This window comes from Streptomyces sp. NBC_01689 (assembly GCF_036250675.1).
Classification (GTDB): domain Bacteria; phylum Actinomycetota; class Actinomycetes; order Streptomycetales; family Streptomycetaceae; genus Streptomyces.
Genome location: NZ_CP109592.1, coordinates 7,125,031 through 7,180,877, shown reverse-complemented (window position 1 = coordinate 7,180,877; position 55,847 = coordinate 7,125,031). Strand labels below are relative to the sequence as shown.

Below are 55,847 nucleotides of genomic sequence, written 5' to 3'. Positions count from 1 at the left end.
GGCCGTACTTGAAGCCGAAGGACATGACGGTGGCCCGCAGCTCGGGCTCCTCCTCGCCCGCGAACTGGGCGTCCATCTTGGCGCGCAGCTCGTGCACGTTGAGGCTGGAGGTGTCGATGACCAGGTCGGCGTCGCCGCGCAGCTCGCGCAGCAGTTCGCGTTCGGCGTCGATGCCGTCGACGATGCGGCCGTCGCCCTGGAGGGGGTGCGGGCGGCGCACCGACTCGAAGCGGCGCACCAGGGCCTCGTCGGAGGACTCCAGGAAGACGATGCGCCGGGTGACGTGCTTCGACTCCAGGTCGGCGAGGGACTCACGAAGATTGTCGAAGAAGCGCCGGCCGCGTACGTCGACGACGACCGCGATCCGGGCCACGTTGCCCTGGGAGCGGGCGCCGAGCTCCACCATGGTGGGGATCAGCGCGGGCGGCAGGTTGTCCACGACGAACCAGCCGAGGTCCTCCAGGCACTTGGCGGCCGTCGAGCGGCCCGCCCCGGACATGCCGGAGATGATCACCAGTTCGGGGATGGCGGCTTCGGGTGTCACGGCCGTGTCCATCGTCGTGTCGTCCTGCGTTCCCTGTGTCTCGTCGGTGCCCTGCGGGGCGTCCTCTTGTCGGTCCTGTCGTCCGTTGTCGCTCATGTCTCCTGCCCCCGTCGCTCGTACGAGGTGCCCGCGGTCACGGGCTCCTCCGGGGAGTCCGGCGCCGTCCCGGGCTCCTCGTCTTCCATGATCTCTCCAGTCGCCGTGTTCACGGCGGGTGCGGCCGGTGCCGCCTGGGCGAGGGCCACGGCGATCGCCTCGGCCGTCTTGCGGCCTATGCCGGGAATCTCGCAGATCTGGTCGATTGTCGCGGATCGCAGCTTTTTCACCGAACCGAAGTGCTTGATCAACGCCTGTTTGCGTGTCTCTCCGAGGCCCGGCACGTCGTCCAGCGGGCTCGCCCTGAAGCGCTTGGCCCGTTTGGCGCGCTGATAGGTGATGGCGAAGCGGTGGGCCTCGTCACGGACGCGCTGGAGCAGGTACAGGCCCTCGCTGGAGCGCGGCAGGACCACCGGGTCGTCGTCGTCCGGCAGCCAGACCTCCTCCAGCCGCTTGGCCAGGCCGCAGACGGCGATGTCGTCGATGCCCAGCTCGTCGAGGGCCTTCCGGGCGGCCGCGACCTGCGGCCGGCCGCCGTCGACGACGACCAGCTGCGGGGGGTAGGCGAAGCGCTTGGGGCGGCCGTCCTCCTCGGTGAAGGAGTGCTCCCCGTCGCCCGCGCCCTCGGCCTCGCCGTCCGTCCACTCGCCGGTCCGCTCCTTCTCGGCCAGGTAGCGCCGGAAGCGGCGGGTGATCACCTCGTGCATGGACCGGACGTCGTCCTGGCCGGCGAAGCCCTTGATCTGGAAGCGGCGGTACTCGCCCTTGCGCTGCAGTCCGTCCTCGAAGACCACCATCGACGCCACCACGTCGTCGCCCTGGAGGTGCGAGATGTCGTAGCACTCGATCCGCAGCGGCGCGCTGTCCAGGCCGAGGGCCTCGGCGATCTCCTCCAGCGCCCGGGAGCGGGTGGTGAGGTCGGAGGCGCGCTTGGTCTTGTGCAGGGCGAGCGCCTGGAGCGCGTTGCGCTGCACGGTCTCCATCAGCGCCTTCTTGTCGCCGCGCTGGGGGATGCGCAGGGACACGTTCGACCCACGGCGCTCGGTGAGCCACTCCTGGACGGGCTCCACGGGGTCGGGCAGCGCCGGGACGAGCACCTCCTTGGGGACGGTGTCGCCCGTCTCCTCCCCGTAGAGCTGCTGGAGCGCATGCTCGACCAGGTCACCGGTGGTGACGGCCTCCACCTTGTCGGTGACCCAGCCGCGCTGTCCGCGCACCCGGCCGCCGCGTACGTGGAAGATCTGCACGGCGGCTTCCAGCTCGTCCTCGGCCACGGCCATCAGATCGGCGTCGGTCGCGTCGGCTAGGACGACCGCGTTCTTCTCCATGGCCTTCTTCAGGGCCTCGATGTCGTCGCGCAGACGGGCCGCCCGCTCGTACTCCATCTCCTCGGCCGCGTCCGTCATCCGCTGCTCAAGGCGGCGGATGTACGTGCCCGTGCGGCCGGCCATGAAGTCGCTGAACTCCTCGGCCAGTTCGCGGTGCTCCTCGGGGGTGACGCGCCCGACGCAGGGGGCCGAGCACTTGCCGATGTACCCGAGGAGGCAGGGCCGTCCGGTGCGGGCCGCGTTCTTGAACACACCGGCCGAGCAGGTGCGGACGGGGAAGACGCGCAGCAGCAGGTCCACGGTGTCGCGGATCGCCCAAGCGTGCCCGTACGGCCCGAAATAGCGCACACCCTTGCGCTTGTGGCCGCGCATCACCTGGACGCGCGGGAACTCCTCGTTCATGGTCACCGCGAGGTACGGGTAGCTCTTGTCGTCGCGGTACTTGACGTTGAACCGGGGGTCGAACTCCTTGATCCAGGAGTACTCCAGCTGCAGCGCCTCGACCTCCGTGGACACCACCGTCCACTCCACGGAGGCCGCAGTGGTGACCATGGTCCGGGTGCGCGGGTGGAGGTTCGTCAGGTCCTGGAAGTAACTGGCCAGGCGCTGGCGCAGGCTCTTCGCCTTCCCGACGTAGATCACCCGGCGGTGCTCGTCGCGGAACTTGTACACCCCTGGAGAGTCCGGGATCTGTCCCGGCTTGGGGCGGTAGCTGGAGGGGTCGGCCATGCCACACACCCTACTGGCGCGGGCTGACACCGTGACGGCCTCCCGGCCCGCCCGTGGACGAGCCGGACGCCGTGCCGGGACCGCGTCCCGGCCGCGCCCGGACCCGCGGTGCGCGGGACGCCCGGCCGCCCGTCCGCCGCGCTCCGTGACAACAGGTGCCCGACCGGCAGCCGAACGTGACCATCCCGGCCCGCGTGTTCCCGCCGAAGTCGGCTCCGCCCGGACGCGCGCCGGAGGGCGTCCCGGTCTCCCGGCCCTGTCGGCGGGACGGGACGGGGCGGGGGGACGCGCACATCCGCGCCACGGGGCCGACTCCGTTGGCCATCAGGTGTTGTCGGGACTTGGTCAACACGCTTCAATGCGGGGGAACTCGGGGGGCGCGGGCGGTGACGGGCGCGGGTGAACCGGGCCCATGTGCCGGCCGGACGCCCCCGGGAGCACCCGCGCGACGGTCTGACCAGCCGTCGCGAACTCCACAGAAAGGCCCCTGCATGCGGCACGGCACACAGCACGCGGACGTCGCCACGGCGGAACTGGAGACGGCCCTCGCGGGCGGCCCCTTCCACATCGCGCTGCGGGCCGCGATCACCGCACGCGGCCTGCCCCTGCAGCGCGTCCAGCACCATCTGTCGCGCTACGGGGTGAAGGTCGGGGTGACCAGCCTGAGCTACTGGCAGCAGGGCGCGCGGCGTCCCCAGCGTCCCGAGTCGCTGCGGGCCGTACGCGCCCTCGAGGAGATCCTCCAGCTCCCCGACGAATCCCTGATCCGGCTTCTCACCAGGGCCGACGAACGCTCCGAGGCGCAGCGCCCCGGGGGCCGCTCGTACCGCTCCCTCGTGGAGGCCTCGGGCGTCCTGGAGGAGCTGCTGACCGAACTGGAGTCGACGCTCGACGGCGGACTCCACACGATCGGGCACCACGAGCGGGTACGGATCGGCGCGCACCGCGAGCTCCTGGCACGCGAGTCGCAGCACATAGTCCGCGCCCATAGGGACGGGGTGGACCGCTATGTGGCCATCCACCATGGCGATCCGGGTTGCGCTCCCGACCGTACCCGGGTGCGCGCTCTGGAGAACTGCCGTACGGGCCGGGTGCGATGGCACGGTGACACCGGCGTGCTGGTGGCGGAGCTGCTCTTCGACACCCGGCTGCGCGCCGGCGACACGTTCCTCTTCCGCTACGCCTTCGAGGACGGCACGGCGGGCGCCTCCAGCGAGTACGTGCGCGGGTTCAGCTTCGCGGGCGGGCAGTACGCCCTCCAGGTGGGGTTCGCCGCGGAGGCGCTCCCGGTGCGCTGCCACCGCTTCACCCAGCACTCGGCCGCGGCACCGCGCAGCGGCCGCCAGGAGCTGCCGCTGAGCGGACGGCACCGCTCGGTGCACCTCGTCGAACCGCGGGTGCGGTCGGGCATCGTGGGGATCGGCTGGGACTGGGAGTGAACCCGCCCCCGCGTCCGCGCTGAACCGTTCCTCCGCGCCCCCGATCCGGTCCCGCAGCGGAACCGATCCGGTCCCCGCGTCCCCGCGGACCCGGCCTCGCGCCCGCGCCGATCAGGTGACGGTCAGGCGCCGGGCCCCGCGACGATCTTCCCGTCCTTCGCCTTCACGGGCAGTTCCTTCAGCGGCTCCGTGGCCGGTGCGCGCAGCACCTTGCCCGTGGCCGCGTCGAATTCGCTGCCGTGGCACGGGCAGACGAGCGTCGTCCCCCGCAGTTTGTCGATGGCGCATCCCGCGTGCGTGCAGATCGTGCTGAAGGCCTTCAGGGTGCCGTCGCCACCGCGGCTGACCACGACGTTGCCGTCCCGGTACAGCTTGGTGCCGCCCTCGGCGATCTCGCTCTCGGCGCCCAGCTCGACGGGCGCGGTCGGGGTCGACGGAGCCCCGCCTCCTCCGCCGCCGGAGCACGCGGTGAGGGCGATCCCGGCGACGGGGGCGAGAGCCGCTCCTCGCAGGACGGTACGGCGGCCGGGCATGGCGTCTCCACTGGTCGGGGCTCGGTGCGCCTCGACGATACCGGCCCTCTCCGGCGGCTCCCGAGCCGGGCCGGAGAGGGCCGCCTCCAGGGACGTAAACGTTTGCGCAACCGTTTACGTCGGCCGCCGTGTGCGATAGGTTCCCGCCCGGAACGGGCCACCGAGGGAGTCCGGCACCACGAGACCCGGCCACCGCGGACGTCCGGCACCACGAGACCCGGCGACGCGGGAGCGGGCCGCTGCGGGACCGGGCCACGGCGGGCGAGGTCCGCGGCGGGCGAGGTCCATGGCGGGGAGGGGCTGGGCGATGGCGACGATGGTGGACGTGGCGGCGCGCGCGGGAGTGTCCGTGGCGACGGTCTCCCATGTCCTCAACGACACGCGTCCGGTGCTGCCCCACACGCGCCAGGCCGTCCTCGACGCCGTCGACGCGCTCGGCTACACCCCCAACGCCCTGGCGCGTTCCCTGGTCACCTCGCGCACCCGGTCCATCGGCCTCGCGGTGTCGGCGATCACCAACCCGTACTTCACCGACATCCTCCAGGGCGTCGAGGCAGGTGCCCTGGAACAGGGGTACGGCCTGCTGCTCGCCGACCCGCACGACGACCCCCGGCATGAGCGGAAGGCCGTCCAGCTGCTGCACGAGCGGCGCGTCGACGGACTGATCGTCGCCCCCTCGGCGGCCCCCGACGCGCTGCTGCGCTACCTCGGCCGGCACGAGGTTCCGACCGTCTTCCTGGACCGCCTGGTGGAGGCCCCGGCAGGTCTCTCCTTCGCCTTCGACCAGGTCTGCACCGAGAACGCCGCCCCCATGGCGCGACTGGTCGCCCATCTCGCCGAGCGCGGCCACCGGCGCATCGGGCTCGTCGCCGGACTGCCGGGCCTGAGCACCACCACCGAGCGGATCGCCGGCTACCGCCACGGACTCGCGGGGGCCGGACTCCCGTACGACGAACGGCTCGTGGCGCACGGCGACTCGGTGACGGACGCGGCCGGGCGCGCCACCACCGCCCTGCTCTCCCTCGCCGCGCCGCCCACCGCTCTGGTCACCGCGAACAACGCGATGACCATCGGCGCGCTGCGCACCCTGCGCGAACGCGGCCTGTCCGTACCGGACGACCTGGCGCTGTGCTGCTTCGACGACTTCGCCTGGGCGGACCTGTTCGCGCCCCGGCTGACCGTGATCTCGCAGCCCAGCAGGGAGATCGGCGAACAGGCCGTCCGGCTGCTCCTGGAGCGGCTGGCCGAGCCGGGGCTGCCCGGACGGACGGTCCGGCTCCCGTGCGCCTTCGTCCACCGCGGCTCGTGCGGCTGCGCCGAGACCCTCCGCCCCGAGATTCCCGAGAGCTCCACGAAAGGACCCCTGTCTTGATCGTCGTCGCCGGTGAAGCCCTGATCGACCTGGTGCCGCAGGGAACAGGCGCGCTCGTGCCCCTGCGCCCCGCGCGAGGCGGCGGCCCCTACAACACCGCGGTGGCCCTCGGCCGCCTCGGCTCCCCCACCGTCTTCTGCTCCCGGATCTCGCACGACGCGTTCGGCGAGGCGCTGCTGTCCGGACTGCGCGAGGCGGGCGTCGACGTGTCCTCCGTGCAGCGCGGCGCGGAACCGACGACGCTGGCGGTCGCCACCGTCGCCCCGGACGGCTCGGCCGCGTACTCCTTCTACGTCGAGGGCACGGCCGACCGTCTGTTCACCGCGCCCGACCGGCTTCCCGAGGCGGTGCGGGCGGTGTCCTTCGGCACGGTCTCCCTGGTCCTGGAACCCGGTGCGAGCGCCTACGAGGCGTTGCTGCGGAGCGCTGCCGCGCGGGGCGTGTTCACCGCGCTCGACCCGAACGTCCGGGCCGGGCTGATCCCCGACGCGGACGCCTACCGCGCCCGTTTCAGGAGCTGGCTGCCTTCGGTGTCGCTCCTCAAGCTCTCCGAGGAGGACGCCCGGTGGCTCGGCGGCACCCCGCGCGAGTGGCTGGCGTGCGGTCCCGCGGCCGTCGTGATCACCCGGGGCGGCGACGGTCTGACGGTGTTCACCCGGGAGGGCGGCGTCCACTCCGTGCCCGGCGAGCCGGTCGAGGTCGTGGACACCATCGGCGCCGGTGACACCGTGAACGCGGCCCTGCTGCACGGTCTGGCCGCGCGGGACGCGCTCTCCCCCGCCGCCGTGGCGGATCTGGACGCCGGGGAGTGGACCGAACTGCTGGGGTTCGCGGCCCGCGCGGCGGCGGTCACCTGCTCACGCGCGGGCGCGCAGCCGCCGTACGCCGCCGAGCTCGACGCCCGCTGAGGGGCCGGGTCCCCGGGCCCCGCGGATCGAGGGGGACGGGCCCCGCGGAGTTCCCGCGGGGCCCGTCCCCTTCGATCTCGTTCGCCGTCGTGTCAGGCCTTGCGTGCCCGCGTGGTCTTCTTCGCGGGAGTCGCCTTCTTGGCCGCCGTCTTCCTGGTGGCCGCGGCGGCCTTCTTCGTGGCGGTGCCGTCGACGGCCTTGGTGGCCGTCCTCCCGGCCGTCGTCCTGGCCGCCACCGCCTTCTTGGCGGCCTTCCCCCGGGGAGCCTTCACGGCGGCGCCGTCACTGATCCGGTCGGCGCCGAGGATCTCGCGCAGGAACTTGCCCGTGTGGCTGGCCGGTACCCCGGCGACCTCCTCGGGCGTGCCCTCGGCGACGACGAGACCGCCGCCGTTGCCGCCCTCGGGGCCCATGTCGACGACCCAGTCGGCGGTCTTGATGACATCGAGGTTGTGCTCGATCACGATGACCGTGTTGCCCTTGTCGACCAGGCCGGACAGCACCGTGATGAGCTTGCTGATGTCCTCGAAGTGCAGACCGGTGGTCGGCTCGTCCAGGACGTACACCGTGCGTCCCGTCGAGCGCTTCTGCAGCTCGCTCGCCAGCTTGACGCGCTGGGCCTCGCCGCCGGAGAGCGTCGGCGCGGACTGACCGAGCCGGACGTAGCCGAGACCGACGTCGTTGAGCGTCCTGAGGTGGCGGGCGATGGCGGGCACCGCCTCGAAGAAGCCGAGGGCCTCCTCGATCGGCATGTCCAGGACCTCGGAGATGGACTTGCCCTTGTAGTGGACCTCCAGTGTCTCCCGGTTGTACCGCGCCCCGTGGCAGACCTCGCAGGGGACGTAGACGTCCGGCAGGAAGTTCATCTCGATCTTGATCGTGCCGTCGCCCGAGCAGTTCTCGCAGCGGCCGCCCTTGACGTTGAAGGAGAAGCGGCCGGGCAGATAACCGCGTACCTTCGCCTCGGTCGTCTCGGCGAACAGCCTGCGGACGTGGTCGAAGACCCCGGTGTAGGTCGCCGGGTTGGAGCGGGGGGTGCGGCCGATCGGCGACTGGTCGACGTGCACGACCTTGTCGACGAGGTCGTCGCCGTCGACACGGGTGTGCCGTCCGGGGACGCTCCGGGCGCCGTTGAGCTCGCGCGCCAGGTGCGTGTACAGGATGTCGTTGACCAGCGTGGACTTGCCGGAACCCGAGACGCCCGTGACGGCCGTGAGGACGCCCAGCGGGAACGACACGTCGATGTCCTGCAGGTTGTTCTCGCGGGCGCCGTGCACCGTGAGACTGCGGCCGGGGTCCACGGGACGGCGGATGTCGGGGAGCGGGATCTGCCGCTTGCCCGACAGGTACTGCCCGGTCATCGACTCGGCGTTGGCGAGCAGCTCCTTCAAGGGGCCGCTGTGCACGACCTTGCCGCCGTGCTCGCCCGCGCCGGGGCCGATGTCGACCACCCAGTCCGCGACCTTGATGGTGTCCTCGTCGTGCTCGACGACGATGAGCGTGTTGCCCATGTCGCGCAGCCGGACCAGGGTCTCGATCAGCCGGTGGTTGTCGCGCTGGTGCAGACCGATGGAGGGCTCGTCGAGGACGTACAGGACGCCGACGAGTCCGGAACCGATCTGGGTGGCCAGGCGGATGCGCTGGGCCTCTCCGCCGGACAGGGTGCCGGCCGCGCGGTTGAGCGAGAGGTAGTCGAGGCCCACGTCGACCAGGAAGCGCAGCCGTTCGTTGACCTCCTTCAGGACGCGTTCGGCGATCTTCTTGTCGCGGGCGTCGAGCTTCAGCTCGCCCAGGAAGTCCGCGCAGTCGCTGATCGACATCGCGGAGACCTCGGCGATCGACTTCTCCATGACGGTGACCGCGAGGATGAGGGGCTTGAGGCGCGTGCCCTCACACGTGGGGCAGGGCACCTCGCGCATGTAGCCCTCGAAGCGCTCACGGCTGGCGTCGCTCTCGGCCTCGCTGTGGCGCCGCTTGACGAAGGGGACAGCCCCTTCGAAGGGCGTGGTGTAGACGCGTTCGCGCCCGTACCGGTTGCGGTACCGCACCTCGATCTGCGTCTTGTGGCCGTACAGCAGGGCCTTCTTGGCGCGCTGCGGAAGACCCGCGAAGGGGATGTCGGTCCGGAATCCCAACGCGTCCGCGAGGGCTCCGACGAGCCGCCCGAAGTAGTCCTTGGTGTGTCCGTGCGACCAGGGGTGGATGGCTCCCTCGTCGAGCGACTTGTCCTCGTCGGGGACGATCAGCTCGGCGTCGACCTCCATGCGCGTGCCGATGCCGGTGCACTCGGGGCAGGCACCGAAGGGCGAGTTGAAGGAGAAGGAGCGGGGCTCCAGCTCCTCGAAGGAGAGGTCGTCGTACGGGCAGTACAGGTGCTCCGAGTACATGCGCTCGCGCTCGGGGTCGTCCTGCGGGAGGTCGACGAAGTCGAGCACGACCATGCCGCCGGAGAGGCCGAGGGCGGTCTCCACGGAGTCGGTGAGACGGCGCTTGGCGGTGTCCTTGACCGTGAGGCGGTCGATGACCACCTCGATGGTGTGCTTCTCCTGCTTCTTGAGCGTGGGCGGCTCGGTGAGCTGGATCGTCTCGCCGTCGACCCTCGCCCTGCTGTACCCCTTGGTCTGGAGATCGGCGAAGAGGTCGACGAACTCGCCCTTGCGCTCGCGCACGAGCGGCGAGAGCACCTGGAAGCGGCTCCCCTCGGGCAGCTCCAGGACCTTGTCGACGATGGCCTGTGGCGACTGCCGGGTGATGGGGCGGCCGCACTCGGGGCAGTGCGGCTTGCCGATGCGCGCGAAGAGCAGACGCAGGTAGTCGTAGACCTCGGTGATGGTGCCGACCGTCGAGCGCGGGTTGCGCGAGGTCGACTTCTGGTCGATGGAGACCGCCGGGGAGAGGCCCTCGATGAAGTCGACGTCCGGCTTGTCCATCTGACCGAGGAACTGCCGGGCGTACGACGAGAGCGACTCCACGTAGCGCCGCTGGCCCTCGGCGAAGATCGTGTCGAAGGCCAGCGAGGACTTGCCCGACCCCGACAGGCCCGTGAAGACGATGAGCGAGTCGCGCGGGAGGTCGAGCGAGACATTCTTGAGATTGTGCTCGCGCGCTCCACGGACGATGAGACGGTCGGCCACGCCGGTCCGCACCTTTCTTGAGAGAAGTGACAGGGGCGGGGCCCCCGTCGTTTTCAGACTAGGGGGAGCCACTGACAGCGCCGGATGCTTTCTCTGGTTCAGAACAATCCCGGACTCTCCAGCATGCCCGACGCCGCGCCCGAGCTTATAGCACGCGCATTCGATTAGCGGGGGTGGTCGACCACCTTCACCCGAACGTGTGGCGGGGCTAGGGTCGGCCCCATGATGGATCATGTGCGCGACCTGGCGTCTGTACGTGACGCGACCGAACGACTGCTCAACGCAGCCGCCGCACTGGACAACGCGTCCGCGTCCGAGCCGTCACGGCTGCCCGGCTGGAACCGCGGCCATGTGCTGGCCCACCTCGCCCGCAACGCGGACGCTCTGGTGAACGTCCTCGACGGGCGCCCCATGTACGTCTCCGGGGACGCCCGGGACGCCGACATCGAGCGGGACGCCCCGCGCCCCCTGGACGTCCAGCTCGCCGACGTCCGCGAGAGCGCGGCCCGCTTCCAGAAGACCGGGGACGTGCCCGCGGACTGGTCACGGACGGTGGAGCTGCGCAACGGGGTCACCGACACCGCGGCCCGGGTGCCGTTCCGGCGGTGGGTGGAGGTCGCGCTGCACCACGTCGACCTCGGCATCGGCTACGAGCTGGAGGATCTCCCGGCGGAGTTCGTGACGCGGGAGATCGGCTTCCTCGCCGAGCGGTTCGGCGGCCACGAGGACGTGCCGTCCACGGGCCTGGCCACCGACGACGGACAGGTCTGGACGACCGGCGGTGGTGCCGGGGGCGGACCGGTCGCCGTGCGCGGTCCGGCCGCCGACCTGCTCGGCTGGCTCTGCGGCCGGCGCGACGGAGCGGCGCTGCGGGTCGAGGGCGGACCGCTGCCGACGCTCCCGCCGCTGTAGGCCGGCACGGGCCCCCGGCCCGGTCCCCCGGCTATAGGCTGGCCGCCATGACGTACAGCGGAGCGGTGAAGGTCGGCGGACCCGCCGAAGTGCACGAACTGCAGGACCTGATGATCTCCAAGGTCGCGGTCGGCCCGATGGACAACAACGCCTATCTGCTGCGCTGCCGGGCCACCGACGAACAGCTGCTGATCGATGCCGCCAACGACGCCTCGGCGCTGCTGACGCTGATCGGTGACGACGGCATCGCGTCCGTCGTCACCACCCACCGGCACGGCGACCACTGGCAGGCGCTCGACGAGATCGTGGCCGCGACCGGCGCCCGCACGTACGCGGGCCGGGAAGACGCGGAGGGCATCCCGGTGCCCACCGACGTCCTGGTGGGCGACGGCGACACGATCCGGGTGGGACGGGTGGAGCTCACCGCGCGCCACCTCGTGGGACACACGCCCGGCTCCATCGCCCTCGTCTACGACGACCCGCACGGACACCCTCATGTCTTCACGGGGGACTGCCTGTTCCCGGGCGGTGTGGGCAACACCCGCAAGGACCCGGAGGCGTTCGCCAGCCTGATCCACGACGTGGAGACGAAGATCTTCGAGCCGCTGCCGGACGAGACCTGGGTCTACCCCGGGCACGGCAACGACACGACCCTGGGCGCCGAGCGGCCCCACCTGCCGGAGTGGCACGCGCGCGGCTGGTGATCACACGCCGGCCTGTGGCGTGAACGCCGGGGCGTGAGACGTGGAGTGCGCGCCCCGTGTGAATCGGACGCACGCGCCGGTGCCCCGCGCGCGCTCCCGGCGCGCGCGGTGGTGCAGTCCACTGGAAGCAGCCCCGTACGGGATGACGGCTCCCGTTGCGGAGCGGGCCGCCGGCCTCCTTTCCCCGCCCTCGGCCGGCGGCCCCGGCCACGCCCTCGCCGGACCGGTCGGCGGGACGTCCCACCGCGCGTTCACAAGGCTGCAACACCCGTTCCCACCATGCGGACAATTACCGCCGTGACCTCGACAGACGGCAGGGTGCACTGTCACTCTCCCGCCATGCCTCTCGCCCAACGCGCCCTGCGCCGCGCCGCGTCCACCGCTCTCGTCGCCCTGCTCGCCATCGCCGTGGGCTGCGCCCCGCAGCCCGAGGACAAGGCCTCCGACAGTGCTTCCGGGAAGGGCCGGGAGACCGGGGAGACCTGTGCGAAGGGCGCGTTGGGCACCCGGACGTCGGAGCGGCTGACGATCGCGACCGACGAACCCGCGTACGAACCCTGGTTCAAGGACGACAAGCCCGGCAACGGCAAGGGCTTCGAATCGGCGGTCGCCTACGCCGTGGCGAAACAGCTCGGCTACGACAGCTCCCGGGTCGTCTGGCAGACCGTCCCCTTCAACAAGGCCTTCGCGCCCGGCGAGAAGACCTTCGACTTCGACATCAACCAGGTGTCCATCAGTGCCGAGCGCAAGAAGGCCGTGGACTTCTCCTCCGGCTACTACGACGTCCGCCAGGCCGTCATCGCGCTCAAGGGCTCCCAGGCGGCCCGCGCGAAGAGCCTCGCCGACCTCAAGGAGGTGAAGCTCGGCGCCCAGGTCGGCACCACCAGCCTCGACTACATCGACGACGTGGTGAAGCCGGACCGGCAGCCCGCCGCGTACGCCAAGAACGACCAGGCCAAGTCCGCGCTCAAGAACGGCCAGGTCGACGCCATCGTGGTCGACCTGCCGACCGCCTTCTACATCACGGCGGCCGAGGTGACGGACGCGAAGATCGTCGGACAGTTCGAGAACACCACCGGCACGCCCGAGCAGTTCGGACTCGTGCTCGACAAGGGCAGCGCGCTCACCCCGTGCGTGACGAAGGCCGTGGACGCCCTGCGCGCGGACGGCACGCTCGCCGCGATCGAGAAGCAGTGGCTGTCCGAGGCCGTCGACGCCCCGGTGCTCAAGTGACCGTCACGAAGGAGGAGTCGGGAGAGGGCGCGGGCGAGGACTCCCCCGGCGGTGAGCCGCCCGGGGCGTACGTCCCGTCGCCGCGCCGTATCGAACGGGAGCGCTACCGGCGTGCCCGCGCCCGCCGCGCGACCGCGATCGCGGCGCTCTCCACCCTGGTGACCGGCGCCGTCCTGTACCTCGTCGTCGTCAGCGCGCCCGGCTGGCAGCGCACCAAGGAGACGTTCTTCGACGGCCGGTACGCGCGCGAGGCGTTCCCCAAGGTCCTGGAGGGGCTCTGGCTCAACGTCCGGCTGCTCATGGTCTGCGGTGTCGCCGTCCTCGTCCTGGGCATGCTGATCGCCGTCGCCCGCACCCTGCGCGGCCCGGTGTTCTTCCCGGTGCGCGCGCTCGCCGCCGCGTACACGGACTTTTTCCGCGGCCTCCCGCTGATCATCAACCTGATGATCGTGGTCCTCGGTGTCCCCGCCCTGCGGCTGCAGGGCGTCACCGTGGACCCGGTGCTGCTCGGCGGCACGGCGCTCACCCTGACGTACTCCGCCTACGTCGCCGAGGTGTTCCGGGCCGGCATCGAGTCGGTCCACCCCTCGCAGCGCGCGGCGGCCCGCGCGCTCGGTCTCACCAACCGGCAGGCCCTGCGGTACGTGGTCCTCCCCCAGGCCGTCCGCCGCCAGGTGCCGCCGCTCCTCAACGACCTGGTCTCCCTGCAGAAGGACACCGGGCTCGTGTCGATCGGGGGCGCGGTCGACGCGGTGCGCGCCGCGGACATCATCGTGGGCCGCAGCCTCAACTACACGCCGTACATCGTCGCGGGACTGGTCTTCGTCGCCCTGACCATCCCGATGACCCGCTTCACGGACTGGGTCACGGCCCGGATGGACCGTCGGCGGGCACAAGGAGGGACCCTATGACCGACACCCCGGTGCTGCGGATGGAGTCCGTCCGCAAGACCTTCGGCGAGACGGTGGTCCTGCGGGACGTCGACCTGGACGTCCCGCAGCACACGGTGACCGCGCTGATCGGCACCTCCGGCTCGGGCAAGTCGACCCTGCTGCGCTGCGCCAACCTCCTGGAGGAGATCGACGACGGAGCGATCTGGCTCGACGACGAGGAGATCACCGATCCCCGGGCCGACCAGGACGCCGTCCGCCGCCGCATCGGCGTGGTCTTCCAGGCGTACAACCTCTTTCCGCACATGACGGTCCTGGAGAACGTCACGCTCGCCCCGCGCCGGGTGCACGGCGCGAGCCGCGCCGAGGCGGAGGCGCGCGCCCGGGAACTGCTCGACCGGCTCGGTCTCGGCGCCAAGGCCGGCGAGTATCCCGACCGGCTCAGTGGCGGCCAGCAGCAACGGGCCGCGATCGTCCGCGCGTTGGCCCTACGTCCCCGGCTGCTCCTCCTCGACGAGATCACCGCCGCCCTCGACCCGGAACTCGTCGGCGAGGTCCTGGCCGTCGTCCGGGACCTGAAGGGCGAGGGCATGACCATGGTGCTGGCCACCCACGAGATGGGCTTCGCCCGCGAGGTGGCCGACCAGGTGTGCTTCCTGGACGGCGGTGTGGTCCTCGAACGCGGCACGGCGGAGCAGGTCTTCGGGGACCCCCGCGAGGAGCGCACCCGCCGGTTCCTGAGCCGGATCGTGGAGGCGGGACGGCTCTGAACCCCGTGCCCCTGCCGGTCAGGCTTCCGTCTTCCCCGTTCCGGCCAGCGCCGCGACCCGCTCCACCGCGAAGACATAGCCCTGGACACCGCATCCGGCGATGACCCCGTCGGCCCGCAGCGAGACGTAGGAGTGGTGCCGGAACGCCTCGCGCTGGTGGATGTTGGAGATGTGGACCTCCACCACCGGCAGACCGTCACAGGTGTTGAGCGCATCCAGGATCGCGACCGAGGTGTGCGAGTAGGCGGCCGGGTTGATCACGATCCCCGCGTGGTTCCCGCGCGCCTCGTGGATCCAGTCGACCAGTTCGCCCTCGTGGTTGGACTGGCGGAAGTCCACCGTGCCACCGTGCGCGGCCGCCGCACCGACGCACAGGGCCTCGACGTCGGCGAGCGTGGCGGAACCGTAGATCTCCGGCTGCCGCTGCCCGAGGAGGTTCAGATTGGGCCCGTTCAGGATCATGATCGGGGCGGTGGCGAGGGTGCGGGGCACGGTTCCTCCGGTCCTTCCAGGTCTGCCGGCCCTTCGAGGACCGCTGCTCGGACCCCGGTCTATCACGGTGCGCCGTGTCCGTGACCGTCCGTTCGCTTCCCTCGCGGCCCGGCCTCCGGCCCTCATGACCGCCTCGGACGGGGAGCGCGGCCGGCTCCCGCGCCTCGGAGCACGACCGCTCCCGTGGACCCGGAGCACGGCCGTCCCACCCGCGCCCCCGGACAGACCGCCCGCTACGGGGAGTGACCCGGACCGGGCGGACACCCCGGCGCAACACCGCCACCTGCGGACACGCCTTTCACTCCCTCACACCCCCCGTAACCGTTGGTGACTGTGGGTAGTTGACCCGGTATGCACGACGTACGCTCCGTGAGGGCGCCCTCCATGCTCCGGCTCGCGGCCGCCTCGCTCGTCGGGACGGCCATCGAGTTCTACGACTTCTTCGTCTACGGCACCGCCGCCGCGCTCGTCCTCGGTCCCCTGTTCTTCCCCACCTTCTCGCCGCTGGCGGGGACGCTCGCGGCCTTCGCGACGTTCGGCGTCGGCTTCGTCGCCCGCCCTCTCGGCTCGGTGCTCTTCGGGCACATCGGGGACCGGCACGGGCGTCGCCCGGTGCTCGTCGCCTCACTGCTGCTGACCGGCGCCGCGACGGTCGCGGTCGGCTGCGTCCCGACCTACGGCACCCTCGGCGTGGCCGCACCCGCGCTCCTGCTCGTGCTGCGGTTCCTGCAGGGGCTCGGGCTGGGTGGGGAGTGGGGCGGGGCGGTCCTGCTGACCGCCGAGCACGCCCCCGCCGAACGCCGTGGACTGTGGTCGAGCTTCCCGCAGATGGGCCCCTCACTGGGATTCGTGCTGGCCAACGGCGTGATGCTGGTGCTGTCGGCGACACTGTCCGACGCGCAGTTCGCCTCGTGGGGATGGCGCGTGCCGTTCTGGGCCTCGGGCGTGCTCGTGGTGGCGGGACTGTGGCTGCGCGGCTCGCTCCCCGAGAGTCCGCGGTTCCTGGAGGTGCGGGACCACTCGCGGGCGCCGATCCTCGAGGTGGCGCGCCACCACTGGCGGCTGGTGCTGCTGACGGCCGGCGGGCTCGCGGTCGGCTACGCGCTCTTCTACGCCGTGACGACCTGGGCGCTGGCCTACGGAGTCGAGCGGCTCGGCGTGAGCCGCACGGTCATGCTGGCCTGCATCATGGCGGCCGTGGTGGTCAAGGGCTCGCTGACGCCCGTCTTCGCACTGCTCGGCGACCGTTACGGACGGCGTCCGCTGTGCCTGGCGGGGTGCACGGCCGCCGCCCTGTGGATGTTCCCGATGATCGGGCTGCTGTCGACCGGGGAACCGCTCCTGATGTTCCTCGGATTCCTGGTCGCACTGCTCGCCTTCATCACGATGTTCGCGGTGATCGCCGCGTATCTTCCGGAACTGTTCGAGCCCCGGGTGCGCTGCACGGGCGCGGCGGTGGGCTACAACCTGGGAGGGGTCCTCGGGGGAGCCCTCACCCCGATCGTGGCGACTGCGGTGGCCGACGGAGAGCGGGTCCCCTGGGGTGTGGCCGCCTATCTGACGGGGGTCGCGCTGCTCAGCCTTGGGTGCTTCGTGCTCCTGCCGGAGACCCGCCCGGTACCCCGCCTGGCCGCCTCGGCCGTCACCGAATGAACACCGGGGGCCGAGGGACGGCGGTCGGCTACGGGGGCGGCGGAACGCCGGGCAAGGGTGGCATGTCCGGGTCCGGAGGCGGCGAAGCGCCCGGCAGGGGTGGCGTGTCCGGGCCCGGAGGCCGAGCGGGGCCGTCTAGGGGGTGACCGCCAGTTCCAGGTAGGCGGCGAACAGCACCAGATGGACGCCTCCCTGGAGCGGCGTGGCGCGTCCCGGGACGACGGTCAGGGAGCTCACGACCACGGTCAGCACGAGCAGGACCATATGGGTGGGACCGAGGCCGAGCACGAGCGGCCCGGAGAGCCAGACGGACGCCAGCGCGACCGCGGGGATCGTCAGGCCGATGCTGGCCATCGCGGAGCCGAGAGCCAGGTTGAGGCTGGTCTGCACACGGTCGCGACGGGCCGACCGCAGCGCGGCGATGGTCTCGGGCAGGAGCACGAGCAGGGCGATGATCACGCCGACCACGGACTGAGGCATCCCGGCCGCCTCCACACCGGACTCGATGGTGGGCGAGACGCCCTTGGCGAGGCCGACCACGCCCACGAGCGCGAGGGCGAGCAGTCCCAGGCTGACCCCGGCGGCGCGGGAGGTCGGGGCGTCGGCGTGGTCGTCCACGTCGATCACCTGGCCCTGGCGGGTGATCGGGAGAAAGTAGTCGCGGTGCCGCACGGTCTGGGTCGTCACGAACAGGCCGTACAGGACGAGTGAGGCGAGGGCGGCGAAGGTGAGCTGGGTCGTGGAGAACTCGGGTCCCGGCTTGCTGGTGGTGAAGGTCGGGAAGACCAGGCTGAGGGTGGCGAGCGTGGCGACGGTCGCGAGGGCCGCGCCGGTGCCCTCGGCATTGAAGACGGCGAGTCCGTGACGCAGGGACGCGACGAGCAGACACACCCCGACGATGCCGTTGCAGGTGATCATCACCGCCGCGAACACCGTGTCGCGGGCGAGCGTCGAGGTCTTGGCTCCGCCGTCCGCCATCAGGGTGACGATCAGGGCGACCTCGATGATCGTGACGGCGACGGCGAGGACGAGGGAGCCGAAGGGCTCGCCGACCCGGTGCGCCACCACCTCCGCGTGGTGGACGGCCGACAGCACCGCTCCCGCGAGCACCAGGGTCACCAGCCCGACCATCGCGCCGGGCAGATGACGCCCCCAGGTGAGGACGAGCAGGACCACCGCGACCACGGGCACGACGGCCGTCCACCGTGTGAGCAGTGACCGGAGCGGAGCGATCATGCAGCGATCGTCGCAGTCGCGGGCGGCCTCCGCATTCCGATGACCCGGTGACCCGCCGCACCCTGTGACCAGGAGCGGCGGGAGGGGCAGGAGGGGCGCGCGTCGGTTCTGTGCGCGCCCCTCCTTGGACGCCCGTCCTCGCGTCCGGCGGGGTCAGACGTCGATGCTGTCCTTCCGGGCATCTTCCGCGTTCTCCCGGGCCGCCTGCTTCCTGCTCGCGACCAGGCTGGTGATGGTCGTGACGACCAGGACCGCGCAGATCACGCCGAGCGAGACGGGGATGGATATCTCGGGGACGTGGACGCCGGACTCGTGGAGCGCGTGCAGGACGAGTTTGACGCCGATGAAGCCGAGGATGACGGACAGGCCGTAGGAGAGGTGGACCAGCTTCCTCAGCAGGCCGCCGATCAGGAAGTACAGCTGACGCAGACCCATCAGCGCGAACGCGTTGGCCGTGAACACGATGTACGGGTCCTGGGTCAGGCCGAAGATCGCGGGGATGGAGTCCAGGGCGAAGAGCACGTCGGTGGTGCCGATCGCGAGCATCACGACCAGCATCGGGGTCATGACGCGCTTGCCGTTCTGCTGGATCCACAGCTTGGTGCCGTGGTAGCGGTCGGCCACGCCGAAGCGCCGCTCCGCCGCCTTGAGCAGGCGGTTCTCCTCGAACTCCTCCTCGTCCTCGTCGGCCCGGGCCTCCTGGATCAGCTTCCAGGCCGTGTAGATGAGGAAGGCGCCGAAGATGTAGAAGACCCACGCGAAGTTCGCGATGATCGCGGCGCCGGCGGCGATGAAGACCGCGCGCAGGACGAGCGCGATGAGCACACCGATGAGGAGTACACGCTGCTGGTACTGCGAGGGCACCGCGAACTTCGCCATGATCAGGACGAAGACGAAGAGGTTGTCCACGCTCAGCGACTTCTCGGTGATGAAGCCCGCGAAGAACTCTCCGGCCGGCTGGCCGCCGGAGAAGAGAAGCAGCCCCAGCCCGAACAGGCCGGCCAGGGCGATCCAGACGAGTGTCCAGATTCCGGCTTCCTTGATCGAGACGTCGTGCGGTTTGCGGCCGATGAAGAAGTCGACCGTGATGAGGGCGGCAAGGCCCAGGATCGTGAGGACCCAAAGGGTCAAGGAAACATCCACTGCGCCTCCGGCAGTACGTAACGGCAGATTTCAGCGTCGTCGCTACCGGAGGTCTCTTCCACCCGTGTCCGGTGGGGCGCGTGATGCGCCTTCCGGTCACGGGCCGACGCCCCGGGATCTGGCCTGATCCGTATTGACGGGCTCGCCGCAGCAGGTAGGGAGTACTCCCCTCCGTGAGAACGAGAGTACCCGAATTACCAAGTGAAGGTAAAGGGATTAGTAAAAGAAGTACCAAATTCGCTGGTCAGAGCGCTTTACCGATGCTTGGTGAAGCGCTTCGAAGGTTCAACGATCCCAAGGACGGCGAGCTGCGGCGACCCGGGAGAGCACCTGCTGGAGCACCTCGCTGCCCCGCGGGACGAGCGCGGGCTCGTACGTCCAGGCGTGGCCGACCCAGGGGTCGGCGAGGTGATCGTCGGGGACCGGTGAGAGCCGCAGCAGCGCACGCCACATGGGATCCAGCAGGGGCCCGAAGCCCGCTGCGTCCTCCCGGTCGGCCACCACCATCAGATGGACGCCGACGGCCGGTCCCTCGTCCGCGAGATACCGCAGCTGGGTCACGGCACGGTCGTCGAAACCGTGCGGGAAGTCGTTGACGATCAGCAGCTGCTCCGCGGTGTCGAGACCGGGCGGCAACGCGTCGGCGGCTCTGCCGCGCACCGCCATCTGCACCAGGTCGACACGCTGGGTGAGCCGGGTCAGGACGTCGGCCACACCCGTGGCGCCCGCGGCCGGCGGGCCGGCGAGCACCCCTGAGCGCACCAGCGGCGCGAGGGACGAGGCCGCGGAACCGGCCGGATCGATGACGTGCACCGTGAACTCGCCCACGGGATAGACGGCGAGGAGCCGCGCGGCGTTCGCCACCGCCGTGTCCATCGCGAGCCGGCGCAGCTCGTCGGGGTCGGCGAGCGAGTCCTCGCGCGTGGTTCGTCCGCTGTCGATCCACAGACCGCGCTCCAGCGGCAGCCGGACCAGCAGCGGAATGCTCAGCTCTCCGCTCTCGGGCAGCCGGAGGTCACCGAGGCGCACGGCCATGGGGATCTCCATGGGCACCCGGTAGGCGTGCCACACCGGGTTGTCCCAGCGTGCGTACGCCGCCGGCAGCGCGGGCTCGACCACCTCGGACTCGGCGGTGAGCTGGGCGAGGTCGCGGTCGAGCGCGGCGCGGGCCTGGTCGACCAGGTCGGCGTGCTTGGCCTGCGCGACCTCGCGGGCGGCGTCGCCGTGTCCGCCGATGCGGCTGCGCGGGTCGGACAGCGCCCTGTCGAGCTCCTGCTCCATGCGGGAGTCGGCGAAGTCGACGGCACTGCGATAGGCGGCCGTGGCGCGGGCCAGGTCCTCGAACATCCCCCACACCTGGTTGTAGAGCCGCTCCTCCATGGACCAGCCGGTCGCGTCGCCCGCGACGGGCCGCGCGGGCTGTCCCGGCGGGGTCGGGGGCGCGGTCGGCGGGGGTGGCGGAGGCGCCGAGGTCTGCCGGCCGGGGTGGCTGTAGTCGATGGGGCCGCCGGCGGGCGGGGCCGGCTGGGCGACGCCTGAGGGGTCGGTCTGCGCACCGCCGCCCTGATACGCCTGCCGGGGCACGGTGTCCCCCTGACCGCCGGGCGTGTCGTACGGGGACGAGGGCGGGGGCACGGTCCCGGGGGCGCCCTGTGGTCCGGGGTGGGGCTGGTCGGGTCCCGGTGCCGAGGCGGCCGCCTGCCGTGAGCGGTCCCCCTCCGGCGTACGGGGCGGAGGCGCCGACACCGAGCGGGCGAGCCCCTGTGCCACCGCCTCGTTGATGCTGTCAGCGAGCCGGCGGGCCTCGGGCAGTCCCTGGTCGGCGAGGAGATCGGCGAGGCCGCCCGCGTACCCCTGGCCCACGGCCCGCACCTTCCAGGCGCCCTGTCTGCGGTAGAGCTCCAGGGCGACGACGGCCGACTCGCTGTCCAGACCGGTGAGGGTGTAGCTGGCGACCTCGGAACCGTCGAGGCCGGTCACGGCGACGAAGGGGGCGGCCACGGCGCCGAACCGGGCCGGACCGGCGCCGGTCGGGAGCGCGAGCAGGACGCTGACCCGGTGCACGGTCCCCGGCAGGGCGTCGAGATCGAAGGCGAGGCGGTGGTCCGCCGCCGCCTGCTTGGAGACCTCAAGTCCGGGAAGAGTGGGCGCGCCCGGGTGCGCCACCCACTCGACGCCCCGGACCCTGCCCTGCTCGTCACTGAGCGTGGCCCCGGCCACGACCGGCCGGCCCGCCGAGACCCGGACCTCAAGTCGGACCTGGGAGAGCGGGTGGTTCTGCCCCCGGACCAGCTCGGCCGTCATCGCCTTGTCCCCCCGTGTCGTTCGTGCCTGCTGCCGGGCCGTCTACAGGTGCGGCTGGATCGTGGGCATCAGGTCCTGGAAGGTGCGGCCGTTGGCGGGTGTGCCGATGGCCGTCATCTGCCAGCCCGAGCCGGAGCGGTGCACCTTCGCCATGATCTGGGCGGTGTACTGGCCGCCGCCCGCGAGGGTGTAGCGGGCGAGCTCCTGGCCGTTGGTCTCGTCGACCAGCCGGCAGAACGCGTTCTGCACCTCCTGGAACGTCTGTCCCGTGAAGGAGTTCACGGTGAAGACGATCTGGTCGATGTGGACCGGGATGCGCTGCAGGTCGACGAGGATCGACTCGTCGTCACCGCCCTGGCCCGCGCCGCCGACCAGGTTGTCACCGGTGTGCCGCACGGAGCCGTCGTCGCTGACGAGGTGACGGAAGAACACCACGTCGACGGGCTGCTTGTCCGCGAACAGCACGGCGGAGGCGTCGAGGTCGATCTCCCGGGTGCGCGAGCCGAACAGGCCGCGCCGGGGGGCCGCCTGCCAGCCGAGCCCCATGCGCACCGCGCTGAGGGTGCCCCCGTCGTTCTTCTGCAGACTGATGGCCTGACCCTTGGTCATGTTGACCGTCACGCGCTGATCCCCTCTCGAACTGTCCCCTGTTGCCGTGGAGTCCACGGATGACCAGAACCCTACGCAGCGCCACCGACCGTGCCGAACCCCGTGGCGCGCTTTGTGTCGGTCTTGCAACACAGCGCGTGTCCGCCGGGGTCCGGTGCGGTCGAGGGGGCGTCAGGCCAGGCCCGCTTCCTTCATCTGACGCAGTTCCTTCTTCATCTCCGACACCTCGTCGCGCAGCCGGGCCGCGATCTCGAACTGGAGGTCGGCCGCGGCGGCCCGCATGCGCTCCGTCAGCTCCTCGATCTGTTCGGTGAGCTCGGCAGCGGGGCGGTCGGTCGGGACCTTCGCGGCGTTCTTGGCGGACTTGGCGGACTTGGCCGCCTTGCCGCCGAGCGAGGGCACCGGGGCCTTGGCGCCCTTGCCGTCCTTCCCCTTGCGGTAGCCCGAGCCGAGCAGCTGCTCCGTGTCGACGTCCTCGCGGGCGATCTGCGCCACGATGTCGTTGATCTTCTTGCGGAGGGGCTGGGGGTCGATGCCCCGCTCCTCGTTGTACGCGACCTGCTTCTCGCGCCGTCGGTTGGTCTCGTCGATGGCCTTCTCCATCGCCGGGGTGATCCGGTCCGCGTACATGTGGACCTGGCCGGAGACGTTGCGCGCCGCGCGGCCGATGGTCTGGATCAGGGAGGTGCCGGAGCGCAGGAAGCCCTCCTTGTCGGCGTCGAGGATCGCGACCAGGGACACCTCGGGCAGGTCGAGGCCCTCCCGCAGCAGGTTGATGCCGACGAGGACGTCGAACTCACCCGCGCGCAGCTCGCGCAGCAACTCGACCCGGCGCAGGGTGTCGACGTCGCTGTGCAGATAGCGCACCTGGATGCCGAGTTCCAGGAAGTAGTCGGTCAGGTCCTCGGCCATCTTCTTGGTGAGTGTGGTGACCAGGACGCGTTCGTCCTTCGCGGTGCGCTCGCGGATCTCGTGCACCAGGTCGTCGATCTGGCCCTCGGTGGGTTTGACGACGACCTCGGGGTCGATCAGGCCGGTGGGCCGGATGATCTGCTCGACGTAGCCGTCGGCGCGGGACAGCTCGTACTTGCCCGGGGTCGCCGACAGGTAGACGGTCTGCCCGATCCGCTCCTGGAACTCCTCCCATTTTAGGGGGCGGTTGTCCAGGGCCGAGGGCAGCCGGAAGCCGTGGTCGACGAGCGTGCGCTTGCGGGAGGCGTCACCCTCGTACATGGCGCCGATCTGCGGCACGGTGTTGTGCGACTCGTCGATGACGAGCAGGAAGTCGTCCGGGAAGTAGTCGATGAGCGTGTTCGGCGGGGAGCCCGGCTCACGGCCGTCGAAGTGCATCGAGTAGTTCTCCACACCCGAGCACGAACCGATCTGGCGCAGCATCTCGAGGTCGTACGTGGTGCGCATCCGCAGCCGCTGGGCCTCCAGGAGCTTGCCCTGCTTCTCCAGTTCGGCGAGGCGCTCGCCGAGCTCCTTCTCGATGTCGTTGACGGCGCGCTCCATGCGCTCGGGACCCGCCACGTAGTGGGTCGCCGGGAACACGTAGACCTGTTCGTCGTCGCTGATGACCTCGCCGGTGAGCGGGTGCAGCGTGGAGAGCGCCTCGATCTCGTCGCCGAACATCTCGATGCGGACGGCGAGCTCCTCGTAGACCGGGAAGATCTCGATGGTGTCGCCGCGGACCCGGAAGGTGCCGCGGGCGAACGCCACGTCGTTACGGGTGTACTGGATGTCGACGAAGCGGCGCAGCAGGTCGTCGCGGTCGATCTCGTCGCCGACCTTGAGGCTGACCATCCGGTCGACGTACTCCTGCGGCGTGCCGAGGCCGTAGATGCAGGAGACCGAGGCGACGACCACGACGTCACGCCGGGTGAGCAGCGAGTTGGTCGCGGAGTGGCGCAGCCGTTCGACCTCCTCGTTGATCGAGGAGTCCTTCTCGATGTAGGTGTCCGACTGGGGGACGTAGGCCTCGGGCTGGTAGTAGTCGTAGTAAGAGACGAAGTACTCGACCGCGTTGTTCGGGAGCAGCTCGCGGAACTCGTTGGCCAGCTGGGCGGCCAGCGTCTTGTTCGGTGCCATGACGAGCGTGGGGCGCTGGAGTTTCTCGATCATCCACGCGGTGGTGGCGGACTTGCCGGTGCCGGTCGCGCCCAGCAGGACGACATCCTTCTCACCTGCGCGGACGCGCTTTTCCAGCTCGGCGATGGCCGCCGGCTGGTCACCGCTCGGCTGGTAGGGGCTGACGACCTCGAAGGGCGCCACCGAACGTTCGATCTTTGATACGGGCCGCATGGGTTCCACCGTACGACCCCGCACTGACAACGGGGTCCGGTCAGCGGCTCTGCGGGGTGCGCACGCTCCGGTGGGCGCGGTCGTGGCCGGGTCGCCGCTGGGGCCGGTGGCCGGGGTGTCGGCCGACGGGGTGGGCCGGAATGCCGGGGATGCGCTCGACGGCGGGCCGGTCGGGCTTGCCCGACACCATCCTGGGGTCGAACATCACGACGACGGCGGCCAGGCAGAGGAAGACCAGCGGGCCGATCATCATGGGCGCCAGCAGGGAGGTGGCCGAGTCGCCCTCGGGGGTGCCGGCGGTGTGGTGGAGGTGGACGCTGAGGGCGGCCATGCCCGTGTAGTGCATGCCGCTGACCGCCAGCCCCATGACGAGGCTGGCGCCCACGCTCCAGAGGAACCCCCGGACCTGCCCCGCCGCCCACAGCGCGGTGATGGCGGCGACGACGGCGATGACGACCGAGGCGGAGACGGTGAGCGTGTTGTACTCCAGTTTCCCGTTCAGGCGCATCCCGGCCATGCCCAGGTAGTGCATCGAGGCGATTCCCAGACCGGTGATGGTGCCCCCGGTGAACAGTGCCGTTCCGGTGGCGCCGCGGTGGCCCACGATGAAGATGCCGATGCCGACCATGACGATGGCCACGCCCAGGCTCGCGAACGTGGTGGGTCTGTCGTAGTGGATCGGGGTCTCCTCGACGGAGAACCCCATCATGGCGACGAAGTGCATGGTCCAGATGCCGGAGGCGATGGCGGCCGAGCCGAGCGCGAGCCAGCCGGCCCGCCAGGAACGGGTGGCGAGCATCGATCTGGTGGTGCACCGCAGGCCGAGCGCGCCACCCAGGCAGGCCATGAGGAACGCCACCACCGGTGTGACGAGTCCGTAACTGAAGCCGTCGATCGTGCCCTGCATGTACGGCTGTCCTTCCCGCCCTTTTGCACCAGAATTCCCAGGAACGCCCCCGCTCTCCGGGCCGTGTCGGCGGCCGGAGGTGAGGCAGAGAGTATGACCCCCACCGGAATGGTCGAACGATTTTCCGGCAAAGAATCACGATGTCACCGCACTTGTGCGTTGCCGGTGAGCGGACTTGGCCAACTCCATTCGCCCCACACCCGCCGCACCTCCCTCATGCGTCACTCCTTGCTGTCACTCTTGGGCTGTAAGTGATCGACCGACGCGAGGAGTACGCATGCACGCGCGCGTTGCCGCCGCCACGACCGCCGCGCTCATCGGGGGGACCATGCTCCTGGGGGGCACGACCTCGATACTGCCCGCTCCCCGCGCGCGGGCCGGCGCCCCGGACGGCGGTGTCGTGATCGTCGCGCACCGTGGCGCCTCCGCCTACGCGCCCGAGAACACCCTGGCCTCCATCGACAAGGCCGCCGCGATGGGCTTCGACTGGGTCGAGAACGACGTCCAGCGGACCAAGGACGGCAAACTCGTCGTCCTCCACGACGCCACGCTGGCCCGCACGACCGATGTCGAGAAGCTCTACCCGCGCCGGGCTCCCTGGAAGGTCAAGGACTTCACCGCCGCGGAGATCGCGCGCCTCGACGCGGGCAGTTGGCTCGGCCGCCGGTACGCCGGTACGCGCGTGCCGACGCTGCGGCAGTACATGGAGCGGGTCTCGCACAACCACCAGAAGCTCGTCCTGGAGATCAAGAACCCGGAACTCTATCCGGGCATCGAGCGGGAGACGCTCGATCTGCTGAGCAACGAGGGCTGGCTCGACGCGGACCATCTCCGCAACCGGCTGGTCGTCCAGAGCTTCAGCGCGCGGAGCGTGCGCACGGTCCACGATCTGCGTCCCGGGATCACGACGGCGTTCCTGGGCACGCCGACGTACACACAGGTGCGCGAGTACGCGCGGTTCACCGACCTGATCAACCCGGACAGCGCCTCCCTCACCCCCGGCTACGTCGCCGCGGTCCACGCCTTCAAGGGACCGCACGGAAGACCCGTGGGCGTCTTCGTCTGGACCGTGGACGACGCGGACTCGGCCCGGCGTCTGACGGGCTACGGCGTGGACGGCGTCATCACGAACAAGCCCGACGTGGTCCGCAGCGCGCTGCAGGAGAGCTGACCGGCCTGCCGCGGGCCGCGCCGGACGCGGCACGGACACCGGGCGGTGCCGTGCCGTGCCCTGTCGCGTCCGTACCCCGTCCGTGTCACACCGGATCGCCGGGCGGGACGCGGGCGACGAGCAGGCGGGACGCGGGCGGGGAACGGGCGCGGCAGGGGCGTTGTCAGTGGCGGGTCGTACGGTGGGTCGCATGAACAGCCATGGGCAGGACGAGCATCGCGTCGTGTGGAGCGTCGTCGGCACGGACATCGGTCCGCTGCTGCTGGCGGCGACGGACGACGGCCTGGTGAACGTGGTGTTCCACGCCACGGACGCGGTCCGCGACCGGGCGCTCGAGCGGCTCGCCGCGCGCCTGGGCACCGAGCCGGTCGAAGCGCCCGCGTCGCCGCTCCTGGCCGAGGCGATACGTCAGGTCCGGGCGTATTTCGCGGGTGAGCGACGCGACTTCGCACTGCCGTTGGACTGGTCGCTCATCTCCGGGTTCAACCGCCAGGTGCTGCGCGAGCTGGAGTCCGGCGTCGCGTACGGCGCGGTCGTGGGCTACGGCGACCTCGCCCGGCGGGTGGGACAGCCGGGCGCGGCCCAGGCGGTCGGCGTGGCGATGGGTTCGAATCCGCTGCCGGTCGTCGTGCCCTGCCACCGGGTCGTGGAGAGCGACGGCGGTATCGGGGGGTTCGGCGGCGGACTGGAGACGAAGCGGAAGCTGCTGGCGCTGGAGGGCGTCCTGCCGGAACCGCTGTTCTGAAGTGCCCCTCTTGTCCGCCCGCGGCCCGGACTGGAGACTGCGCCGGTGACCCGAGCCCGTTCCACCGCATCCGTGTGCCCCGTGACCGCATTTCCCGACGACGTGCGCCCCTCGGCCCCGTCTCCCCCGGTCGCCCGCGCGGCTTCCGGCCGCCCCGCTGCCGCCGGCGCCGCTCGTTCCGCTTCCGGCCTGTCCGGCTGTTCGCGGTGACCGCCGTCGGACGGCGGGCCGCCGTGTCCGTCGACATCGAGGAGATACCGGCGCTGCGCCGCAGGGTCACCGCCGTGCTGATCGCGGGCCAGATCCTCGGCGGGCTCGGTGTCGCCACCGGCATCGCGCTCGCCACCGTACTGGCCAAACAGGTCAGCGGGACCGAGTCCCTGTCCGGTCTCGCGCCCACCGCGACGGTGACCGGCACGGCGGTGCTCTCCGTACCGCTGGCCGCGTTGATGACCAGGCGGGGGCGTCGGCCCGGGCTCGTCCTGGCGTATCTCATCGGTGCGGCGGGGGCCGGCCTGGTCGTGGTCGCCGCACGCGTCGGCAGCTTTCCCCTGCTGTTGCTCGGCATGGCGGCTTTCGGCGCGGCCTCCTCGGCGAACCTCCAGTCGCGGTTCGCCGCCGCGGACCTGGCCGAGCCCCGGCGGCGGGCCCGCGCCATCTCGAACGTGGTGTGGGCCACCACGATCGGAGCGGTACTCGGGCCCAACATCGCCGCGCCCGCCGGTCGCAGCGTGTCGGGTCTCGGGATACCGGAGGCGGCCGGTCCGTTCCTCTGTGCGGCCGGGGTCTTCCTGCTGTCGGCGCTGCTGATGGCCGTCCTGCTGCGCCCCGATCCGCTGCTGACCGCGCGGGCGCTCGCGCCGGCCGGGGAACGGTCGGCCGACGCGCGGTCGATCCGCGCGGGTTTCGCCGTCGTCGCCGCCTCGCCGCGGGCCCGGCTGGCACTCGTGACCGTGGCCGTGTCCCACACCGCGATGGTCTCGATCATGTCGATGACCCCTGTCGACCTCGGACACCACGGCGCGAGCATCGATCTGATCGGGCTGGTGATCAGCGTCCACATCGCGGGGATGTACGCGTTCTCGCCTCTCATGGGGCGGCTCTCCGACCACTTCGGGCGACTGTCCGGGATCGCGCTCGCCGGGGGCCTGCTGGCCTGCGCGGCACTGCTCGCGGGAACGGCGGGCGGCAGCCACGGCCGGATCGCCGCGGGGCTCTTCCTCCTGGGCCTGGGGTGGTCGTCCGGGTTGGTGTCGGGGTCGGCGCTCCTCACGGACTCGGTGCCGCAGGCCGCGCGGGCCGCCGCGCAGGGGGTCTCCGACCTGACCATGAACACGGCGGCCGGCGTGGGCGGCGCGACCGCCGGTCTCATCGTCGCGGAGGCGAGTTACGGCTGGCTGAACCTGCTCGCCGCGTGCCTGCTGCTCCCGTTGGGCGGGCTGGCCCTGTTCACCCGCGGCCGGTCCGATCGGCCCGCGGACGCCCTCCAGGACACCACGGGCCCGAAGCCCACGGTCCTGGACTAGGACGAGAGCGCCGTGACGCGAGCCCCGGAGCGCACGGCGGGTGCGCGAACCGGGGCGAGGTCACCGCAGAAAGACGGGGCGGGCTCCTGAACGAAAACGCGGGACCTGGAGCGGCCCGAGGACCACGGACGGCCGCGGACCGCGGCGGGCCGGGCCCGGGCCAGGAGACGCCCCGAGCCTGGAGACGCCGGAGGCTAGAGGCTGATGTGGTAGGCCTTGCGGAGCGTCTCGTGGACCGTCCACGTCGTCCGGTCCCCCTCGCGCAGGACCGCCGCGTCGCCCGGACCCACCTCGATGACGTCGCCTCCCTCGATCTCGATCGTGGCGCGGCCGCTGACGACGACGAAGAGCTCGTTCGCCTCGGTGTCGGTCACCACGCCGGGAGTGATCTGCCAGATGCCCCGCACCTGCTTGCCGTCGGCCGACTCCCACAGCACCTTGCCGGTCACGACCGGTGTGCCGGAGACGATCTGGCCCGGGTCGAGCGGCTCCGTCTCGAGCTCGGCGTCGGGGATGTGAACGGCGAAGGAGGGGGTGGTGGCCTGGCTGTTCTCGGTCATGAGCGGTCACCTTAAGGGCTTTCGAGAAATGCGTCGCGCGGAGGGTGGTCGGAACGCGCGACCGGTAGCAGACTCCGCCCTGCGCACAGCCGCTGGCATCCGAAGACACGGGGGCCGAAGGGACGGCGATCACGCATGAGTGAGAGCGGAAACAGGGCAGTCGCTTATCTCAAGCCGGGTGCGGTGGAGGTCAGGACCATCGACCATCCGACGCTTGAACTGCAGGACGGGCCGGGAGTGGCCGCCGAGAACGTCGGCCGGAAGTGCCGGCACGGGGTCATTCTCAAGGTGCTCGCCAGCAACATCTGTGGCAGTGACCAGCACATGGTGCGCGGGCGCACGACCGCGCCCGAGGGGCTGGTCCTCGGACACGAAATCACCGGAGAGGTGCTCGAACGCGGTCCGGACGTCGAGTTCATCGAGGTCGGGGACATCGTCTCGGTACCGTTCAACATCGCCTGCGGCCGGTGCCGCAACTGCAAGGAGCGCAAGACCGGCATCTGTCTGAACGTCAATCCGGCCCGGCCGGGCGCCGCCTACGGCTATGTCGACATGGGCGGCTGGGTCGGCGGTCAGGCCCAGTACGCCATGGTCCCGTACGCAGACTTCAACCTGCTGAGGTTCCCCGACCGCGACCAGGCGCGCGAGAAGCTCCTCGATCTGACCATGCTGTCGGACATCTTCCCGACCGGCTTCCACGGCGCGGTCACGGCGGGTGCCGGGGTCGGTTCGACGGTGTACGTCGCCGGGGCGGGCCCGGTCGGCCTGGCGGCGGCCGCGTCGGCGCAGCTGCTCGGCGCCGCCGTCGTCATCGTCGGGGACCTCAACGCCGAACGCCTCGCCCAGGCCCGCAGTTTCGGGTGCGAGACGGTGGACGTCTCGGCGGGCCCGGTGGAGGAGCAGATCGCGCAGATCCTCGGCGAACCCGAGGTCGACGCGGCCGTCGACGCGGTCGGTTTCGAGGCACGCGCGCACGGCCCGGACGCCGGGGAGGCCCCCGCGACGGTCCTCAACTCGCTGATGGGCCTCACGCGCGCGGGTGGGGCACTGGGCATCCCGGGCCTGTACGTCACGGACGACCCCGGCGGGATCGACCAGGACGCGCGGACCGGAACGCTGAAGGTCCGGCTCGGTCTGGGATGGGCGAAGAGCCATCGCCTCACCACCGGGCAGTGCCCGGTGATGCGGTACCACCGGGGGCTGATGCAGGCGATCCTGCATGAACGGGTGCACATCGCCAAGGCGGTCAACGCGACCGTGATCGGCCTGGAGGACGCACCGCGCGCTTACGCCGAGTTCGACCAGGGAGCCGGCCGCAAGTACGTGCTCGATCCGCACGGCGCGCTGGCGGGCGTACGACCTGTCTGAGCCGGCGTGTACGGGAGGGGTGCTTCCCCGAGTCCGGGAGCACCCCTCATCCGGTGCACGGCCCCCGGGCCCTCCAAGCCCTCCCGCTCGGCCGTCGTGTGCCGTCCGCGGCCGTGGCTCAGCGCTCGGAACCCGCCACGGCCACCCGGAACCCACCGGAGCCGCCGGACCTGTAGTCGTCGCCGGAGCTAGTCGTAGTGGCGTGCCTCGAAGACGTTCCCGTCCGGGTCACGGAAGTAGAAGCTGCGCTTGGCCATGCCCCGGGCGCCGAACGAGTCGTAGGAGAAGCCCGAGACCGGGACGGACCGCTCCTCCAGACGCGTCCGCAGGGCGTCGAAATCGTCCGCCCCCAGGGACAGACACACGTGGTTGACGGGGTGGCCGGCGCTGTCCGCACCCCCGGGGACCATGTTCATGTACTCCGCGAGAGGGAGCGGGGCGAGGTCGAAAACCGTCTCCTCGTTGAGGCGTACGGAGGGGAACGGCTCCTTCCCCGCGGCGTATTCGGTGACCCTCAGGGGCTCCAGACCGACCGACCTCTCGTAGAAGTCGGCCGCCGCGAGCGGATCGCGTACCCAGAGAACGACATGGTCGAGACGTGGCGAGTTGTCCGTCATGCCCCCAGGCTGGTGCGGTGGGCCCCGGGTCGCAAGGGTTTGACCGGGCGCGCCGCCCGCCAGAGATGAGGAAAGGCGGCAGACAGGAGGCAGGCGCGTGATCGTGGTGTCCGAAGAGGTGCGGGAGGCGCTCGACGCGCTCCGGCCGGTGGTGGCCCTGGAGTCGACGATCATCGCGCACGGGCTGCCCCGGCCGCGCAATCTGCAGGTCGCGCGGGAACTGGAGGACGTCGTACGGCGGGAGGGTGCCGTACCCGCGACGATCGCCGTGCTGGACGGCCGTCCCCGGGTCGGACTCGACAAGGAGCAGCTGGAACGGGTCGCGAACGAGGACGGTATCCGCAAGCTCGGGCACCGCGATCTGCCGCTCGCGGTGGCGACGGGCGCGAGCGGGGCGACGACGGTGTCCGCGACGGCGCTGCTGGCCGCGCTCGCGGGCGTACGGGTGTTCGCGACGGGCGGGCTCGGCGGTGTGCACCGGGAGTGGACGGCGACGCAGGACGAGTCGGCCGACCTGGGGCTGCTGGCGAGGACCCGGATCACGGTGGTGTGCGCGGGCGTGAAGTCGATCCTCGACGTACCCGCGACCCTGCAGCGTCTGGAGACCCTCGGCGTCGCGGTGGCCGGGTACGGCACCGACCGCTTCCCCGGCTTCTATCTGTCCGACTCGGGGCATCCCGTGGACTGGACGCTCGATTCTCCCGCTCAGGTCGCGGACGTCATGCGCGCCCAGGACGCGCTGGACGGCCCGGCGTCCGCCCTGATCGTCGCGAACCCGGTCCCCGAGGAAGAACAGCTCGATCCGGGTCTCCACGCGCGCGTGCTCACCGACGCGCTGCGGGCGTGCGAGGTCGAGGGCGTGACCGGGCAGGCGGTGACGCCGTTCCTGCTCGACCACCTGGTGCGGCACACCGACGGCGCCTCGCTCGCCGCCAACCTGGCTGCCGTGCGGGGCAACGTACGACTCGCGGGGCGGATCGCGGCGGCCTGGGCCGGGGCGTGAGCGGGACGGACCGCGGCGTCCCGCGACGGCCCGTGAACGGGACGGACCGGGGCACCGACGGGACGGAACGGGGCACCCCGGAGCGGCACGCGGGACCCCGTCCGGACGCCCCCGGGGCGCTGCTCGTCGTCGGTGACGTGATCACGGACGTGGTCGCCCGGCACCGGGGGCCGCTCGCGACCGGCACCGACACGACCGCCGCGGTCCGCACGCTGCCGGGCGGGGCCGGGGCCAATGTCGCCTGCTGGGCCGCCCGTTCGGGCTGTCCCGACGTGCGGCTGCTCGGCCGGGTGGGAGCGGATGCCGCCGCCTGGCACGCACGCGAGCTGTCGGCCTGCGGGGTGCGTCCGCTGCTCGTCGTCGATCCCGAGGCGCCGACCGGAACCGTGATCTGCCTGGTGGACCAGGGCGCCTCGGCCGAGCGGACGTTCCTCACGGACAGCGGGGCCTCGCTGCGGCTCGGTCCCGGCGACTGGTCGTCCACGCTGCTCGACGGTGTCGCACGGCTGCATCTGTCGGGCTATCTGTTCTTCTCCGAACCGAGCCGGGCGCTGGCCTCGGCGGCACTGGCGTCGGCACGCGCGCGGGGTGTGCCGGTCAGTCTGGACCCGGCGTCGGCGGGCTTTCTCGCGGAGCTGGGCGTGGATCGTTTCCTCGCGCTCGCCGAGGACGTCGACGTGCTGCTGCCCAGCCGCGACGAGGCGTGCCTGCTGACCGGTCTGGCCGATCCGGCGGACGCGGCGGCCGAGTTGAGCCGCCGGATCCCGCTGGTCGTCACCAAGCTCGGCGGCGACGGAGCCCTCGTGGCCCGCTCGGGCACGGTACGGGCGCACGTTCCCGCGGCGCCCGCGGCGGCCCGGGACACCACGGGCGCCGGTGACGCGTTCACCGGCGCGTTCCTCGCCGCGCTGCTCGCGGGCGCCGGACCCGAGGCGGCCGCGGTGGACGGGTGCGGGGCGGGAGCGAGGGCGGTGGAGCGGATCGGCGGAAGGCCGGAAGCCACACCTCCGGTCGGATAGTCCGGAAACCGCACCTCGGGCCGGGCGGTCCGGAAGCCGCGCCTCCGTCCGGGTGGTCCGGAAGCCGCGCCTCCGTCCGAGCCGTCCCCGTGCGCTTCGCCTATTTGCGTCCCCACGCCGAGATCATGGGCGCCGTCGCCAGATCCATCGAGCCGCCCGCCACATTGGCCAGGTGTCGCTCGATGTCCTCGGGAGTGGCGAGGCCCGCGGCGACGAGCTGCCCGCCGATCTGCCGGACCGTCGCGGTCTCCAGGGCGGCGCAGGCGGGCGAGGTGACGGGGAAGTATGCGTCGGCCTCCACCTCGCGCAGTCCCGCCTCCCGCAGCAGGCGCGGGAGCTTGCGGCCGTAGGAGAGGTCGGCGCCGCGTTCGGCGAGCAGCTCGCGGAAACCCTGGCGCAGCCGGTTCGCGAGCTGTTGTTCGGGTCCGTGTTCGTCGGGACAGAGCAGGGGCTGCAGGGCCGGGTCGGCGTCCTCGACCAGAAGCCGGCCACCGGGCCGCAGCGCCTTGATCATCGACCGCAACGCCCGCTCCCTGTCCGGCACATGGACCAGGACGAGTCGTGCGTGCACGAGGTCGAAGCCCTCCCCCGGCGGTTCCTCCGCGGCCACGTCGTGCACCCGGACCTCGACCGGTGAACGGGCCGCCGAGGCCGCCCAGGACGTGTCGATGTCGGTCGCGACGATCTTCCCGGTCGGGCCGACCTTCTTGGCGAGCCAGGACACCACGGAGGTGCCGCCCGCACCGACCTCCCAGCAGCGCCAGCCGGGCCCGATGCCGAAGCGCTCGACATGCCGGAAGGTCGTGGGGTCGAAGAGGGTGGCGAAGGCGTCGAAACGCTGCCCCGCCTCGGTCTGCTGGTTGTCGAGGAGATAACCGTCGGTTCGCGTCATGCAGGGATCATCCCAGTTGCCCCCCTTGTCCGTGATCGGCGACGCCTCCCGATCGCCCGATCACCGGCGGCCGGGGCAGCCCGATCCCCGAAAGCGGAACGGAATGCTCCATTCCCACAGGCTTTTCCGGAGATCCGACGTGCCTGGCAGACTGGCGGGCGAAGGCGCAGAATGCGGCGCGGGAAGATCCACGCAAGGGGGTCCTGATGTCCATGGCAGGGAATCTGCGGAAGGTCACGAGCCTCGGCAGGGTCGGCGGGCTGCGCACGGTGGCCCGGCTGGCGAGGCGACGCGTCCGCGTCGACCTGAGTCACCCCGCCCGGTCCCCACTGGGCTCCGCCGTGGTGAACTGCGTGGCCTACCGGGACGGCGTCAGGGTTCCGGGCGGCCGCGATCTGGTCGACACCGTGGAGCGCATCCGCAAGAGCGACGAGGGCTTCGTCTGGCTCGGACTGCACGAGCCGACCGATCTGGAGTTCGCCGGCATCGCCGACCTCTTCGACCTCCACCCGCTCGCCGTCGAGGACGCGGTGGAGGCCCACCAGCGCCCGAAGCTGGAGCGGTACGGGGAGACGCTGTTCGCGGTGTTCAAGACCGTCTGCTACGTCGAGCACCAGGAACTCACGGCGACGAGCGAGGTGGTGCACACCGGCGAGATCATGGTCTTCGTCGGTTCCGACTTCGTGATCACCGTGCGGCACGGACGGCACGGGTCGCTGGGACCGCTGCGCGAGGAACTGGAGGCGGATCACCGTCAGCTCGCCAAGGGCCCGGCCGCGGTCCTGCACGCGATCGCGGACCACGTGGTCGACGACTACGTGCACGTCACGGACTCGGTCCAGGAGGACATAGACGCGGTCGAGGCCGACGTGTTCGCCGAGAACGGCGCGCGGGCCGACGCGGGCCGGATCTACCAGCTCAAGCGTGAACTCCTCGAGCTCAAGCGTGCCGTGGTGCCGCTCGCCCGTCCCGTCGAGGAACTCGCCACCCGGCCGATCCGGGTGGTCGACCCCGAGATACAGGCGTACTTCCGGGACGTGTCCGACCACCTGATCCGGGTCACCGAGCAGATCGCCGCGTTCGACGAGCTGCTCAACTCGATCCTGCAGGCGCATCTGGCGCAGGTCACCGTGGCGCAGAACGAGGACATGCGGAAGATCACGGCGTGGGCGGCGGTCATCGCCGTTCCGACGATGGTCTGCGGGGTGTACGGCATGAACTTCGACAACATGCCGGAGCTGCACTGGCGGTTCGGTTATCCCCTCGTCATAGGCGTGATCACCGTGGGCTGTCTGGTCCTGTACCGGGGGTTCCGGCGCAACGGCTGGCTCTGACGTGCCTCTCGCCCGGCACGGCCGACCGGACGAGAAGCGTGACGGGAAGACTCCCTGGGGTCAGCGGACCATGCTCGACGAGTAGACACTCTCGACCCAGCCCGCCAGCTGGTCGTCCGTCAGGTGCTGGGCCAGGTCGGCCTCGCTGATCATGCCGACCAGGCGTTTGTTCTCGATCACGGGAAGCCGGCGGATCTGGTGTCCCTTCATCTCCTGGAGCACTTCGCCCACGTCGGCCTCCGACTCGATCCAGCGCGGGGTGCCCTGGGCCATCTCACCCGCGGTGATCCGAGCCGGATCGTGGCCCATGGCCACGCAGCCGACGACGATGTCGCGGTCCGTGAGAATGCCGCAGAGCCGCTCGTTCTCGTCACTGATGGGCAACGCGCCCACGTTCAGTTCGCGCATCAGCTGAGCGGCGCGGTCAAGGGTCTCGTGGGCGGGGATCCACTGGGCACCACGGTGCATGATGTCTCCGGCGGTGGTCATGAAGTACCTCCCGGTGCCGGACGGCCGGCGCGGCGCGGAACACACCGCTAGTCCCGGCGCCCTCAATTGTTGCCGCGTCGCCGGGGATGTGCACCCGGAGCTCCTCTCCGCGGGGGTGGGCTCCCCGAACCGGAGGGACAGGCGAACGGCCGTCGTCGGGCCGCCCGCCGGGTGGCGCGGTCAGCCGTTCCAGGCCGGGTGGCGTGGATCGTCCGCGCGCACCAGCACATCGGCGGCGGTGCCCGGGGTCACTTCCGTCTCGTAGCGGTGGAACGCGGGGAGGGTCCAGTGTTCGGACTCCGGTGTACGGCGGTTCAGGGCACCCGGGGAGAGGAGGACATGCACGCTCAGATCGAACGGGAACCAGTGCCGCAGCAGGAGGGGGCCGTGGAGCAGGAGCAGTCCGCCGGGCGGGAGTTGGACGTGGGGGCTGCGGGTGGCCCGGTCCGTGGCCGGGTCCCAGAGGTCGGGCAGGACGCGGCCGTCGCCGCCGGGTTCGAGGGGGCCGAAGACCTCCCGCCACAGGGCGCCGGTGTCGAACCAGCCGTCGTAGTACGCGTCGACGTCCTCGTGGCCGTATTCGAACCGGAGGGAAGCGGGCCGCAGGAAACCCTGGGTGCCGACGACGAGCGAGGAGCGGCCTCGTACGCGCAGCGCCTCGGAGACGCGGTGCGCCAGGTCGCCGGGGCGGGCGGCCGGGGCTCCGTCGAAGGCGATCCGCGGCCAGGGACCGCCGTCATCGGGCTTCAGGTCGAGCAGGCGCTCGGCGAGGAGGTCGCCGAGCCGTTCCCAGGTGATCGCTTCGAGTCGCACAGGCCCATGATGCCGCGCCCGGGCGCCGCACTCGCCGGCCCGGTGAGGCGGACCGGACGGCCGGAGCGGACCGGACGCAGGGAGGGAGCGGACCGGGCCCGGGCCGCGGAGGCGGAAACGGGCGGAGGGAGGGAGCGGGCCGGCCGGGGCGCGGAGCGGGAGACGAGCGGGCCGGGGCCGGGGAGAGGGCCCGCGGGAGAGACGACCGGCCGTGGCGTGGGTCCCGGCCCGGGCCGGGGAATGAACTGCATATGGCACCGATCGCGACTCCCCCGTCCCGCGGCGGACCTCTCGTCATCCAGCCGCTCAGGAGACGGCACTGTGCCGAGTGCCGTACCGGGCCGCTGACGCTGCTGGTGCTGGAGGAGGGAGCGCCGCGCTGCCTGGACTGCGCGGACCTGGGTCATCTGGTGTTCCTGCCGCGCGGCGACACCGCGCTGACCCGCAGATCCCGGGAGGGCAGTGCGCTGTCGGCGGTGGTGGTGCGGTTCAACCGGCGCCAGAGCCGGTACGAGCGGCAGGGCGTCCTGGTGGAGGAGGCGGCGCTCGTCCGGGCCGAGGAGTGGTGCCTGGAGGACGCCGAGGCGCGGCGGCGGCGCCGTGCGCGGGACGCACGGCGCCGGGAGGCGGAGGATCTGCGGTTCACGGAGGCGTTCCGCCGGGAGATACGCCGGCTGTTCCCCGGCTGTCCGGCCGGACGGGCGCGGGAGATCGCCACGCACGCCTCGGTGCGCGGCAGCGGACGGGTGGGACGCAGCGCGGCCGGCCGCGCGCTGTCCGAGGTCGCGGTGGCCTCGGCGGTCCGTGCGTCCGTACGGCACGTGGACACGCCTTACGACCAGCTGCTGATGAGCGGTGTCCCGCGGTACGAGGCGCGGCGGCGGATCGCGTCCACCGTGGAGACACGGCTCCAGGGATGGCGCGACGAGCTCACGGCGGGCGCGTGACGCCGGTCTCCGCCGCCTGACGCGGCGGCGGAGGCCGGGGGAGGTGACCGGCCGGCTGGACGCTCGCGCATGCGGCCGGGCACCTCGGCCATGGCCGGGGTCTCGGCGCGGGATTTCACTTGTGATGACGGGAGCCGCCGTGCAGGATCTCTGGCTTCGGGGAACGACGACACGGGGGATGTCATGATCGACGGGCCGTATCTGGTGATGGCGGTGCTGGGGGTGCTCGGCTGCGGGCTGGTGGCGGGGGTGTTCTGCGGGTTCTCGGCCTTCGTGATGCGGGGGCTGGCCGAGCTGCCGCCCGCCCGGGGCGTGGCGGCGATGAACTCGATCAACGCGGCGGCGGTCCGCCCGCCGTTCATGCTGTTGTTCGTCGGGACGGCGATCCTGTGCGCCGTGCTCGGGGTGGTCACCTTCGTGCTGCTGCCCGAGGACGGGTCGGTGGAGCTGCTGCTCGGCAGCGCTCTGTATCTGTTCGGGTCGTTCGGGGTGACGGTCGCCGCGAACGTCCCGCGCAACGAGGCGCTCCTGCGGCTGGACCCGCACAGCCCGGAGACCACCACCCGCTGGCACGCGTACGTGCGGGGATGGACGAGATGGAACCACGTCCGCACGGTCGCGTCGGCAGCCGCGGCGATCTCGTACACGCTGGCCCTCACCTGAGCACGCCCCCGGCGGAGCCCAGTGCTCCACAGCATTCTCGGGACGGACCAGCGCACCCTCCGGACGGTCCAGGGCATTCCCGGGACGGTCCAGGGCATTCCCGGGACGGTCCAGGGCATTCCCGGGACGGTCCGGGGCGCTCCCGGGACCGTCCGGGACGCACTCGCGCGAGATCTCGTCGCCCTCTCACGCGGGATCTCGGGGCGCTCCGACCCCCTGGCGCGCACCGCCCCCGTCAGGGGCCCGCACCCGTCGTCACCTGAGCGGCAGGGCCTGGGAAGGCGTCGTATCGTGGCGGGAGAGGAGTGCCGCCCGAAGGGCGTGGCCGATGGTGCCGGACCCCCGCGCGGCTCCGTGACGGTCCGCGCACGCAAGGGGGACGGCCATGGCCGATCCCAAGGGATTCATGACCACTCCGCGCGAGGAGTACCCGCGCCGGCCCGTCGAGGAGCGGGTGCGGGACTGGAACGAGGTGTACGTCCCGGGTGCGCTGCTGCCGATCATCAGCCGGCAGGCCGACCGTTGCATGGACTGCGGTGTCCCCTTCTGTCACGAGGCCTGTCCGCTGGGCAACCTGATCCCCGAATGGAACGACCTCGTCTCCCGCGAGGACTGGCACGCGGCGAGCGACCGGCTGCACGCGACGAACAACTTCCCCGAGTTCACCGGGCGGTTGTGCCCCGCGCCGTGCGAGGCGGGCTGTGTCCTCGCGATCAACCAGCCCGCGGTCACCATCAAGAACGTCGAGGTGGCCATCGCCGACCGTGCCTGGGCGGACGGCTTCACGCCGCCGAGTCCACCGGAGCGGCTCTCCGGGCGGACGGTCGCGGTGGTCGGATCGGGGCCCACCGGGCTCGCCGCCGCACAGCAGTTGACCCGGGCCGGCCACACCGTCGCCGTCTTCGAGCGGGCCGACCGGATCGGCGGCCTGCTGCGGTACGGCATCCCCGCGTTCAAGATGGAGAAGCGCCACCTGGACCGACGGCTCGAGCAGATGCGGGCGGAGGGCACGAAGTTCCGGACTTCGACGACGATCGGGCGGGACCTCACGGCGTCGGAGCTGCGGATGCGCTACGACGCCGTCGTCCTGGCCACGGGGGCCACGGCCTGGCGTGAACTCGACGTGTCCGGGCGGGAGTTGAGCGGGATTCATCAGGCGATGGAGTATCTGCCGTTCGCCGACCGGGTGTGCGAGGGCGATCTGGAGGTCTCTCCACTGTCCGCGGCCGGCAAGCACGTGGTCATCGTCGGCGGCGGCGACACGGGAGCGGACTGCCTGGGGACGGCGGTGCGTGAGGGCGCGGCGTCCGTGACCCAGCTCGACATCTATCCGCAGCCGGAGGAGGAGCGCGATCACGACATCGAGCCGTGGCCCACGTACCCGAAGATCTACCGGCTCTCGGCCGCGCACGAGGAGGCCCGGGACCTGGAGACGGCTCCGGCGGCCCACGCGGACGCGCGGCTCTTCGCCGCGTCCACGCTCCATTTCACCGGGGACGCGAGGGGACGGGTGCGCTCGCTGCATCTCGTCGAGGTGGACGCGGGCCGCCGTCCCGTCCCGGGCTCCGGCCGGACCCTCCCGGCCGACCTCGTCCTGCTCGCCCTCGGTTTCACCGGCCCGGACCGGCACGACGGTCTGATCGACCAGCTCGGCCTGGCCCTCGATCCGCGCGGCACGATCACCCGCGACGCCGGCTTCGCAACCAATGTGCCCCGGGTGTTCGCCGCCGGGGACGCGGCCCGTGGCCAGTCCCTCATCGTGTGGGCCATCGCCGAGGGCCGCGCGGTGGCGGCCGCGGTGGACCGGGCGCTGACCGGATCCTCCAGCCTGCCGGCACCCATCGGTCCCCACGACCGTCCGATGAGGGCGTAGCCGGGTCCCTTCGATCCGTGGTCCCGCACCTCGCCCCGGCACAGCTCGCCTGAGCGTGCCTCGCCCCGGCGCCCCTCGCGCCCCGGCGTGCCCCGCCCCTCGCCCCGGCGCCGCTCGCCTCAGCGCCCCCGCCCCCGCCTCCGCGCACCCCGCCTCAGCGGGGGTCCGTCCCCGCGACCTTCGCCGTCGCCAGGGCGACCCGGTTCCAGGTGTTGATCGTGAGGATCAGAGCGAGGACGTGGGCCAGTTCAGGGTCGTCGAAGACCTCGGCGGCCCGCGCGTAGACGTCGTCCGGGACCCCGCCGTCGGCGACAAGGGTGACCGCCTCGGTGAGGGCGAGCGCGGCACGCTCCCGGTCGGTGAAGAAGTGGCGGGCCTCGCGCCACACCGGGACCATGTGCAGCCGGTCCTCGCTCTCCCCGGCCCTGCGCGCGTCGTTGGTGTGCAGGTGGAGGCAGTACGCGCAGTGGTTGAGGTGGGAGGCGCGGATCTGGATCAGTTCGACGAGCGCCGGGTCGAGCCCTTCCCGCGCCGCCGTGTCGAAGCCGATCAGGGCGCGGAAGACCTTCGGGGCGGTCTTCGCGAGGTCGAGGCGCGGACTTCCGCCGGCCGCGGGCGCGGACGCCGGTCCCGTCGCACCCTCCGTCGCGCGCTCCACGCCACTGCCCGGCTGCGCGGCCGGGGCCGCGACCGTGCCCGTCGCCGGGGCCGCCGTCATGCCGGTGTTCTCGCTCGTGTCCGCCCTCGTGTTCACGCTCGTGGTCGTGCTCGTGTTCGTCGCCATGACCACCAACCTAGGGGCCGGAACGACCGGTTGTAGGGTTCATTTCCATGGCGAAATCATGGGTCAATTCCGCCGAACGGATCGGCGCAGACCTGCACTTGGAGCTGGCGGGGCCGGGCGGACGCCGGGCCGCCCTGATCCGGGCCCTGCGCGAGGCCGTGCGCGGCGGAAGGCTGGCACCGGGCACGCGGCTGCCCCCGTACCGCTCGCTCGCCGCGGACCTGGGCATGGCGCGCAACACCGTCGCCGACGCGTACGCCGAGCTGGTCGCGGAGGGCTGGCTGACCGCCCGTCAAGGCTCGGGCACCCAGGTCGCCTCACCCCTGACGCGGTGGGGGAACACCGCTCCGCCGGGCGCCGCCGCGCGCGTGCCGAGGAAGACACCGGCTGTCGTCCGGGGACCCCGGCACGATCTGCGGCAGGGTACGCCGGACGCGTCGTCCTTCCCGCGCTCCGCGTGGCTCGCCTCGTACCGCCGGGCCCTCCAGCAGGCGCCCCACGAGGCCTTCGGGCCGGGTGGTCCGGAGGGGCGTCCCGAACTGCGCGAGGCCCTCGCCGCATATCTGACACGGACGCGCGGGGTACGTGCCGAGCCGGAGCGGATCGTGATCTGTTCCGGATTCGCGCACGCTCTGAGGCTGTTGTTCCCGCAGGTCCTGCGGGGACCGCTGGCCGTCGAGGCGTACGGTCTCGGTTTCCACCGCGAGCTGCTGACGGCCTCGTCCACGCGGACCGTGCCGCTCGCTCTGGACGAGGACGGCGCGCAGGTGGACGGGCTGGGCCGGGAGCGGGCGGTCCTGCTCACGCCGGCACACCAGTTCCCGACCGGCGGACCGCTGCATCCGGCGCGGCGGGCCGCGGTGGTCGACTGGGCGCGCGCCCGCGGCGGACTGGTCCTGGAGGACGACTACGACGGGGAGTTCCGTTACGACCGCAGGCCCGTCGGCGCCCTGCAGGGCATGGACCCGGAGCGGGTCGTCCACATCGGTTCGGTCAGCAAGAGCCTGTCGCCCGCGCTGCGGCTCGGCTGGATGGTCCTTCCGGAGCGGTACGTCGACGCCGTCCTCTCGGCCAAGGGCGAGCGCGAGGCGTGGGCGAGCGCCCTGGACCAGCTCACGCTGGCGGACTTCCTCGCCTCCGGGTCGTACGACCGGCATGTGCGGCGTATGCGGCAGCGGTACCGGACGCGCCGCGACCGCCTGGTCGCGGCGCTCGCGGAACGGGCGCCGCACATCGAGGTCACCGGGATCGCGGCCGGCCTGCACGCGGTGCTGAGACTGCCGCCCGGGACCGAGCGTTCCACGGTCGAGGCCGCCGCACGGCGGGGTGTCGCGCTGGACGGGCTCGCCGAGTTCCGGCATCCGCGGGCGGCGGCGTCCCTGCCGGACGGGTTGGTGGTCGGGTACGCGACACCTTCGGAACACGCGTACGGGGCAGCGCTGGAGGCGTTGTGCGAGGCGCTGCCCCGGGGGTGACGGCTTCCGCACCACCGGGACGAGCACGCCTCGCACCGGCGTGCCTCCGGGTTCGGCCTCGTTCCAGGGCTTTCCTGGTCTCCGGCCTGTGCCGTATCCGGCCTCTTCTTCTACGTATCGGCCTCTTCCACGCCTCCGCTCTTCTTACCTCTCCGGTCTTCTCACCTCTCCGGTTTCTTTTCGCGCCTCCGGCGTTCCTGTGTCTCCGGCTCTTTCTCGCATCGGGAAGGGTGGGCAATTCAGCACTGTTTTAGGGGGGTTCGACAGCAGTCAACGAAGTTCAAGAGAAGGGCAAGGGGGTCGGTGGAGAAGCATTCCGGGAGAAGGGAGGTTCAGGAGAGAAGGAAGTCCGCCACCCCTTCCTTGGCTCCCTGGATGAACGCGGTCATCTCACCGGGCGTGTAGATCAGGGCCGGTCCGTCCGGATCCGCCGACTGACGCACCGCGATCCGCCCGTCGGCGAGTTTCATCGCTTCCAGGCAGTTGCCCCCGTTCCCTCCGCTCCAGGGCTTGTGCCAGCCCTCGCTGCCGAGTTCACGGGCCGGCATTCCGTTGTAGATCCGCTCATTGCGCATCCGCTGCTTGATGTTGTCCATTCACCACTCCTCACGGAGACCCCGGAGGATCTCCTTCGTGCGATGTGCCGTCGCGGCCTGAGCCGCCATGCGGTCCATGACCTCGAGATGGGTCGCCACCTCGGAACGCTCGTCCAGATAGACGGCGCCGGTCAGGTACTCGCTGTAGACCATGTCCGGGAGTTCCGGCATGGCGAAGCGAAAGAGCACGAAGGGCCCGTACGTGCCGGCGTGCGGCCCGGTGGAGAACGGGACGACCTGGAGCGTCACGTTGGGCAGTTCCGTGGCCTCGATCAATTTGTCGACCTGTGCGCGCATCACCTCGGGACCGCCGACGGGGCGGAGCAGGGCCGTCTCGTCCATCACGGCCCAGATCCGGGGCGCCCCCTCACGGGTGAGCAGATCCTGGCGTTGCATGCGCAGCGCCACATGGCGCTCGATGTCCTCGGGTCTGGTCTGACCCACGGCGCCCGCCTTCAGGACACCACGGGCGTACGCCTCGGTCTGCAGGATCCCGGGGACGAAGTGGGGTTCGTACGACCGGATGAGGGTGGCCGCCCCCTCCAGGCTGACGTACATCGAGAACCAGCCGGGCAGGATGTCGTGGAAGCGCTGCCACCAGCCGGGCCGGTTGGCCTCCTCCGCCAGCTGGACGAAGGCCTCGGCCTCCTCGTCGGAGATCCCGTACGCCTTCAGCAGCAGCTGCAGGTACGGGATCTTGAGGGAGACCTCGGCCATCTCCATCCGGCGGACCGTCGCGGGGGCGACCCGCAGGATGCGCGCGGCCTCCTCACGCTTGAGACCCGCGCGCTCGCGCAGGTCCAGCAGGCGTCGGCCGAGGACGACCTGACCGACCGTCGGCGCGGACCGCGGTTCGCTCACGTCCCACCTCCACTGAAGTCCTGTGCGCGCTGCACGACATTGAGCCCCGAACGGCATGGCTCGCGGACCGGACACCGAGTCCTGACAGAACGGGCGGCGCCCTCCGGGGTTCCGTCCGCTGTTTCGACGATCCCAACTGGCGCCGCTCGGCGTGCTGTTGCCTGCAGTGTGCCATGGCCCTTCTCGCCGTCACACGGCACTCTGCATTTTTCAGAGTGACACTTGCCAAGTGTCCACGGCAGGGCGATAGTGGCAACCGTGACTCCGTCCGCGCCTTTAGGAACAGACACAGCCGAAGACCGTTCCGGTCTCCGTGCCATCGCAGGGCTGCGCTCGCGCGCGGCTCGCGGGCGCCGGTTCCGCTTCGAGCTGGCCGCACACCCGGCTTCCGTCGCCCGGGCGCGGCAGCTGACACGCGCCCGGCTCGCCGGCTGGGCCGTGTCCGACGACACCTGTGACACAGCCGTGCTCGTCGTCTCCGAGCTGGTCACCAACGCCATCCTGCACAGCGCGAGCAGCCGGGTGGTGTGCGAACTCCACGACAACGACGGCCTGGTGCGGATAGCCGTACGGGACGAGGGCTGCGCTCCGGGCGAGCCGCACCCGTCCCCGCAGCGTCCCGACGAGGAACGCGGCCGGGGGCTGCCGCTCGTCGCGGCCGTGTGCCGGGCCTGGGGTGCCCAGGACACCGGTCCCGGACTGCTGGTCTGGGCGGATCTGCCGCACTGCCCCTCGACGGGCGGCGAATCGGCCCGGTCCGACCTCGGCTGGACCGCGAAGAAGCCACCGTCCGAAGGCCGCGGTGCCGGCACCGACACGGAAGCCGCGCGAGGCGCGGGGACGGACACGGACGCCGCGTGGGGCACCAGGACGGAAACGCCGTGGGGCACGGGGACCGAATGGCTGTGAGGGGTACGTCAGCCGCGGGACCCGCCGCTCAGGTCCTGGGACTGGACACACTGGTCCGTCTGAGGCGCGCGCGGGCCGCCTCCGGAACCCTCGGACGGCTTCCCGTACCCGAGGGAATGGCCGAGCCGCTGGGGTGCGACGCGGTCTCCGTGCCGGCGTCCTTCGGTCCCCTGCTGCTGCCGCGGCTGCCCCGCGTGGGCTGTGTGTACGCCGACAGCGCGCGGTGGTGGTGGCTCGTGCCCTCCGAGTCCGACGTGGCCCTGGACTGGCCCGCGCCCGCCCGTTACGTCACGGGCGCGCTCGTACCCGACGCGCCGCTCGCCCCCGGACTCATCCACCGGCCGCGGGGCACCCTTCCGTACACTCCGCCGATCCCCCTCTATCTGGCGCTGTGCCGGATCACGGGGACGACTCCGGTCTGGTCGCGCCCGATCAGCGTGTAGGCCGCCCAGGGCGGGGGCTCCCGGCCGGGGCCGAAGTGCGCCGGTCGCCACCCGTGCCCCGTCGCCGTCGTGCGTGAAGCGCCGTGTTCCTGGGGAGGGCACCGTTCGTCCGTACCCGGGGAGGCCCATGGTGGGGAGTTCGGCAGGAGAACCGGCGCGGAGGACGACGCACACGCCGGCGTCCGAAGCAGCACGGGAAGCGGCGCGGGAGCCGGAACGGGAACGAGAACCCGACGAGCTGTCCGGCGCGGCACGGGGAGCGGAGTCCGGACCGGCGGGAGGGACACCGCCCGGACCGGAGCCGGATCAGATGCGGGACGCCGTGCCGGAACCGGACCAGGAGTCCGCGGGGGAGGAGCCGCCGAGGAAGAAGCGTGACCGCGGCCGGACGGCACCCTCCGCGTCGGAACGCCTGCTCTTCGGGGGCCCGCTCCGCTACGACATGGGATGGTCCCAGCACGCGGACGCGTTCATGGAGCTGAACTTCCGCGCGATGGTGACACGGCTGCCCGCGCTGCTCGCCTCCAGTTTCCGGCTCGCCTGGACGGCGGACCGGCGCGCGGCCCGGGTCGTTCTCGTCGCCGAAGTGGCCCGGGGCGCGGCGCAGGCGGTGAGCCTGCTGGCCGTGAACAACGTGCTGGGCCGGCTGATGACGAGCGGCCCGGTCCAGGACCGGCTGCGCGGAGCCGTGCCGGCACTGGTCACGGTCGCCGTCGTGATGCTGCTCTCCGCACTGCTGCGGGCCGCCTCCACCTACGCCACCGGGCGGCTGGAACCCAGGGTGGAGCGGGTGGCGACCGAACTGTATCTGGAGCGCGCGGCCGCCGTGGAGCTGTCGGCGATCGAGGACGACGCCTTCCACAAGCTGCTGGACACCGCGCAGTACGGTGCCTCGTCGGCCCGCCGCATGATCCCTGTCGCCACCCGCGTCGTGAACGCGATGATCTCCCTGGTCGCGGCCGCGGGCGTGCTGACGGTGCTGCATCCCGCGCTGCTGCCGCTGCTCGTGACGATGACCCTGCCGAGCGCCTGGAGCTCCCTGACCATCGCCCGCCGGCGCTACGAGTCCTTCCACACGTGGGTGCAGCACGCCCGCGCCGGACATCTGATCAGCAGCCTGCTGACCGAACCCGAGGCGGCTCCGGAGATCCGGGTGCACGGTGTCGGCCCGTTCCTGCTGCGCCACTTCCGCTCGATGTCGGAGACCGCCGAGGCCGAACAGGCCCGGCTGGCCCGCCTCTCCGCCCGTACCGGTCTGATCGCCGCGGCCTGGACCGGGCTGGCCACGGTGGCGACGTACGCGACCCTCGGCGCGCTGCTGGTCACGGGCGCGATGGCGCTCTCGGTGGCCGGGACGGCCGTGCTCGCGATCCGCACCGGCTCCGCGAGCCTCGACACCCTCGTCCTCGAGGTCAACTCCCTCCACGAGGAAGCCCTGTTCGTGGGCGACCTGCAGCGCCTGTACGTGGAGGCGGCCGAGCGGGCGATCCCGGTGGGCGGCGATCCGCTGCCCGAGGATCCGAGCGAGATCCGCTTCGAGAACGTGACGTTCACCTATCCGGGCGCGTCGACCCGGCCCGCGCTCGCGGATGTCACCCTCCGGCTGCCGCTGGGCCGGATCGTGGCGCTCGTCGGCGAGAACGGTTCGGGCAAGACGACGCTGGTGAAGCTGCTCGCGGGACTCTACGCACCCGAGCGGGGCCGGATCCTGTGGGACGACGTCGACGCGGTGACCGTGGACCGGCAGCAACTGGCCGGGCGTATCGCGATGGTGGCGCAGGACTTCAAGCGGTGGCCTTTCACGGCCCGGGTCAACGTCGCGGTGGGACGGTCCTCGGCGCCGCTGACCGACGAGCGGGTCGCCTCGTCGGTCGCGGAGGCCGGAGCGGAGGACGTGGTCGCCGACCTGCCCCGCGGGCTGGACACGCTCCTCGCCCGCGGTTTCAGCGGCGGGCACGAGCTGTCCGGCGGGCAGTGGCAGCGGCTGGGCATCGCGCGCGCCGCGTACCGCCGCGGCCGCATCCTGATCGTGGACGAGCCCACCGCGGCCCTCGACGCCCGGGCCGAACTGGAGGTGTTCGAGAAGATCAGGGCGCTGGCGGGCAGCGGGCAGACGGTGGTCCTCATCACCCACCGGCTGGCATCGGTCCGCCACGCCGACCTCGTGCACGTACTGGAGCAGGGCCGTCTCGTGGAGTCCGGCAGTCCCGACGAGCTGCTCGCCTCGGGCGGTGTCTACGCGGAGCTGTACTCGCTGCAGGCGGAGCAGTTCACCTCCAAGGTGCCCGCTCCGAAGGCCGGCTGAGCGGGCCCGGACCGCTACTCGACGAGTTCCCCACCGCGCACGATCACCAGGAACGCGTCCGAGGCGAGGTCCATGACGACCTCGGCGGCCTGGCCCTCCAGGCGGCACGCGTGCGCGAACTCCTCGGCGGGCCACGAACCGCGTGGTCCGCCGGCGGGAAAGCGCTCCAACACCGTTCGCCCGTTCACCCTGTACCTCCATGCGGCGCTGTACTTCAGAAAGTTGAGCGGCTCATAGAGTTAAACGCCGGGGGTGGGGTGAAGGGCTCGCTCGGTGACGGTACTGAGACGTAGCCGACACCGGTTCACCGCTTGGAGCGAGCGGCTGGTCCACTCGCGAACCGATCCGTCCTCGGGTGGATTCGTGCCGGCCCGGTGCGCAGCGGCACGACGCTCCGTCGGGTCAGTCCTCGTACTCGTCGTGATAGCGGATCCGCTCGCTGCCCGCCGGTGCCCCGAACGCGGACGCCCGTCCCTCGGGCCGTTCCCACTCCTCCTGCCGTCCGAGCGCCGTGAGGTCGAGCAGGGTGGTCGTGGAGCCGAGGCCGTCGAGCCCGCGCTCGTACGTGGAGTAGGTGTGGAACACCCGGTCGTGCTCCCGCAGGAAGCAGCTGATCCCCGGCCGCTCGTAGGGCTCGTCGCCGCCGAAGGACGCCTGGAAGTCGTAGTTGAAGTCGCTCCCGCGGGACGAGTACCAGGGCAGTGTCCAGCCCATACGGGCCTTGAACGGCAGGATCTTCGTGTACGGCGCCCGGGAGACGGCCGCGAACTCGGTTCCACGGGCCCGCAGATGCGCGAGATGCCCGATCTGATCGAGGAAGGCCGAGCAACTGCGACAGCCCGCGTCCCACTCCGGGGCGAACATGAAGTGGTAGACGACGAGTTGGTGCCGCCCCGCGAAGAGGTCGAGCAGCGTCGCCTTGCCGTCGCCGCTCTCGAACACGTACTCCTTGTCGATCTCCACCATGGGCAGCCCGCGCCGCTCCGCGGCCAGCGCGTCCCGCGCGCGCGTGGCCGCCTTCTCCTTGACCAGCAGTTCCTCGCGCACGGCGCGCCACTCCTCGCGCGAGACGATCCGCGGAAGCGTCATGTGTCCCTCCTACCGAACGGTGCCTTCGGAGTGGTGACCGGACGCGCGCGGGGAACTCATCGGCGGATCGGCAGGTTTTTTCCCGTCCGCCTGCCGTTCGGTGGCTTCAGGTCTCCGGAGGAGAGGCGCGACAGGACGGGAGACGGGACCGGAGGAGAAGCGGGTCCCGGAGGAGAAGCGGGACCCGGAGGAGAAGCGGGACCGGGGGCGGTCGTCCGGTCCCGGAAAGGGAAGCGGGTCCGAGGGCGTAGCCGGCCCCCGGACCCTGTGATGCCGCCCATGTCGCACGCCGGCACGCTTGAGGACCCAGGTCAGTCGTTATGTCGCCGCGTCCTGCCTTTGGACCACCACGCATCGAGCTGCGCGGACCGGACTTGAACCGGCATTTCGGCGTCCCGGGGCCTGGGCCCGGTCGATCCGGCGATCGGCGGCGAATGCTGAGTCTGGAGCAAGAGTCTGAGATTGATCGCGGTCTGCCTCTGCCGAATTGGGCTACCGCGGCGCGTGGGCACTGTGGGGAGTGCCGCTGGGTGCCGCGGGGAGGGCTCGAACCTCCACTGGAACCGCGCATTCACGACAAGCTTCAGGTTCAGCTTGCGCTCCTCGCGCACCCCGGCCGTGGTGCGTTGTGGCCGGGGAGATTCAGAGGCTACCCGAACAGGTAGCCGAAAACGGAGTCGCCGACACGCTGGTCGACGACGTCCACGCCGTTCGCCTCCTCACGGGCGAACTTGACGGCCTGCTGCAACTTCTCGACGCGGCCGAGGAGTTCGTTCACGCGCCGGGCGGGCAGGGCGCCGGAGAACTTCACGGTCGTCCAGTACCCGACGGGGATGTCCTCGTAGTACACCTCGACCTGCGCGGGGTGCTTCTCGGTGGCCTCGGCCTTCACATGGTTGCGCGGGACCTTCTTCGTGCGCAGGGTGCGCACGGGCTCGGTCTTCCACGCGTCGGTGGAGGGGTCCTGCACCCAGGACTCGGAGGCGTCGAGAACCGGCAGCTTCCTGACGAAGGTGTTGATGTCGGTGAGCTGCTTCTCGAGGAACAGCAGGTAGGAGACCGGTACATCGGCGACGAGGACCCGTCCGTCCACCTTCACGTCGGCCCGTGCCGTGCAGTTGGCCCAGTCCTTGGTGGCGGTCACATCGAACAGCCGGGTGAGCGTCACCGCGGTGTCGCGCAGCACGTCCTCGGCCTGGACCTGCACCCGGGTGGACTCGGGCGGCAGCTGCTCGCCCTCCTCGTCCTTGGGCTGGTAGGTCCGTGCGATGCCGGCCAGCAACGCGGGCTTCTGCAGCCCGTGATGAGCTGCCGTCAGGTCCTGATGGGACTTGGACTTGACGCCCTTCTCCACTGCGATGATCTGATTGAGTTTCGCCACGTCGGTGACGGTAGCAGTGACAACGGGGCCTTTTCGAAGGGTTATTCGACGGCCGCCTCCCGGGTCACGGCCTCCCAGGTCCCGGCCTCCCAGGTCCCGGCCTCCCAGGTCCCGGCCTCCCGGGTCACGGCCTCGCGGTCCGTGAACGGGGCTCACCGCAGGGCGTACTTGTCCGTCGCCGCCACCAGCGCGTCCACCACCCCCGTGGCTCCCATGGTGTGCCCCACGTCGTCCACGACGATCAACTCACTGCCGGGCCAGGCCTGGTGGAGCCGCCAGACGACGCCGAGCAGATTCCCGAAGTCGAGGCTGCCCTGGACGATCGTGCCGGGGATGCCCTTGAGCAGGGGCGCGTCCCGGAGCACCACGCCCTCGTCGTTGCCCTCCCCCAGGAAGTGGTCGTTGCCGAAGTAGTGCGTGACGGTCCGGGCGAACCCCGTACGGAACTCCGCGTCCTCGTACCGTGGCACGGAGCGCGGCGGCGCCGGCACGATCGCCGTCTCCCAGTCCGTCCACGCCCGCGCCGCCCGCGCGCGTACCTCTGCGTCGGGCGATTCGAGCAGCCGGTTGTAGGCGGCCGCGAGGTTCCCCGCGCGCTCGTCCTCGGGCAGTCCGGCGAGGAACCGCTCGAAGGCCTCCGGGAAGATCTTCCCCAAGCCCCGGGTCAGCAGGGCCACTTCGGGGTTCGAACCGGTGGCCACGGCGGTCAGCACCAGTTCGGAGACGGCGTCCGGACAGGTCTGCGCGTACCGCAGTCCGAGCACCGAGCCCCAGGACACCCCCCACACCAGCCACCGTTCGACGCCCAGGTGGCGTCGCAGCCGTTCCAGGTCCCCGATCAGGTGCGCGGTCGTATTCACGCTCATGTCGGTGCCATGGTCGCTCGCGTGCGGGGTGGAGCGCCCGCTGCCGCGCTGGTCGAGCAGCACGATCCGGTACTTGGCCGGGTCGCAGTAGCGCCGGTACGAGGGTCCGCAGCCGGATCCCGGACCGCCGTGCAGCATCAGCGCGGGCTTCCCGTCGGGGTTCCCGCAGACCGCCCAGTGGACGCGGTTGCCGTCCCCGACGTCGAGCATCCCCTGGTCGTACGGTTCGATCTCCGGATAGAGGGCCATCGCGTGAGACTAGCCGCCGTCCGGCCGGGTCGGCAGTCCCGCCGCCGAGGCCGCCGTGCGCAGCACCTCCCGCAGCATGGCGGGGGTCAGCCGTCCGGTGAACGTGTTCCGCTGGCTGACGTGGAAACATCCGAAGAGGTCGAGCCGCCCGGGTGACGTGAGGGTGACCCGGGCGCCGTGCGCGAACGCCGGCCGGGGGCGCGGCACCTCCCAGCCCGCCCGGGCGAAGGCGGGCAGCGCGGCCTGCCAGCCGAAGGCGCCGAGGACGACGACCGCGCGGAGGGAGGGCCGCAGCAGTTCCAGTTCGCGCACCAGCCAGGGCCGGCAGGTGTCCCGCTCCTCGGGGGTGGGCTTGTTGGCGGGCGGCGCGCAGCGCACGGGTGAGGTGATCCGGACGCCGTGCAGGGTGAGCCCGTCGTCCGCGCTCACCGCCGTCCCCCGGGAGGCCAGTCCCACCTCGTGCAGCGCCGCGTACAGCACGTCTCCGGAGCGGTCTCCCGTGAACATGCGGCCGGTGCGGTTGGCGCCGTGCGCGGCGGGCGCCAGGCCGACGATCAGCAGGGACGCGTCGGGCGGGCCGAAGCCGGGGACCGGGCGGCCCCAGTACGTCTGGTCGGCGAAGGCGGCGCGCCGGGTGCGGGCCACCTCCTCGCGCCAGTCCACCAGCCGCGGGCAGGCCCGGCACCCGGTGACCCGCGCGTCCAGTTCCGCCAGTTCCGTGAGCCCGGCCAGGTCGACGGGACCCGCGGGACCGGCGGGACCGGCCGGGCCTCCGAGGAGACGGCCGCGACCCGTGAGATCCGTGGCGTCCGGGGGATCGCCGCTGTCCGTCCGACCTCTGTCCATGTCCCCACCGTACGGCCGTGGAGCGCGGTGCTCCCCACCCGCCCAAGGAGTGGGCGCCGTGACGGGAAGCGGGCCGGCCGGGCGACGTCTTCCCAGGAAGTCCCGTGATCCCCGGTGGCTCGGCGCGCGGTCCCGGATGCGGTGCGTCGCGAGGCGGAGGGCCGCCCCCGCACCGTGCGTGTCCGGGCGGTCCGGCGACGCGGCGAGGTGCCGTGGCCGTCGTCGTACGCCCGCCGGGGAACACGGGACAGCCCTTAGAGTCGGGGTATGGCTTCTGAGGGTGCGGACGTCGAACGGGACGACGAGAAGAAGAACGCGGACGGCGGGACGGCGGTCTCCGGCGATCCGGTGGCCGCCGCCGTGGCCGCGCGTCCGGCGGGCGGCGAGAGCGTCCGCGTCGACAGCTGGATCTGGTCCGTACGGCTGGTCAAGACCCGCTCCATGGGCGCGACCGCGTGCCGGGGCGGACATGTCCGGGTGAACGGTGAGCGCGTCAAGCCCGCGTACGCGGTGCGGGTGGGCGACGAGGTCCGCCTGCGGCACGGGGGCCGGGAGCGGATCGTCGTGGTGAAGCGCGTGATCCGCAAGCGGGTCGGGCCGCCCGTCGCGGCCGAGTGCTACGTGGACAACAGTCCGCCGCCCCCGCCCCGCGAGGCGTTCGCCCCGGCCGGTGTCCGTGACCGGGGCGCTGGCCGCCCGACCAAGCGCGACCGCCGCGAGCTGGAGCGGCTCCGGGGGCTCGGTGGTCCCGAGGCCCCCTGACATCAGGACGTCACGGGTCACGTCGTCGAGGGCTCCCCGTCACACCCGGGGAGCCCTCGACGGCGTACAGCGGTCACGCCCTTCGTCGTACCAGCCGGGCCAGCTCGGCGTTGTGACTCCTGCGTGCCCACGCGATCAGCGCGAGCGGCAGGATCAGGACGAGCGGGGTCGCCACGTACGGTCCGTGCACCACGGTGACGTTCACGATGAAGGCGCCGACCATCAGCGCGCTGAGCGCCACCGCCGCGACCGAGGACAGCAGCGGGATCAACAGGGCGACGCCACCGGCGAGTTCGAGTGTGCCGATGAGGTACATGCCCGTGCTGCCCCAGCCGAGCTTGTCGAAGGACTCGGCCGCCGACGGGTGCGCGATGAGCTTGGGCAGGGCGCTCGCGAACACGTAGAAGAGTCCGAGCACGATCTGCAGGGCGCCCAGCGGAATCCGCGCGCCCCGGCCACGGAGGGTGCGGGAGCGCGACGGGCCGGGGGTGGGGACGGCCGGGGTGGCGGGGACGGTGGTCTCGGACATGGGGGTCTCCTGTGCGAAGCGGTACGGCGAGCTGTCGCAGGGATAGACCGGGCGGGCATCCGGAACTCATCGCCGCCGGCCGGACCGGCCGGCGCCCCGTTCCTGCCCTCCCTCACTCGTCCGAGGGGGGGAACGTCCGAGGAGGCTCCGTCCGAGGGAGGCTCGTTCGAGGGGGTTCTACAGCGCGAACCAGCCGTGCCCGACGTACCAGTGCCCGCCGCCGCGCAGATGGTCCCCCACCGCCCGCTCCAGCGCGGTGCGCCTCGGCAGCTCACGGGTCGGCAGCTCGGGGTCGCCGAAGAGGAACCCGACCGGCACCCCGTCGTCCGGGGTCGTCTCCTGGTACGCCACGCGGAAACGTTTCTGGAAGCGCATGATGTTCGAGTCCGCCGGCAGGTACCGCCCGAGCTGCGGGTCCAGCAGCCAGGAGTGGCACTCCGCCACCTCGTGGCGCTCCTCGGGATAGTGCCGGGCGAAGAACTCCCGTGCCAGGGCGAGCGACCGCTCGCACGCGGCGGGTGACAGCGGTCCGCGGAAGTCGGCTATGTGCAGGCTCAGACAGGGGTCGCCCGGCCCGGCGCCGAGGCCCGCCGCCACGACGGCACGGCCGGTGCGCCGACCGAGCCGGGCCCGCTGGAACTGCAGCCGGCCCAGCTGGAACAGCTCGCCGTGGAAGTGCAGGGCGATCCACCAGGGGAACAGCAGCCCCGGTGTGCCGAGCCGTCTGCGGTGCACCGCCACCTGCCGCCCCAGGTCCGCGAGGGTGCGCCGGGACACGTCGTCGGGGATGCCGCGAGCGCGGTGGTGGGCGCGGACGTACGGGAGCGCCGCGACGAAGACGTACAGGTGGAAGCAGCGGCCGAGGGCTCCCGTCGAGGCGGGGAACGCGGGCGGTTCCCAGCCCTTCCCGATCTCCCCCATGTCCCGTACGAAGCGGGCGACGCACCGTGCGAGCAGCGTCGTCGCCTCCGGGTCCGCCGCCAGCCGGGTGCGCAGCGCGACGAGCTCGTTGACGTGTTCGTGCGCCACCGCCAGGTCGAGCAGGACGTCCGCCAGCTCGTCCGCGTCGGGCAGCACCGCTTCCTCCCGGGGCAAGGCCTCGCTCTCCAGGTCCCTCAGCCACTCGGCGAGTCTCGCGTCCGCCCGCAGCGCCTCCAGCAGCACTGTCGCCTCCCCCGTCGGTCCGGCCCTCGTCCCTTTGGTGAACGTGCACGACGAGAGTACGTTTTCCGGTAGGAACGATGGTCCGGGAACGGTGATCCCGATGCGTACAGGCAGTGAACCCACGACAGCGCGCAGTGCCCTGCGGATGCGCTTCTGGCTGAGTGCCTGGGGCCTGGTGTGGGCGGTCTTCGGAACGGCCGCGTTCTCGCTCGCCGGGCGCCCCGGATGGGCCGCCGCGTGCGGTGTGCTGTGGCTGGTGGCCACCGTGGACATGACCATGATCCTGTGGCACATCCACCAGGGCCCGCACTACCAGCCGAGCCGTGACATCCCCCCGTACCGGCCTCCGGAGCACCGCTCGTAGGACCGCCGGCCGGCGTCACCGTGGTGCCGCGGGACCGGTGGGCGACGCGGGCCGAGGAGCCGACGCGCGGGCCTAGGAGTCGAAGCGGGCGGCCCGCAGATACTGCGGGTTGGGATCGAGCGCCGCCGCCAGCCGGAAGTGCCGCTTGGCCTGCTCGGGGCGGAGCTGGCGCTCGTAGGTGCGCGCGAGCGCGAAGTGCGCGAACGCGTTGTCCGGCTCACGCTCCAGCACGATCGTGAACTCCAGCTCAGCGGGACGCAGTTGCGCGGCGGCGAAGAAGGCGCGGGCGCGCAGCAGGCGGGCCGCGGTGTTCTCCGGATGCGCGGCGATCACCGGGTCGAGCAGCTTCACCGCACCCCGCGGGTCACGCGCGGCGAGCAGCTGTTCGGCGGCACGGAAGTCGATGACATGTGTCTCCGGAGTACGTCCGGTCGATCCGCTGGTCTCGGGCACGGCTCACTCCTTCCCTCGCTCCAAGGGTTCAACGCCCCCGACGAGGGCCGCTATTCCTCACGGGCGTGCGCCCGGCGCACCAGATCGGCCCACACCTCCGCCACGCGCCGCCTCAGCTGCTCCAGGGGTACGTCGTTGTCGATGACGACGTCGGCGATCGCGAGGCGCTGCTCGCGGTCGGCCTGCGCGGCCATGCGGGCACGGGCGTCGGCCTCGGTCATGCCGCGCAGCCGCACCAGGCGGTCGAGCTGGGTCTCGGGGGCGGCGTCCACGACGATCACGAGGTCGTACAGCGCCCCGAGGGAGTTCTCGGCGAGGAGGGGGACGTCGTGGACGACCACGGAACCGGGGTCCGCGGCACTCTCCAGGGCGCGGGACCTGGCCCCCACCAGGGGGTGCACGATCGAGTTCAGGACGGCGAGTCTCGCGGGGTCGGCGAAGACGATCGCGCCCAGTGCGGGGCGGTCCAGGGTGCCGTCCGGTGCGAGGACCTCCGTGCCGAAGGCCTCGA

53 protein-coding genes (2 of these 53 only partly in view) are annotated in these 55,847 nt (G+C 71.7%); 25 read left to right on the top strand and 28 right to left on the bottom strand.

The window, feature by feature from the left end; genetic code table 11:
• A protein-coding gene (gene rapZ, locus OG776_RS30670) for an RNase adapter RapZ (protein WP_148013438.1) crosses the window boundary here: on the bottom strand, positions 1–640 show its 5' portion. 332 nt of this gene lie to the left of the window's left edge; the window shows 640 of its 972 coding nt (coding positions 1–640); the start codon lies at positions 638–640; the stop codon falls past the left edge of the window.
• Positions 637–2,697, bottom strand: a complete 2,061-nt coding sequence (uvrC, locus tag OG776_RS30665; protein WP_148013439.1) for an excinuclease ABC subunit UvrC — start codon at positions 2,695–2,697, stop codon at positions 637–639. The genes rapZ and uvrC overlap by 4 nt, the downstream gene beginning before the upstream one ends.
• Before the next feature lie 491 nt (positions 2,698–3,188).
• Here uvrC and OG776_RS30660 point away from each other — a divergent pair, with 491 nt between their 5' ends.
• Positions 3,189–4,136: a hypothetical protein gene (locus tag OG776_RS30660; protein ID WP_148013440.1), complete on the top strand. Its 948-nt coding sequence runs from the start codon at positions 3,189–3,191 to the stop codon at positions 4,134–4,136.
• Between the two features lie 122 nt (positions 4,137–4,258).
• Here OG776_RS30660 and OG776_RS30655 read toward each other — a convergent pair whose 3' ends face one another.
• A complete protein-coding gene (locus OG776_RS30655) occupies positions 4,259–4,669 on the bottom strand; it encodes a Rieske (2Fe-2S) protein (protein WP_148013441.1) in 411 nt (136 codons plus the stop codon).
• Between the two features lie 307 nt (positions 4,670–4,976).
• On the opposite strand from OG776_RS30655, the gene OG776_RS30650 reads away from it, so the two are divergent.
• Together OG776_RS30650 and OG776_RS30645 are read left to right on the top strand one after the other, a co-directional pair.
• Positions 4,977–6,041: a LacI family DNA-binding transcriptional regulator gene (locus OG776_RS30650; protein ID WP_148013442.1), complete on the top strand. Its 1,065-nt coding sequence runs from the start codon at positions 4,977–4,979 to the stop codon at positions 6,039–6,041.
• The gene (locus OG776_RS30645) at positions 6,038–6,949 is read left to right on the top strand and encodes a carbohydrate kinase family protein (RefSeq protein ID WP_329322872.1); all 912 of its coding nucleotides are present in this window, start codon (positions 6,038–6,040) and stop codon (positions 6,947–6,949) included. Before OG776_RS30650 ends, OG776_RS30645 begins: the two co-directional genes overlap by 4 nt.
• Positions 6,950–7,041: 92 nt before the next feature.
• Here the strand turns inward: OG776_RS30645 and uvrA are convergent, their stop codons facing one another.
• The gene (uvrA, locus tag OG776_RS30640) at positions 7,042–10,083 is read right to left on the bottom strand and encodes an excinuclease ABC subunit UvrA (RefSeq protein WP_329322871.1); all 3,042 of its coding nucleotides are present in this window, start codon (positions 10,081–10,083) and stop codon (positions 7,042–7,044) included.
• 222 nt (positions 10,084–10,305) lie between these two features.
• On the opposite strand from uvrA, the gene OG776_RS30635 reads away from it, so the two are divergent.
• From OG776_RS30635 to OG776_RS30615, 5 genes are all read left to right on the top strand, one after another.
• Positions 10,306–10,995: a maleylpyruvate isomerase family mycothiol-dependent enzyme gene (locus OG776_RS30635; RefSeq protein WP_148013445.1), complete on the top strand. Its 690-nt coding sequence runs from the start codon at positions 10,306–10,308 to the stop codon at positions 10,993–10,995.
• Positions 10,996–11,042: 47 nt separating this feature from the next.
• Complete coding sequence (locus OG776_RS30630; RefSeq protein ID WP_148013446.1) at positions 11,043–11,699, top strand: MBL fold metallo-hydrolase; 657 nt, start codon at positions 11,043–11,045, stop codon at positions 11,697–11,699.
• A 339-nt stretch (positions 11,700–12,038) separates the two neighbouring features.
• Positions 12,039–12,932 carry an ABC transporter substrate-binding protein gene (locus OG776_RS30625; RefSeq protein WP_148013447.1) on the top strand — a complete coding sequence of 298 codons (894 nt, stop codon included), beginning with the start codon at positions 12,039–12,041 and terminating at the stop codon, positions 12,930–12,932.
• A complete protein-coding gene (locus tag OG776_RS30620) occupies positions 12,929–13,843 on the top strand; it encodes an amino acid ABC transporter permease (RefSeq protein ID WP_329322870.1) in 915 nt (304 codons plus the stop codon). The genes OG776_RS30625 and OG776_RS30620 overlap by 4 nt, the downstream gene beginning before the upstream one ends.
• On the top strand, positions 13,840–14,592 hold the full coding sequence (locus OG776_RS30615; protein WP_329322869.1) for an amino acid ABC transporter ATP-binding protein: 753 nt from the start codon (positions 13,840–13,842) through the stop codon (positions 14,590–14,592). The genes OG776_RS30620 and OG776_RS30615 overlap by 4 nt, the downstream gene beginning before the upstream one ends.
• An 18-nt stretch (positions 14,593–14,610) precedes the next feature.
• On the opposite strand, the gene aroQ is transcribed toward OG776_RS30615, so the two are convergent.
• On the bottom strand, positions 14,611–15,084 hold the full coding sequence (gene aroQ / locus OG776_RS30610) for a type II 3-dehydroquinate dehydratase (protein ID WP_148013450.1): 474 nt from the start codon (positions 15,082–15,084) through the stop codon (positions 14,611–14,613).
• Between the two features lie 351 nt (positions 15,085–15,435).
• Here aroQ and OG776_RS30605 point away from each other — a divergent pair, with 351 nt between their 5' ends.
• On the top strand, positions 15,436–16,737 hold the full coding sequence (locus OG776_RS30605) for an MFS transporter (RefSeq protein WP_329322868.1): 1,302 nt from the start codon (positions 15,436–15,438) through the stop codon (positions 16,735–16,737).
• 135 nt (positions 16,738–16,872) lie between these two features.
• Here OG776_RS30605 and OG776_RS30600 read toward each other — a convergent pair whose 3' ends face one another.
• From OG776_RS30600 to OG776_RS30575, 6 genes are all read right to left on the bottom strand, one after another.
• A complete protein-coding gene (locus OG776_RS30600) occupies positions 16,873–17,973 on the bottom strand; it encodes a calcium:proton antiporter (protein WP_148013452.1) in 1,101 nt (366 codons plus the stop codon).
• A gap of 153 nt (positions 17,974–18,126) precedes the next feature.
• Positions 18,127–19,116, bottom strand: coding sequence for a TerC/Alx family metal homeostasis membrane protein (locus OG776_RS30595; RefSeq protein WP_148013453.1), 990 nt, complete (start codon positions 19,114–19,116; stop codon positions 18,127–18,129).
• A gap of 285 nt (positions 19,117–19,401) precedes the next feature.
• On the bottom strand, positions 19,402–21,420 hold the full coding sequence (locus OG776_RS30590; RefSeq protein WP_329322867.1) for a TerD family protein: 2,019 nt from the start codon (positions 21,418–21,420) through the stop codon (positions 19,402–19,404).
• A 42-nt stretch (positions 21,421–21,462) separates the two neighbouring features.
• The gene (locus tag OG776_RS30585) at positions 21,463–22,041 is read right to left on the bottom strand and encodes a TerD family protein (protein WP_148013454.1); all 579 of its coding nucleotides are present in this window, start codon (positions 22,039–22,041) and stop codon (positions 21,463–21,465) included.
• Positions 22,042–22,200: 159 nt separating this feature from the next.
• A complete protein-coding gene (uvrB, locus tag OG776_RS30580; protein ID WP_148013455.1) occupies positions 22,201–24,333 on the bottom strand; it encodes an excinuclease ABC subunit UvrB in 2,133 nt (710 codons plus the stop codon).
• Between the two features lie 40 nt (positions 24,334–24,373).
• Complete coding sequence (locus tag OG776_RS30575) at positions 24,374–25,240, bottom strand: MHYT domain-containing protein (RefSeq protein ID WP_148013456.1); 867 nt, start codon at positions 25,238–25,240, stop codon at positions 24,374–24,376.
• A 277-nt stretch (positions 25,241–25,517) separates the two neighbouring features.
• On the opposite strand from OG776_RS30575, the gene OG776_RS30570 reads away from it, so the two are divergent.
• The 3 genes from OG776_RS30570 to OG776_RS30560 all read left to right on the top strand — a co-directional run bounded on the left by OG776_RS30570 (position 25,518) and on the right by OG776_RS30560 (position 28,682).
• The gene (locus OG776_RS30570; protein ID WP_148013457.1) at positions 25,518–26,411 is read left to right on the top strand and encodes a glycerophosphodiester phosphodiesterase; all 894 of its coding nucleotides are present in this window, start codon (positions 25,518–25,520) and stop codon (positions 26,409–26,411) included.
• A 190-nt stretch (positions 26,412–26,601) separates the two neighbouring features.
• Entirely contained in the window at positions 26,602–27,156 is a 555-nt protein-coding gene (locus OG776_RS30565) for a methylated-DNA--[protein]-cysteine S-methyltransferase (RefSeq protein WP_148013458.1), read from the top strand.
• A 206-nt stretch (positions 27,157–27,362) separates the two neighbouring features.
• A complete protein-coding gene (locus OG776_RS30560; RefSeq protein ID WP_329322866.1) occupies positions 27,363–28,682 on the top strand; it encodes an MFS transporter in 1,320 nt (439 codons plus the stop codon).
• 194 nt (positions 28,683–28,876) lie between these two features.
• Here OG776_RS30560 and OG776_RS30555 read toward each other — a convergent pair whose 3' ends face one another.
• Positions 28,877–29,242 (bottom strand): cupin domain-containing protein, encoded by a 366-nt coding sequence (locus OG776_RS30555; RefSeq protein ID WP_148013460.1) that lies wholly within the window; start codon positions 29,240–29,242, stop codon positions 28,877–28,879.
• 135 nt (positions 29,243–29,377) lie between these two features.
• Between OG776_RS30555 and fdhA the strand changes: the two genes are divergently transcribed.
• The gene (gene fdhA, locus OG776_RS30550; protein ID WP_148013461.1) at positions 29,378–30,610 is read left to right on the top strand and encodes a formaldehyde dehydrogenase, glutathione-independent; all 1,233 of its coding nucleotides are present in this window, start codon (positions 29,378–29,380) and stop codon (positions 30,608–30,610) included.
• Between the two features lie 188 nt (positions 30,611–30,798).
• On the opposite strand, the gene OG776_RS30545 is transcribed toward fdhA, so the two are convergent.
• Positions 30,799–31,227 (bottom strand): VOC family protein, encoded by a 429-nt coding sequence (locus OG776_RS30545; RefSeq protein WP_148013462.1) that lies wholly within the window; start codon positions 31,225–31,227, stop codon positions 30,799–30,801.
• Positions 31,228–31,324: 97 nt separating this feature from the next.
• Here OG776_RS30545 and OG776_RS30540 point away from each other — a divergent pair, with 97 nt between their 5' ends.
• On the top strand, positions 31,325–32,230 hold the full coding sequence (locus OG776_RS30540) for a pseudouridine-5'-phosphate glycosidase (protein WP_329322864.1): 906 nt from the start codon (positions 31,325–31,327) through the stop codon (positions 32,228–32,230).
• 119 nt (positions 32,231–32,349) lie between these two features.
• Positions 32,350–33,249 (top strand): carbohydrate kinase family protein, encoded by a 900-nt coding sequence (locus OG776_RS30535; protein ID WP_329323785.1) that lies wholly within the window; start codon positions 32,350–32,352, stop codon positions 33,247–33,249.
• Positions 33,250–33,349: 100 nt separating this feature from the next.
• Here the strand turns inward: OG776_RS30535 and OG776_RS30530 are convergent, their stop codons facing one another.
• Entirely contained in the window at positions 33,350–34,141 is a 792-nt protein-coding gene (locus OG776_RS30530; RefSeq protein ID WP_148013465.1) for a class I SAM-dependent methyltransferase, read from the bottom strand.
• Between the two features lie 206 nt (positions 34,142–34,347).
• Between OG776_RS30530 and OG776_RS30525 the strand changes: the two genes are divergently transcribed.
• Complete coding sequence (locus OG776_RS30525; RefSeq protein ID WP_148013466.1) at positions 34,348–35,475, top strand: magnesium and cobalt transport protein CorA; 1,128 nt, start codon at positions 34,348–34,350, stop codon at positions 35,473–35,475.
• A 60-nt stretch (positions 35,476–35,535) separates the two neighbouring features.
• Here the strand turns inward: OG776_RS30525 and OG776_RS30520 are convergent, their stop codons facing one another.
• On the bottom strand, positions 35,536–35,964 hold the full coding sequence (locus tag OG776_RS30520) for a CBS domain-containing protein (protein ID WP_148013467.1): 429 nt from the start codon (positions 35,962–35,964) through the stop codon (positions 35,536–35,538).
• 180 nt (positions 35,965–36,144) lie between these two features.
• Positions 36,145–36,777: a uridine kinase gene (locus tag OG776_RS30515; RefSeq protein WP_148013468.1), complete on the bottom strand. Its 633-nt coding sequence runs from the start codon at positions 36,775–36,777 to the stop codon at positions 36,145–36,147.
• Between the two features lie 251 nt (positions 36,778–37,028).
• Between OG776_RS30515 and OG776_RS30510 the strand changes: the two genes are divergently transcribed.
• The 3 genes from OG776_RS30510 to OG776_RS30500 all read left to right on the top strand — a co-directional run bounded on the left by OG776_RS30510 (position 37,029) and on the right by OG776_RS30500 (position 40,260).
• Positions 37,029–37,724: a DUF2293 domain-containing protein gene (locus OG776_RS30510; RefSeq protein ID WP_329322863.1), complete on the top strand. Its 696-nt coding sequence runs from the start codon at positions 37,029–37,031 to the stop codon at positions 37,722–37,724.
• Positions 37,725–37,907: 183 nt separating this feature from the next.
• Positions 37,908–38,387 (top strand): anthrone oxygenase family protein, encoded by a 480-nt coding sequence (locus tag OG776_RS30505; protein ID WP_329322862.1) that lies wholly within the window; start codon positions 37,908–37,910, stop codon positions 38,385–38,387.
• A 385-nt stretch (positions 38,388–38,772) separates the two neighbouring features.
• The gene (locus tag OG776_RS30500) at positions 38,773–40,260 is read left to right on the top strand and encodes a glutamate synthase subunit beta (protein WP_148013471.1); all 1,488 of its coding nucleotides are present in this window, start codon (positions 38,773–38,775) and stop codon (positions 40,258–40,260) included.
• Positions 40,261–40,414: 154 nt separating this feature from the next.
• Here OG776_RS30500 and OG776_RS30495 read toward each other — a convergent pair whose 3' ends face one another.
• A complete protein-coding gene (locus tag OG776_RS30495; RefSeq protein ID WP_443077386.1) occupies positions 40,415–40,978 on the bottom strand; it encodes a carboxymuconolactone decarboxylase family protein in 564 nt (187 codons plus the stop codon).
• Positions 40,979–41,091: 113 nt separating this feature from the next.
• Here OG776_RS30495 and pdxR point away from each other — a divergent pair, with 113 nt between their 5' ends.
• On the top strand, positions 41,092–42,519 hold the full coding sequence (gene pdxR / locus OG776_RS30490) for a MocR-like pyridoxine biosynthesis transcription factor PdxR (protein WP_148013472.1): 1,428 nt from the start codon (positions 41,092–41,094) through the stop codon (positions 42,517–42,519).
• A 332-nt stretch (positions 42,520–42,851) separates the two neighbouring features.
• Here pdxR and OG776_RS30485 read toward each other — a convergent pair whose 3' ends face one another.
• Together OG776_RS30485 and OG776_RS30480 are read right to left on the bottom strand one after the other, a co-directional pair.
• The gene (locus tag OG776_RS30485; protein WP_148013473.1) at positions 42,852–43,115 is read right to left on the bottom strand and encodes a DUF397 domain-containing protein; all 264 of its coding nucleotides are present in this window, start codon (positions 43,113–43,115) and stop codon (positions 42,852–42,854) included.
• A complete protein-coding gene (locus OG776_RS30480; protein ID WP_148013474.1) occupies positions 43,116–43,976 on the bottom strand; it encodes a helix-turn-helix domain-containing protein in 861 nt (286 codons plus the stop codon).
• A gap of 249 nt (positions 43,977–44,225) precedes the next feature.
• Here OG776_RS30480 and OG776_RS30475 point away from each other — a divergent pair, with 249 nt between their 5' ends.
• The 3 genes from OG776_RS30475 (at position 44,226) to OG776_RS30465 (ending at position 47,633) form a co-directional block, all read left to right on the top strand.
• Complete coding sequence (locus tag OG776_RS30475; protein ID WP_148013475.1) at positions 44,226–44,885, top strand: ATP-binding protein; 660 nt, start codon at positions 44,226–44,228, stop codon at positions 44,883–44,885.
• The gene (locus OG776_RS30470; RefSeq protein ID WP_148013476.1) at positions 44,876–45,328 is read left to right on the top strand and encodes a hypothetical protein; all 453 of its coding nucleotides are present in this window, start codon (positions 44,876–44,878) and stop codon (positions 45,326–45,328) included. The genes OG776_RS30475 and OG776_RS30470 overlap by 10 nt, the downstream gene beginning before the upstream one ends.
• A gap of 442 nt (positions 45,329–45,770) precedes the next feature.
• Positions 45,771–47,633, top strand: coding sequence for an ABC transporter ATP-binding protein (locus tag OG776_RS30465; RefSeq protein WP_261994991.1), 1,863 nt, complete (start codon positions 45,771–45,773; stop codon positions 47,631–47,633).
• Between the two features lie 14 nt (positions 47,634–47,647).
• Here the strand turns inward: OG776_RS30465 and OG776_RS30460 are convergent, their stop codons facing one another.
• From OG776_RS30460 to OG776_RS30440, 5 genes are all read right to left on the bottom strand, one after another.
• Positions 47,648–47,821, bottom strand: coding sequence for a hypothetical protein (locus OG776_RS30460; RefSeq protein ID WP_187285981.1), 174 nt, complete (start codon positions 47,819–47,821; stop codon positions 47,648–47,650).
• 214 nt (positions 47,822–48,035) lie between these two features.
• Complete coding sequence (locus OG776_RS30455; protein ID WP_148013478.1) at positions 48,036–48,722, bottom strand: DUF899 domain-containing protein; 687 nt, start codon at positions 48,720–48,722, stop codon at positions 48,036–48,038.
• A 649-nt stretch (positions 48,723–49,371) separates the two neighbouring features.
• A complete protein-coding gene (locus OG776_RS30450) occupies positions 49,372–50,103 on the bottom strand; it encodes a DUF7873 family protein (protein ID WP_148013480.1) in 732 nt (243 codons plus the stop codon).
• Positions 50,104–50,255: 152 nt separating this feature from the next.
• Positions 50,256–51,218 (bottom strand): prolyl aminopeptidase, encoded by a 963-nt coding sequence (gene pip / locus OG776_RS30445; protein ID WP_148013481.1) that lies wholly within the window; start codon positions 51,216–51,218, stop codon positions 50,256–50,258.
• Between the two features lie 9 nt (positions 51,219–51,227).
• Positions 51,228–52,064, bottom strand: a complete 837-nt coding sequence (locus tag OG776_RS30440; protein WP_148013482.1) for a uracil-DNA glycosylase — start codon at positions 52,062–52,064, stop codon at positions 51,228–51,230.
• A gap of 267 nt (positions 52,065–52,331) precedes the next feature.
• Here OG776_RS30440 and OG776_RS30435 point away from each other — a divergent pair, with 267 nt between their 5' ends.
• The gene (locus tag OG776_RS30435; RefSeq protein ID WP_148013483.1) at positions 52,332–52,826 is read left to right on the top strand and encodes an RNA-binding S4 domain-containing protein; all 495 of its coding nucleotides are present in this window, start codon (positions 52,332–52,334) and stop codon (positions 52,824–52,826) included.
• A gap of 73 nt (positions 52,827–52,899) precedes the next feature.
• Here the strand turns inward: OG776_RS30435 and OG776_RS30430 are convergent, their stop codons facing one another.
• Together OG776_RS30430 and OG776_RS30425 are read right to left on the bottom strand one after the other, a co-directional pair.
• Positions 52,900–53,355 (bottom strand): DoxX family protein, encoded by a 456-nt coding sequence (locus tag OG776_RS30430; RefSeq protein ID WP_329322861.1) that lies wholly within the window; start codon positions 53,353–53,355, stop codon positions 52,900–52,902.
• A gap of 177 nt (positions 53,356–53,532) precedes the next feature.
• Positions 53,533–54,519 carry an acyltransferase domain-containing protein gene (locus tag OG776_RS30425; protein ID WP_443077295.1) on the bottom strand — a complete coding sequence of 329 codons (987 nt, stop codon included), beginning with the start codon at positions 54,517–54,519 and terminating at the stop codon, positions 53,533–53,535.
• Between the two features lie 100 nt (positions 54,520–54,619).
• Between OG776_RS30425 and OG776_RS30420 the strand changes: the two genes are divergently transcribed.
• Positions 54,620–54,883 (top strand): DUF6343 family protein, encoded by a 264-nt coding sequence (locus OG776_RS30420; protein WP_148013485.1) that lies wholly within the window; start codon positions 54,620–54,622, stop codon positions 54,881–54,883.
• A 72-nt stretch (positions 54,884–54,955) separates the two neighbouring features.
• On the opposite strand, the gene OG776_RS30415 is transcribed toward OG776_RS30420, so the two are convergent.
• Together OG776_RS30415 and coaE are read right to left on the bottom strand one after the other, a co-directional pair.
• Positions 54,956–55,336 (bottom strand): tetratricopeptide repeat protein, encoded by a 381-nt coding sequence (locus OG776_RS30415; RefSeq protein ID WP_148013486.1) that lies wholly within the window; start codon positions 55,334–55,336, stop codon positions 54,956–54,958.
• 50 nt (positions 55,337–55,386) lie between these two features.
• Positions 55,387–55,847 carry the 3' portion of a dephospho-CoA kinase gene (gene coaE, locus OG776_RS30410; protein WP_148013487.1) on the bottom strand. The gene runs 148 nt beyond the window's last position, so the window shows 461 of its 609 coding nt (coding positions 149–609); the start codon falls outside the window, past its right edge; it ends in the stop codon at positions 55,387–55,389.

What these genes read in the sequence shown, in the direction of transcription:
- uvrC (WP_148013439.1), bottom strand. Translation starts at nt 2,697, where the DNA reads ATGGCCGACCCCTCCAGCTACCGCCCCAAGCCGGGACAGATCCCGGAC.
- OG776_RS30660 (WP_148013440.1), top strand. Translation starts at nt 3,189, where the DNA reads ATGCGGCACGGCACACAGCACGCGGACGTCGCCACGGCGGAACTGGAG.
- OG776_RS30655 (WP_148013441.1), bottom strand. Translation starts at nt 4,669, where the DNA reads ATGCCCGGCCGCCGTACCGTCCTGCGAGGAGCGGCTCTCGCCCCCGTC.
- OG776_RS30650 (WP_148013442.1), top strand. Translation starts at nt 4,977, where the DNA reads ATGGCGACGATGGTGGACGTGGCGGCGCGCGCGGGAGTGTCCGTGGCG.
- OG776_RS30635 (WP_148013445.1), top strand. Translation starts at nt 10,306, where the DNA reads ATGATGGATCATGTGCGCGACCTGGCGTCTGTACGTGACGCGACCGAA.
- OG776_RS30630 (WP_148013446.1), top strand. Translation starts at nt 11,043, where the DNA reads ATGACGTACAGCGGAGCGGTGAAGGTCGGCGGACCCGCCGAAGTGCAC.
- OG776_RS30625 (WP_148013447.1), top strand. Translation starts at nt 12,039, where the DNA reads ATGCCTCTCGCCCAACGCGCCCTGCGCCGCGCCGCGTCCACCGCTCTC.
- OG776_RS30615 (WP_329322869.1), top strand. Translation starts at nt 13,840, where the DNA reads ATGACCGACACCCCGGTGCTGCGGATGGAGTCCGTCCGCAAGACCTTC.
- OG776_RS30605 (WP_329322868.1), top strand. Translation starts at nt 15,436, where the DNA reads ATGCACGACGTACGCTCCGTGAGGGCGCCCTCCATGCTCCGGCTCGCG.
- OG776_RS30600 (WP_148013452.1), bottom strand. Translation starts at nt 17,973, where the DNA reads ATGATCGCTCCGCTCCGGTCACTGCTCACACGGTGGACGGCCGTCGTG.
- OG776_RS30590 (WP_329322867.1), bottom strand. Translation starts at nt 21,420, where the DNA reads ATGACGGCCGAGCTGGTCCGGGGGCAGAACCACCCGCTCTCCCAGGTC.
- uvrB (WP_148013455.1), bottom strand. Translation starts at nt 24,333, where the DNA reads ATGCGGCCCGTATCAAAGATCGAACGTTCGGTGGCGCCCTTCGAGGTC.
- OG776_RS30575 (WP_148013456.1), bottom strand. Translation starts at nt 25,240, where the DNA reads ATGCAGGGCACGATCGACGGCTTCAGTTACGGACTCGTCACACCGGTG.
- OG776_RS30570 (WP_148013457.1), top strand. Translation starts at nt 25,518, where the DNA reads ATGCACGCGCGCGTTGCCGCCGCCACGACCGCCGCGCTCATCGGGGGG.
- OG776_RS30565 (WP_148013458.1), top strand. Translation starts at nt 26,602, where the DNA reads ATGAACAGCCATGGGCAGGACGAGCATCGCGTCGTGTGGAGCGTCGTC.
- OG776_RS30555 (WP_148013460.1), bottom strand. Translation starts at nt 29,242, where the DNA reads ATGACCGAGAACAGCCAGGCCACCACCCCCTCCTTCGCCGTTCACATC.
- fdhA (WP_148013461.1), top strand. Translation starts at nt 29,378, where the DNA reads ATGAGTGAGAGCGGAAACAGGGCAGTCGCTTATCTCAAGCCGGGTGCG.
- OG776_RS30545 (WP_148013462.1), bottom strand. Translation starts at nt 31,227, where the DNA reads ATGACGGACAACTCGCCACGTCTCGACCATGTCGTTCTCTGGGTACGC.
- OG776_RS30530 (WP_148013465.1), bottom strand. Translation starts at nt 34,141, where the DNA reads ATGACGCGAACCGACGGTTATCTCCTCGACAACCAGCAGACCGAGGCG.
- OG776_RS30525 (WP_148013466.1), top strand. Translation starts at nt 34,348, where the DNA reads ATGTCCATGGCAGGGAATCTGCGGAAGGTCACGAGCCTCGGCAGGGTC.
- OG776_RS30520 (WP_148013467.1), bottom strand. Translation starts at nt 35,964, where the DNA reads ATGACCACCGCCGGAGACATCATGCACCGTGGTGCCCAGTGGATCCCC.
- OG776_RS30510 (WP_329322863.1), top strand. Translation starts at nt 37,029, where the DNA reads ATGGCACCGATCGCGACTCCCCCGTCCCGCGGCGGACCTCTCGTCATC.
- OG776_RS30505 (WP_329322862.1), top strand. Translation starts at nt 37,908, where the DNA reads ATGATCGACGGGCCGTATCTGGTGATGGCGGTGCTGGGGGTGCTCGGC.
- OG776_RS30500 (WP_148013471.1), top strand. Translation starts at nt 38,773, where the DNA reads ATGGCCGATCCCAAGGGATTCATGACCACTCCGCGCGAGGAGTACCCG.
- OG776_RS30495 (WP_443077386.1), bottom strand. Translation starts at nt 40,978, where the DNA reads ATGACGGCGGCCCCGGCGACGGGCACGGTCGCGGCCCCGGCCGCGCAG.
- pdxR (WP_148013472.1), top strand. Translation starts at nt 41,092, where the DNA reads ATGGCGAAATCATGGGTCAATTCCGCCGAACGGATCGGCGCAGACCTG.
- OG776_RS30485 (WP_148013473.1), bottom strand. Translation starts at nt 43,115, where the DNA reads ATGGACAACATCAAGCAGCGGATGCGCAATGAGCGGATCTACAACGGA.
- OG776_RS30470 (WP_148013476.1), top strand. Translation starts at nt 44,876, where the DNA reads ATGGCTGTGAGGGGTACGTCAGCCGCGGGACCCGCCGCTCAGGTCCTG.
- OG776_RS30465 (WP_261994991.1), top strand. Translation starts at nt 45,771, where the DNA reads ATGGGATGGTCCCAGCACGCGGACGCGTTCATGGAGCTGAACTTCCGC.
- OG776_RS30455 (WP_148013478.1), bottom strand. Translation starts at nt 48,722, where the DNA reads ATGACGCTTCCGCGGATCGTCTCGCGCGAGGAGTGGCGCGCCGTGCGC.
- pip (WP_148013481.1), bottom strand. Translation starts at nt 51,218, where the DNA reads ATGGCCCTCTATCCGGAGATCGAACCGTACGACCAGGGGATGCTCGAC.
- OG776_RS30440 (WP_148013482.1), bottom strand. Translation starts at nt 52,064, where the DNA reads ATGGACAGAGGTCGGACGGACAGCGGCGATCCCCCGGACGCCACGGAT.
- OG776_RS30435 (WP_148013483.1), top strand. Translation starts at nt 52,332, where the DNA reads ATGGCTTCTGAGGGTGCGGACGTCGAACGGGACGACGAGAAGAAGAAC.
- OG776_RS30430 (WP_329322861.1), bottom strand. Translation starts at nt 53,355, where the DNA reads ATGTCCGAGACCACCGTCCCCGCCACCCCGGCCGTCCCCACCCCCGGC.
- OG776_RS30420 (WP_148013485.1), top strand. Translation starts at nt 54,620, where the DNA reads ATGCGTACAGGCAGTGAACCCACGACAGCGCGCAGTGCCCTGCGGATG.